The organism is Proteus terrae subsp. cibarius (assembly GCF_011045835.1).
Taxonomy (GTDB): domain Bacteria; phylum Pseudomonadota; class Gammaproteobacteria; order Enterobacterales; family Enterobacteriaceae; genus Proteus; species Proteus cibarius.
Genome location: NZ_CP047349.1, coordinates 634,388 through 692,058, shown reverse-complemented (window position 1 = coordinate 692,058; position 57,671 = coordinate 634,388). Strand labels below are relative to the sequence as shown.

Sequence of the window (57,671 nt, the reverse complement as noted above, 5' to 3'; positions counted from 1 at the left end):
CCAATTATTACATCGTATGGAAAATATCGATGCTGATGACAATGTTTTGGTGCTTACACCCAAACTTATAGAGCGTGGTTCGGTGAGTCATTTTATAAAACCATAATAAGAAGATTAACACTATTATTGATGATGCTCTCTTTTAAGATGAGGGCATTTGTTTTTAGTTATATTTATAAAATTATAACTTTAATATCATTGAGTTATTAAACATTTAAAACTACTTTTATATATCTTTATTTTCTATTTAACACCCTATATTTAGCCTACTTTTCCTCAACCTTCACATCATAACCTGTGAAAGATGCAAATTTACATCAAATCCATTATACTATTGCCCTTTCGCATTATCAGAGGCAGGACCATTTAGGGGATTGCTTAGAACTTTCACTCTTAAATGATAATGTGTCCTTTAATTTATGGGGCAAGTGTTATCCTCATTGTGACGATTAATCACTTCCCATTTTGATAAAATTTGAGAGTATTATTATGTCATTACCTTCTTGTCCTAAGTGCAATTCTGAATACACCTATGAAGATGGTGCAATGTATGTTTGCCCTGAATGCGCACACGAGTGGAACGATACAGAACCAACTGTTGATAACGATGAGTTAGTGGTTAAAGATGCTAACGGCAATTTATTAGCTGATGGTGACTCCGTCACCGTAATTAAAGATCTCAAAGTTAAAGGTAGCTCAACTCCACTAAAAATCGGTACAAAAGTTAAAGGGATCCGTTTAGTCGAAGGTGACCATAACATTGATTGTAAAATTGATGGCTTTGGACAAATGAAGTTGAAATCTGAATTTGTAAAAAAGAACTAAGATAAGAGATTATTGATAATCTCTTTAAATATAAATTTAGATATTATCAATATCATTAAAGGCGCTAATAAAGCGCCTTTAAAATTAAAGCAAGGTTACTCGTTAGACTCACTAAAATGATCAAACCCCTTGAGATTAGGGTAAACGTCTTTGCCATCACGTAAATAACGAATGCCTTCAGCAATCGGCATAATTTGTCCTATACAATGAAAATCTGCCCCAGTATGCGCTAATGCAATCTCTAAAGCGCCACGATTGATTTCAGGCACCGTAAAGCATAACTCATAATCTTCACCACCACTTAATGCCCAAATCTCCGCTTGTTCTTCACTCACTTCCGCTTTCATCGCTGGCGAGTAAGGCAATGCATCTAAATTTAAGCGAGCCCCACAACCACTTGCTGTAAGAATATGGTTCAAGTCTGAAATAAGTCCATCAGAAATATCAATCGCAGAGGTCGCTAAATGGCGTAATGCTTGACCTTGTAGTAAACGAGGCTGAGGGCGCAAATGTCTTGCGATAAAATAATCACTATGTTCTTTTTCTGTCGGCTGTAATCTATTTTGTAATACAGCAAGTCCCGCTGCGCTATCGCCTAAAAACCCCGTAACATAGATCCAATCACCAATTTTAGCGCCAGAACGAAGTAATGCGGTTCCTTGTGGAACAAGCCCTTGTATTGTGATTGTTAAGCTTAAAGGGCCGCGAGTAGTATCACCACCGATTAACTGGATTGCATAATAATCAGCTAACGCAAAGAAAGAACGGCTAAATGCCTCAAGCCATTCACTGTTTGTATCCGGTAGCGTTAAAGCTAATGAAGCCCAAGAAGGATCTGCACCAACGGCAGCTAAGTCGCTAATATTTACAGCAAGTGCTTTATAGGCTAAATCTTCAGGTGAGATAGAAGGAAGGAAGTGAATACCACTCACTAAAGTGTCGGTACTAATCGCCACTTGTTGCTTTTCAGGTACCGTCAATATTGCGCAGTCATCCCCAATTCCTGTACTCACATCTTTTCGTTTTACAGGTTGTGAAGTGAAATATTGCTTAATAAGGGAAAATTCACCACAAGGCATTATCTATTTCCTATTGAGCTATGCATACTAGCTTTATTAAACAAAAGGCCGGAAAATACCGGCCTTGAATTATTTACCATAGAGGAAACGTGAAAAACGTTATTTTTTACGTACAGTTGGTGCAGCTTTATCAAGCACGCCATTAACAAATTTATGGCTATCGTCAGCACCAAATACCTTAGCCAGTTCAATCGCTTCGTTAATCGCAACTTTGTAAGGAACATCTTCACGGAAGCTAAGTTCAAACATTGCTAAACGTAAAATTGCTTTTTCAACTTGACCTAATTCTTCAAGCTGGCGGGATAAATAAGGTTCCATTGCCTTATCTAAACGTGTTGCATTAATGGCAACACCCACTAAAAGCTCACGAAAATAAGCAATATCTACACCTTGGGTATCCTGCTCGGATAAAAACTCCAATTCCACATCCGCGATGTCATTTCCGGATAATTGCCATGAGTAGATAGCTTGAACAGCACACTCACGAGCACGACGACGAGCAGCAGGTTTCACAAAATTCCCCTTAAGTTAAAACAGATGATTAGCCTTTTATGGCTTTAAGTACATTGATCATTTCAAGTGCTGTCATTGCCGCTTCAGCACCTTTGTTGCCCGCTTTAGTTCCAGCTCGTTCAATGGCCTGTTCAATGCTTTCAGTTGTTAATACACCAAAAGTCACAGGGATCTCGCTTTGCATTGCAACTTGAGATAGGCCAGAACTACATTCGCCAGCAACGTATTCAAAATGTGCGGTTCCACCACGGATAACAGTACCTAATGCGATAACTGCATCGTATTTGTCGCTTTCAGCTAAAGCTTTAACTGTTAACGGTAGCTCGTAAGCACCTGGAACCCAAACGACGGTAATATTTTCAGAGGAAACTTGTCCAATACGTTCTAATGCATCAACCGCACCTTCTAATAAGCTGTCGTTGATGAAATTATTAAAACGGGCAATTGCAATTGCTACGCGTGCGTTTGGCGCCGCGACAACACCTTTGATTACGTTCATAGGTTACCTTTTTCTCCTATCCGCGGGGCGCGGATTTTATCATATTCTTTCCTTTACTGCGCTCTGTTTTATTATTACACAGCAAAGGAGCCAAAAACCCTTGATAAATCAAGGCATTTAGTTGGCTGATAACGATGTCGTAACGACAGGAAATAACACACACGGCGCTATTTTACTACAAATAGCGCCGTAGACACACTTATTTGCGTCTATTAATAACGAGGTTTTAAACAAACTCTGATATCAGAGCCAATTTGTTGGAGAGAATCTACTGTAAATTCAGGTGCTTCGGATAATGATGAAAGTGGAGAAAGTGCAAATAATCCTCGAGCATCATTCCCTAAAACTTTAGGCGCTATATAAATAATAAGTTCATCAACAAGCCCTGCCTCTAATAATGCGCCAGCAAAATGAGCGCCACTCTCAACCCATACGGTATTGATATTGCGTTTACCCAATTGCATCATTAATAAAACTAAATCCACACCACTGCTTTTGCCATTTGTTGGTAATAGGATTTCTGATACATTGCCTTGCCAGCTACTTGGCTGTGATTTTGTACGCGCCAACCAGCATTCGCCTTCAATTTGAGTGATTTTATGATTTTCACTCACTCTATTTTGGCTATCAGTAATAATACGAATAGGTTGACGTAGCGTTTCTTCAGGATAGATAGCTTTGATTTCATCTGAAAGCTCATTCCAACGAACATTCATAGAAGGGTTGTCAGCAATTACTGTTGCACTGGTCGTTAAAATAGCACTAGCTTGAGCCCGGAAATTTTGCACATCTCGACGAGATGCTTTAGAGGTTATCCATTGGCTTTCACCTGATGCTAATGCCGTTTTACCATCTAAAGATGCACCTAATTTTAGCTGGATATAAGGGAAGCCTGTTCTCATTCGTTTAAAAAAACCAACGTTAAGTTTTTCAGCTTCTTGCATTAAAACGCCATGTGAAACATCAATCCCCGCTGATAATAATTTGTGCAAACCACGGCCTGCAACTTGAGGATTAGGATCTTGCATCGCAGCAACAACTCGTTTTATCCCTGCATTAATCAAGGCATCCGCACAAGGTGGTGTTTTACCAAAATGACTACAAGGTTCAAGTGTGACATAAGCTGTCGCCCCTTTTGCTCTATCCCCTGCCATTTTTAATGCATTAACTTCAGCATGAGGGCCACCTGCGTGATGATGATAACCTTCACCGATAATCTCACCCTCTTTTACGATCACACACCCCACATTAGGGTTAGGTGATGTTGTAAAGCGACCTAATGCTGCAAGCTCAATAGCTCGACGCATATAGTGTTCATCATGCAGGCTTTCATTTTTACTTGGATTGTTGCTGTTGTTATTTGTCATAATAATTACATATAATTTTATTATTTATCGTTATTTATCAAATCATTAAATAAATTACAGTATTAGCATATTAATCCTGTAATTTTGCGATTTCTTCACCAAAATCACGGATATCTTCAAAACTACGATAAACCGAAGCAAAGCGAATATAAGCCACTTTATCGAGTTTCTTTAGTTGTTCCATAACAAAATTGCCAATTTCTTTTGAAGGTATTTCTCTTTCACCCGTCGCTCTTAGTTGTGACTTGATATGGCTTATCGCAGCTTCAACATCATCTGAACTCACTGGACGTTTTTCTAATGCTTTAAGCATACCTCGACGAAGTTTCTCTTCATCAAAAGGCTCACGTATTTCATCACTTTTCACAACACGAGGCATCACTAGTTCTGCTACTTCAAAGGTAGTAAAACGTTCATGACAAACAAGACATTGGCGACGACGGCGCACTTGTGAACCATCACCAACAAGTCTGGAATCAATTACCTTGGTATCTACGGCTCCACAAAATGGGCAATGCATAGTTATTCCTACTTTTGACAATACTCATAAACAGTGTACCTGTTCAGTGAACAAAAAACACCCTGTCAGTATACACTGGCAGGGTGTTTGCAATGTTTTATCAGAAAAACGCTCTATTATGGTAAGAGTGTTGTCTGATCTGCACCCTCTTTTTCCACTTTTTGTACAATCAAGTGTTCACGTTTCATTCCCATTTTCAGTGCTAATGCAGAAGCCACATAAATAGAAGAAATAGTACCAATTGAAACACCGATTAACATAACTAAAGAGAAGCCTTGAAGCATTGAACCACCAAAGATATATAGCATTAATACAACCAATAATGTTGTTGCTGATGTCATGATGGTACGGCTTAATGTCTGTGTCAGAGAAACGTTCATAATTTCATATGAAGTACCTCGACGAATTTTACGGAAGTTCTCACGAATACGGTCTGATACGACAATACTATCGTTTAGTGAGTAACCGATAACAGACATCAATGATGCCACAATGGTTAAGTCAACCTCTATGTGGAATAGTGAAAGCACACCCAGTGTAATAATCACGTCATGCGCAAGTGCGATAACAGCACCTAACGCCAAACGCCATTCAAAACGGAATCCAACATAGATAAGAATACAGATAAGTGCAGATAATAACGCCATTGCACCTGTTTGAGCCAATTCACTACCCACACTTGGCCCAACAAATTCAATACGTTTTACCACAGCATCGTTATCAACTTCAGCATTAATAACATCGATAACTTTCTTACCTAACTCTTGACCTGCCTGCCCTTCAACAGGAGGCATACGCACCATAATATCGCGGCTGCTACCAAAGTTTTGTAACAGAGGATCTTTAAAGCCCGCTGCATCTAGGCTATCACGCATTTTATCAAGGTCGGCTGGTTGACTGAGATTGATCTCAATTACTGTACCACCTGTAAAATCCAGTCCCCAGTTAAATCCTTTCACGGAAATGATAGCAATTGACGCTATCAAAAGCAGAAACGAAATACTAAAGGCGACGTTGTCCCAACGCATAAAGTCAATGACTCTACGACCATGGTTTAATTGTTCAACAGTATAATCCTGTGCCACAACGTGCTCCTTAAATAGACAGTTTCTTAACGCGTTTACCACCATACAACAGGTTTACAATCGCACGAGTACCGACGATAGCGGTAAACATGGATGTTGCAACCCCGATTGCAGTTGTGATAGCAAAGCCTTTGATTGAGCCGGTACCGACTGCATAAAGGATCACAGCTGTAATTAATGTGGTTAAGTTCGCATCAATAATACTGGAGAAGGCACCTTTATAACCTTCATGGATTGCTTGTTGTACTGATCGACCATTACGTAACTCTTCTTTGATACGTTCGTTTATCAGTACGTTGGCATCGACGGCGACGGCAAGTGTTAATACGATACCCGCAATACCCGGCATGGTTAGTGTTGCGCCCGGTAATAGTGACATTACCCCAACGATTAACACTAAGTTTGCCATTAATGCAGTACTCGCAATCACACCAAATTTACGATAATAAATTATCATAAAGGCAACTGACGCAATCAGACCCCATAAACACGCTTCTAAACCTTGGGTAATATTTTGCAGACCCAAAGTTGGACCAATCGTTCTTTCTTCAACGATTTGAATAGGTGCAATCAACGCACCAGCACGTAATAATAGAGATAATTGACGTGCTTCATTCGCATTTGAAATACCCGTAATACGGAAACTATTTCCTAAACGACTCTGAATATTCGCAACGTTGATGACTTCTTCGCTTTTAACCAATACAGCTCGGTCATTCTCATCGCGTTTACCGCTGTCTTTATACTCTACGAACAGTGTTGCCATCGGTTTACCGACGTTGTCTTTCGTAAAGTTAGACATGATAGAACCACCAGCGCTATCAAGTGAAATATTCACTTGTGGTTGACCATATTCATCAGCCTGAGAGGTTGAGTCAGTAATGTGGTCACCCGTTAAAATAACGCGTTTATAAAGAATAGTTGGTCTACCTTCACGGGTATATTTCACTTCTGAGTCGCCCGGAATACGACCTGTTTCTAAAGCAGAAGGATCAACGGTAGTATTGACTAAACGAAATTCTAATGTTGCTGTCGCACCTAAGATTTCTTTAGCACGAGCGGTATCTTGGATACCTGGTAATTCAACAACAATTCGGTCAGCACCTTGGCGTTGTACTAATGGCTCTGCAACACCTAACTGGTTAACACGATTACGTAAGATAGTGATATTTTGCTGTACCGCATAAGTACGTGCATCACGTAAACGTTCGTCAGTAAAAATAGCTCTTAATGAGTTATTTGCGCCATCTCTAAAAATAAGATCTTGATTACGACGAGTTAGGTAATCTGAAGCTTTAGAGCGATCATCCGAATTACGGAAACGGATTTCAACACCATAGTTATCCGTTTTACGGATAGAGGAATACGGAATGCCTTCGTCACGTAATAATGTACGCAGACTTTCAACATTTTGTTCCTGAAGTTTACCTAACGCAGTTTCCATATCAACTTCCATCAGGAAGTGAACACCACCACGTAAGTCTAACCCCAGTTTCATCGGCTCACCACCAATGGCTTCTAACCATTTTGGTGTTGCTGGTGCAAGGTTAAGTGCAACAATGAACTGGTCGCCTAATGCAGGCAACAACACTTCACGGGCACGTAACTGAATATCAGGGTTACCGAAACGAGCCAAAATCGCACCATTTTCAAGTGCAATAGATTTCGCTTCAATTTTTTCTTTATCTAATAAAGATCGAACTTGATCCAGTGTTTGCTCATTGGCGGCGGTTCCCCGCGCGCCAGTGATTTGAACAGCCGGATCCTCACCATATAGGTTAGGAAGTGCGTAAAGCAGACCGATGAGGATAGCGGCTATCAACATCAGGTACTTCCACAAAGGATAACGGTTTAGCACGGCAGTTCCCTTTTCCCTTTGGGGAAATGTTATTAAATAGCTTTCATTGTGCCTTTAGGTAATACAGCGGCAACAAAGTCACGTTTGATAGTTACTTCAGTTGTTTCATTCAGAGCAACAACGATATAGCCGTTATCTGAAACCTTAACAACACGACCAATTAAACCACCAGTCGTTAAAACTTCATCACCTTTACCGATAGAATCCATCAGTTTACGATGTTCTTTAGTACGTTTTTGCTGTGGACGTAGGATCATGAAATAGAAAATCAGAATAAAGATCACTAACATCGGTAAAATAGACATAAAGCTAGCTTCAGGTGCTGCTTGTCCAGCAGAAGCTACAGCATCAGAAATGAAAAAACTCATTCACTTTTCCTCATTGTTGTCGATATCGACGATATTCAAGTTATAAGCCCAATATCATACACAGAATTGGGCTTTCTCGTATACATTATTCACACTTAGTCGCACTGCCATTTAGCGGTGGAACAGGTTTTCCGATACGTTCGTAGAATTCGTGTACAAATTCTTCAAAGCGTGAATCTTCAATAGACTGACGAATCTCAGCCATCAAACGTTGATAATAACGTAAGTTGTGAATAGTGTTCAGCCTTGCACCTAAAATTTCGTTACAACGATCAAGATGATGTAAATAAGCACGGCTATAATTTTTACAGGTATAGCAGTCACAATGTTCATCAAGTGTTGATGTATCAGAGCGATGTTTCGCATTACGAATTTTAATGACACCATCGGTTACAAACAGATGGCCATTTCGTGCATTTCGTGTTGGCATGACACAGTCAAACATATCAATACCACGACGAACACCTTCAACTAAATCTTCTGGTTTACCGACCCCCATTAAATAACGCGGTTTATTCGCAGGAATTTGAGGGCAGACATGCTCTAAAATACGGTGCATATCTTCTTTAGGCTCACCGACCGCAAGGCCGCCGACAGCGTAACCGTCAAAACCAATTTCGACTAGCCCTTTTACAGAGATATCACGTAAATCTTCGTAAACACCGCCTTGAATAATACCGAATAATGAATTTTTGTTATTAAGTTCATCAAAGCGCGCACGACTACGTTTAGCCCAACGTAATGACATCTCCATTGAGTTTTTCGCATAATCCCAATCTGAAGGATATGGCGTACACTCATCAAAAATCATCACAATGTCAGAACCCAAATCGTATTGGATTTCCATTGATTTTTCTGGGCTTAAGAAAATCTTTTCGCCATTAATAGGGTTACGGAAGTGAACACCCTCTTCTTTAATTTTACGCATTGCGCCTAAACTAAAGACTTGGAAACCACCTGAATCCGTTAAAATAGGACCTTGCCATTGCATAAAATCATGTAAATCACCATGTAATTTCATGATTTCTTGACCAGGACGTAACCATAAGTGGAAGGTGTTGCCTAAAAGAATTTGTGCACCTGTTGCTTTTACTTCTTCAGGTGTCATTCCTTTTACTGTGCCGTAAGTACCCACTGGCATAAATGCAGGTGTTTCAACAACACCACGTTCAAAAATAAGGCGACCGCGACGAGCATTACCGTCGGTTTTGTCTAATTCGTATTTCACTCATCCTCCAAGCATCAGAAAAACAGTCCAATGCGCAATAAAAAACAGCACATTCTAATCATTTGTTAGACAGCTGTATATGTTACTTCAACAAAAATCCGTGCTTAGTCAAAGGGATTAAGCAATAAAGTTGAAATAACAATTCATAAAACGAAGAAAAACGTTAAAAAGAATAATAAATCTTTATTCTTGTCCTACTTTTTCATTAATAGCTAAAGGATTACGAGTAATAAACATCGCATCACCATAACTGAAAAAACGATACTCTTGCTCAACAGCTTCTTTATATGCATTCATGGTATTTTTATACCCTGCAAAAGCAGAAACCAGCATGATTAAAGTTGATTCAGGCAAATGGAAATTCGTAATCAATGCATCAATAATTTGATATTGGTAACCCGGATAAATAAAGATTTGGGTATCATCGAAGAAAGGCGCGATTAACGCATCTTTTGTTGCTTTCGCAGCACTTTCTAAAGAACGAACAGAAGTTGTACCCACTGCAATCACTCGATTACCACGCGCTTTACATGCTAATACAGCATCAACCACATCTTGTGGTACTTCTGCATATTCAGAATGCATTGTGTGTTCTTCGATGTTATCAACACGCACTGGTTGGAAAGTCCCCGCACCAACATGCAGTGTGACAAATGCCATCTCCACACCTTTTTCTTTTAAGGCTTGAAGTAATGGTTCATCAAAGTGTAATCCCGCAGTCGGTGCAGCGACAGCACCTGGACGTTCATTATAGACCGTTTGATAAAGCTCTTTATCAGATTCTTCATCTGGGCGATCAATATAAGGGGGTAAAGGCATATGCCCAATGCTATTTAGGATGGTGAGAACATCTCTTTCATCATCAAAACGAATTTCAAAAAGTGTATCATGACGCGCAACCATAGTTGCTTGTACACTTTCATCTTCACCTAGCACAAGCGCCGCGCCTTCTTTGGGTGATTTAGAGGCTCTAACATGGGCAAGCACACGATGTTCATCAAGCATACGCTCAACTAACACTTCGATTTTACCGCCTGACGCTTTACGGCCATAAATACGCGCAGGGATCACGCGAGTATTATTAAAAACCAGTAGATCACCAGCATTTATTTTATCTAACACATCGGTAAAAATACCGTGTGATAAAGCACCAGTCTCACCTTCTAAAGAGAGCAAACGACAACCACTGCGTTGAGGTTGAGGATAGTGAGCAATCAAGGCTTCTGGCAATTCAAATGTAAAGTCTGATACACGCATAATTAAACGACTACTTTCATAAAAAACAGGCGGACTAGTCTAGTGCTGCCAGCTTATCAGTGCAACAAAGAAGCCCTTTTTTATTCAAAAAGCGCTATGATGATGAGATGAATTATCTTGCTCACTTACATCTGGCCTTTAGGGCAAAAAGCTCTCTATTAGGCAATATGATGGCAGATTACGTCAAAGGCGCACCTAGCTCTGATTACAGCCAAACTGTTATTGAGGGTATTCGTATGCATAGACGTATTGATGTACTCACTGATACTCACCCATTAGTCAAACAAGCTCGCCTTTTATTTCCTGATGAATATCGCCGAGTTTCACCGATTACCTTAGATGTTTTTTGGGATCATTTTCTTTCTTTAAATTGGTCAAAATTTGAACCGAATATACCATTGACTGAATTTGTCACCAAGACTCGAAATATTATTGAACCAGATTTATGGCAAACACCTGAAAAATTCCAAGAGCTCAACGAATATTTATGGTCACAATCTTGGTTAATTCGTTATGCGGACAAGGCCTATATTGCTCAAACATTAAAAGGAATGGCGAGAAGAAGACCGCGATTAAGCGCACTTGCGGGCTCTTATATCGTACTAGAAACACATTACGATGAATTAAGTGAGATTTTTTGGCAGTTTTATCCACAATTGCTAGAAAGAGCACAGCAACACCAACTTGATGACTGATACATTTAACTACCATTTTGAGTTTCATCTTTTTGTCATATTGTCGAATTACATTTGATATATCAAAGAGATGCTGAGTCAATTTATCATATTATTCGTAACGAATTGTTAACAAGCATAGTATTCATTTCCAAAGTTGATTAGAATGAATCGTTATACAAGGAGTCATAAATAATCCTACTTTATTGTATTAAACTAATAGTTATAATCTATCAAATAGATTGTTCTGTTTAACTTTATCAATAGCGATTGATTATTTATGCTGTATGCATCATTTAAAACAGGGTATGCACCCTGAATTTACTGAGGTGTAGCTAGGCGACAAGTAAATGAGCTACTAGGAGCATACAAAAGTATGTGACTAGTGCGAATGAACGCAGTCAACAACGCTACAACTTGAAATATGACGAATAAATACTCTAAATAGTTCAAGGTGTAGCTAGGCGACAGGTAAATGAGCTACTAGGAGCATACAAAAGTATGTGACTAGTGCGAATGAACGCAGTCAACAACGCTACAACTTGAAATATGACGAATAAATACTCTAAATAGTTCAAGGTGTAGCTAGGCGACAAGTGAATGAGCTACTAGGAGCATACAAAAGTATGTGACTAGTGCGAATGAACGCAGTCAACAACGCTACAACTTGAAATATGACGAGTATAAACTCTTTCAATTTACAGGAGTACATTATGGTTCTGGTTACTCGCAAAGCCCCTGATTTCACAGCTGCTGCCGTTTTAGGTAATGGTGAGATTGTTAATGATTTCAACTTGCATTCATTTATCAAAGGCAAACCTGCCGTTATTTTCTTCTGGCCAATGGATTTCACTTTCGTTTGCCCTTCAGAGCTGATTGCATTTGATCACCGTTTCGAAGAGTTCCAAAAACGTGGTGTTGAAATCATCGGCGTTTCTATGGACTCAGAATTCGTTCATAACGCATGGCGTAAAACTCCTATTGATGACGGTGGTATTGGTGAAGTTAAATACCCAATGGTTGCTGATATCAAACACGACATCATCAAAGCTTACGGTATCGAACATCCAGAAGCAGGCGTTGCACTGCGTGGTTCATTCCTGATCGACAAAGAAGGTGTTGTTCGTCATCAGGTCGTTAACGATCTGCCATTAGGCCGTAATATCGACGAAATGATCCGTATGGTCGATGCACTGCAATTCCACGAAGAGCACGGTGATGTTTGCCCTGCACAGTGGGAAAAAGGTCAAGAAGGTATGGGCGCATCTCCAGACGGCGTTGCTAAATACCTGAAAGCGAACTCTGGCAAACTGTAATAGTTCAGTAAGCTAACGTATTTTTAAAAGCCTGTAAAAACAGGCTTTTTTTATTTATTCCGTACTTATCTTTTTATTTCTTATCAACTCTATTTATTACTGTTATTAGTTATAAATAAGCTTATTGTTTATCTGCTTAAAGATAATTTTGTGATCATCACATCAAAAAAAATTCTCATCACCAATAACCTCTCTCTATACTTATTGTTACGCAATTGTTAATTCATATTAATAACAGCGTAAAACTCTATATTTGTATCTATTCAAAATAACTCCCTGTTATTAATGGAGATAATAATGATTACTATAAAAAAAACGCACCTGCTATTACTTACTACCCTTTTTTCACATTCACTTTATGCAGCCTATGAACCCGCTGTTGAAGCACAACATGGCATGGTTGTCTCCTCTCAACACCTCGCATCACAAGTCGGGAATGATATTTTACAAAAAGGGGGTAACGCGATTGATGCTGCCGTTGCCGTCGGTTATGCACAAGCTGTCGTAAATGCTTGCTGTGGTAATATTGGTGGCGGTGGTTTTATGACAATACACCTTGCTGATGGTACAAATACTTTTATCAATTTTAGGGAAACAGCACCCTCTTCTGCTTCTAAAAATATGTATTTAGATAAAGATGGAAATTTGATTAAAGATGCCAGTCTATATGGTTATCTCGCTTCAGGAGTACCCGGCACAGTAAAAGGATTGAATTCAGCATTAGAGAAATATGGTACGCTTTCACGTCAAGAGGTTATGGCGCCTGCCATTAAGCTTGCAAGAGAAGGATATATTTTAACCCGCGCAGATACTGATGTGTTAGAAACAACAACAGAACGTTTTAAACAAGATCCTGAGTCTGCAAAAATTTTCTTAAAACCAGATGGAACACCGTGGCAACCCGGTGATCGCCTAATTCAAACTGATTTAGCTAATACATTAGAACTCATCGCAAACCAAGGTTCTGATGCATTTTACCAAGGAGAGATCCCTAAAAAAGTTGAAGAAGCGTCGAAACAACATAATGGCCTGTTAACTCAAGAAGATTTTGCTAATTTTACTATCACAGAAACCAAACCTATCACCTGTACTTACCGAGGCTATGAATTTATTTCTGCACCGCCACCAAGTTCAGGCGGAGTTACTATCTGCCAAACGCTAAATATTTTGGAAGGTTATGATCTCAAATCGATGGGCTTTAATTCAGCTGAATATGTTCATACTTTAACAGAAGCAATGCGTCATGCTTATATGGACAGAAATACTTTTCTTGGTGACCCTCAATTTATTAAAAACCCTACAGAAAAGTTATTAAATAAAGCTTATGCCACAGAAATACGCCAACAAATCAAACCGAATAAAGCCACGCCATCAGAAAATGTACAACCCGGTATCGCTCCTCATGAAAGCCCTGAAACAACACACTACTCAGTTATAGATAAAAATGGTAACGCTGTTTCAACCACTTATACTATAAATGGTCGTTTCGGTGCCGTAGTCATCGCACCGGGAACTGGATTTTTCCTCAACAACGAGATGGATGATTTTACAACCAAAGTCGGCGAAAAAAATCTCTATGGTTTAGTACAAGGTGAGCGTAATAGCATTGCACCATTAAAACGCCCATTATCATCAATGAGCCCAACAATTGTGACTAAGGAAGGTAAACCTTTCCTTATTTTAGGATCACCGGGAGGTTCTCGCATTATCTCGATTACCTTACAAACGGCACTGAATATCATTGAATTTGGTATGCCGCCACAAGAAGCCGTTAATAGCCCTCGTATTCACCATCAATGGTTGCCGGATGAAGTTTATTATGAGCAACGAGGATTATCAAAAGACACTTTAGAAAAACTCTCTGCCATGGGATATAAAATGGTAGAACAGACGCCATGGGGAGCGGCTGAACTTATTATGGTCGGACTCCCAGGAGAAGAAGGAGTGATCCCAGCATCATCAGGTAATGATTCCGCTGTTTCTGGTGCAGTACGTGAAGGTTATCTTTATGGATCAAATGATGTTCGTCGCCCAGCAGGTAAAGCAGTCGGTTACTAGCAATAAAGTCATCGAATAAAACAAACAAAAGAAACCTTCTCTTGATTAGATAAGGTTTCTTTTTTTATAAAAATGATCTAGTCATGGTTTTACAATTTATTCATATATTATTCTATTAATAATAATCAATATCTATTTTTGATTAGATATATATTTAATATTGAATATCAAATTATTATTAAAACAATAATATTAGATATAATATAAGAGCAAATCACTTTTAATTTAATTTCGACAATAGAATATATATAAATAGTAGTTATTCTCTTTCGTAATTACAGATAAAAACAATAATCATTTAATTAAATTAAATTTATAACACTCCATTTTTTTATTTCTATGATAACAATCACAGTATTAATTTTTTAATAACCACACTATCAAAGAGGATAATAAAAATACGCAAAAAGTGGAGATAACACATTGTAAATACAAATATTTAACATTTCATCACAATGTATTTTTATCATAAAAAAGAGTTGAATTTTATAATATATCCCTTAAAGATAGCGTTATTATATTTTTTATATAACGTTAAAGCAAGCGGATAAATAAATAATTTATCATCACAACTTATTTCTTATTAAATTAGTTAAGCGGAGATAAATATTAATGTCTGATACACATCATCGTCCAATATTAGATATTGGACTATCAAGACTAGAGTTTCTGCGAATATCCGGTAAAGGGCTTGCAGGGATCACTATAGCACCCGCATTGCTTTCTCTTTTAGGTTGTAAGCAAGAAGAAATAGATAGCGGAATAATTCAATTAACTACAACGCCTAAAGGTGTTTTAGTCACAAATAGAGCGCGTTGCACTGGATGCCATCGTTGCGAAACGGCATGTACAACATGGAATGATGGAAGCGTAGGTTCATTCTTCTCACGCACAAAAATCCATCGTCATTTTTATTTTGGTGATAAAGGTATTGGTTCCGGTGGTGGACTTTATGGTGATTTAAACTTTACAACAGATACATGTCGCCAATGTAAAGATCCTGAATGTATGAAGGTTTGCCCAGTAAAAGCAATCCGTTACCAAGAAGAGTTCGGCTGTATTGTCGTTGATACACGTCGTTGTATTGGTTGTGCCGCCTGTACAACAGCCTGTCCGTGGATGATGGCAACCGTCAACCCACAAACTAAAAAATCCGGCAAATGTAATTTATGTGGTGAGTGTGCATCAGCGTGCCCAACAGGCGCTCTGCAAATCATTGAATGGAAAGAAATTACTGTTTAATAATCCAGACAATCACATCACTGAACCACATTTAGATTAGGAAGCAATATTATGATTAACGGCTGGACTGGAAACATTCTAAGAATCAATTTAACTACCGGTGCCATCACTCGTGAAAGCTCAAGCAAATATAAATCCTTAATTGGAGGCATGGGCTTTGGTTACAAGATTATGTACGAAGAGGTTGCTCCCGGCGTTAAACCTTTTGATGAAGAAAATAAAGTTGTTTTCGCTGTAGGACCTCTAACTGGATCTGGTGCGCCTTGTAGCTCCCGCGTCAATATCACCTCTCTTTCCACTTTTACTCGTGGCAATCTTGTCGTTGATGCTCATATGGGGGGATTTTTTGCCGCATGGATGAAATTTGCAGGATATGACTCTCTGATTATTGAAGGTAAATCAGATAAACCTGTTTGGATCCATATTGATGATGACCAAGTTTCTATTGAAGATGCCTCTTTCTTATGGGGTAAAGGTGTTCGTCAAACCACAGAAGAACTATGCGCCCAAACAAGCCCAGAAGCTTGTGTCGCGACCATTGGTCCTGCGGGTGAAAACCTTGTACCTTTATCTGGCATTATTAATAGCCGTAACCACAGTGGTGGTGCTGGTGTTGGTGCAGTCTTAGGTTCTAAAAAATTAAAAGCTATTGTCGTCGAAGGTAGCCGTGGAGTTAACGTTGCTGACCGTAAAGCGTTAAAAGAACTTAACGACTATATGATGACACAACTGATTGGCTCTAATAACAACCACGTTGTACCAAGTACGCCACAATCATGGGCTGAATATTCACACCCAGGTTCTCGTTGGACTGCACGTAAAGGTCTGTATTGGGGAGCAGCAGAAGGCGGCCCAATTGAAACAGGCGAAATTCCTCCTGGCGATATCAATACTGTTGGTTTCAGAACCATGAAATCAACCTTTGACTTAGGTCCAGAAGCTGAAGAATACACAGTGAAAATGGGGGGTTGTCACTCCTGCCCTATCCGTTGTATGGCCCAACTCAATGTTCCACAAGCGAAAAAATTTGGAGTACCACAAACAGGTGGTAACACTTGCGTCGCTAACTTCGTTCACACAACCATTTTCCCTAATGGTCCTAAAGATGTTGAGAAAAAAGGGGATGGCAACGTTGTAGGTAACTTAGTCGGTCTTAATATTTTTGATGATATGGGACTTTGGTGTAACTACGGTCAGCTTCATCGTGACTTCACTTATTGTTATACCCACGGTGTATTTAAGCGTGTACTTTCTGAAGAAGAATATAACGATATTCCTTGGGATAAACTGGAAGAAGGCAATCCTGAATTTATTAAAGATTTTTACTACCGTTTAGCGCATCGTAAAGGTGAATTTAGCCACCTTGCTGATGGCTCTTATCTCATTGCACAACGTTGGAATTTAGGTGAAGAGTATTGGGCTGATAAGAAAAATAAACTCTGGTCACCAATGGGCTTCCCAATTCACCACGCAAATGAAGCATCAGCTCAAGTGGGTTCTATCGTTAACTGTATGTTTAACCGCGATGCGATGACACATACACATATCAACTATATCGGTAGTGGTTTACCTCTAAAACTACAAAAAGAGATTGCAGGTGAGCTATTTGGCTCTGGTGATGCGTTTGATGAAACCAAAAACTATACACCAATCAATAAAGCCAAAATTGCTTATACCAAGTGGACAATTTTACGTAGTTGCTTACACGATGCGGTCACTTTATGTAACTGGGTATGGCCGATGACGGTTTCTCCTCATAAGAGCCGTAATTATCGTGGTGACTTAGAAATGGAAGCCAAGTTCTTTACCGCTATCACCGGTGAACCAACTACGTCTAAAGATCTGGATTTAGCCTCAGAGCGTATCTTCACTTTACACCGCGCTTATACCGTTAAATTAATGAACACCATGGATATGCGTAATGAGCATGACCAAATCTGTTCATGGGTATTCGATAAAGATCCTGATATTCCAGTCTTTACTGAAGGTACAGACAAAATGGACAGAGTCGATATGCAGCTTTCTCTCACCATGTTCTATCAAGAGATGGGCTGGGATCCGCAGTTAGGTTGCCCAACAAAAGAAACTTTAGTTCGCCTTGGATTACAAGATGTTGCAGACGATTTAGCGTCTCGTGGTTTATTGCCAAGTTAATAGGTAAAAGAAGGAGATCATGATGATAGAACAAAATGCATCGGCTTCTATACCACAAGATATCGCTGATGATGCAGATATTGCTTTAGAGCAACCAGATATCTCTCGTCGCCGTTGGTTACTGCCATTATCAGAAACAGGTGTTGGACGTAGTGCTAACGCCTCAACAGATATCGCAGAAGAACCCGTTGCGGAAGTAGCAGAATTATCTGCCGAACAACATCTAGCGAATGCGATACGTCAATGTTCAAAAGAAGGTGAACTATTAGCAATTTCAACGCTGTATGATGCGCCCTATTCTCTGACTGAAGAGGACATTGCGCAGTTAGAAACCGCGTTAAAGAGCGACGAGTTTATTGATATCGCCCATTTAAGTCTCAATGGCGAGGATTATTATTACTCTGATGAATTTATGTCAGATAACTTCGCACAACTGCAATTATTAAACCGCCATGCGGATATTTGTACAGCAATTGCAGGTGTAGTTCGTTTTGAATGCGAAACCTATCCTCGACCATTGAAACAAAGCATGTTGATGTCTGAACCCTTTAAATACACGGCTTCAGAGATTGAAGATGCACTGACACTGATGAAAACTCACCCTGATTTTCAGGATATTCAGCAAGTTTTAGCATCCAACGATGCCCCTTATCTCTTTAGCAATACGTTAATGAGTTATGGCAAAGCACGAGGCTTAACTGAATGGATCGAGGTAGAACAACATGAAAATCCGTAATGTTCTGCCTTATCAACGAAATTCGATGTGGGTATTACAACATCATCAGACTGAGGAGCAAAAATAATGCGTGTTTCTCGCCGTAAATTTGTAGCAGGTATGGGATCGGTCATTTTTTTCAGTGCGCCACTAGGAAGTGCGCTTGCGGCAACTGCAGAAAAAAAACCTATCCGCTATGCCATGATCCACGATGAGACGCTCTGTAATGGCTGTAATATCTGCACCACTGCATGTCGTCGATTAAATAAAGTACCTAATGGTATGGCACGAATGGATATTGCCCATATTCCATTAAGTCTCAAAGAAGACAACGATAAATATCATTTCTTTAGACACTCTTGCCAACAATGTGAAGATGCCCCTTGTATTCCGGTTTGCCCTACAGGTGCTTCTTGGCGTGATGAAACCAATGGCATCGTTCGTGTTAATAAAGAGAAATGTATTGGTTGTAGCTATTGTATATCGGCATGTCCATACCAAGTCCGTTATCTTAACCCTGTGACACATGTTGCTGATAAATGTGACTTTTGTCTTGAATCTCGATTACAAAAAGGTTTCCCACCGATTTGTGTGAGTGCTTGTCCACAAAGTGCCTTGTTATTTGGTAGAGAAGACAGCCCTCAAATTCAAGAATGGCTCAAAACACACGATTACTATATTTATCAACTTGATGGTGTAGGAAAACCGCATCTCTACCGTCGTGTAGGGCCTCATGTTCAAGAGGAGGGTAAAGTATGAGTATCGTCAATACAATGCCAGACAGTGCTCAGTTCCAAGCCGCACTAAAAGAGTATGTTTTAATCTATACTCCCGACTATTTACCTCTTTGGCTAATTGTTGCAGGCGTATTATTTATTGGCATGCTACTCGTGCTCGCACTACATGGCTTTTTACGTTATCGCTTTGCCACACCACATGATGAATCGCATAAAGAAGAAAAACTCTATCTTTACTCTAAAGCTGTTCGTTTGTGGCACTGGAGTAATGCCTCTTTATTTATTCTGTTACTTCTAAGTGGTGGCATCAACCATTTCGCCCTACTTTCAGCCCACGATACCGCGTTATTAGTTAGTGTGCATGAAATCTGTGGTTATCTGCTCTTGGTTTGCTGGTTGTCCTTTGTTCTTATTAATCTTGTTGGTGGTAATGGCAAGTTTTACCGCATTGATGGCAAAAACTGGTTTCAACGCGCCTTTATGCAAACTCGTTTTTATCTCTACGGTATTATCAAAGGAGAAGGTCATCCATTCCCAGCAACACCCAATGTTAAGTTTAATCCACTACAACAAATGGCTTATTTAGGTGTGATGTATGCGTTAGTCCCACTGCTTTTGATAACTGGTGTTTTACTTCAAAATCCAGCATTCATTCCTGCTGATGCCGTAATATTTAAAGCTTGGTTATTAATCGCACACCAAATATTAGCTGTATGTAGTGTCTTTTTTATCATTGGTCACCTTTATCTGTGTACAACAGGAAAAACGCCATTCCAAACATTTCGCAGTATGGTTGACGGTTACCATAGACACTAATTAATACATGGATTAAGGAGCTTATATGTCAGTCCCTTCAAAGGAAAATATTAGATTAACAAAAGAAGACTTACGACAACTGCATGTTTCAACTTCGCTTTATCGTTGGTTTTTACGTTATTTTCCTGATGGAGGCACTTACAGTGCTATTCATAGTGAGTTAATAAAACAGCGCCGTACACAGTGGATAGAAAGCTTTATTCAATATATTTATTTACGTCATTTTAGTGAAGCATCCTTTGCCAAACAGGAACAAGAAGTCATGGAAAACATCTTGTTCCTGCTCGGCAATGAACAACAAGGCGTGACATTACAACGTCTGCCCTATCACAACACTTTGCCAACCTCTGAAAATATTCAATTTTCTACTGAATGGCATCAATTGATCTTAAAAAGTCAGCAATTAAGCACTGACCTCGCTTTATGTGGCAGTAATAACATCGTGGTTTTTTCTGGTGATGAAAATAGTATTTCCAACACTGGTTATAGCAACCAATTAATGAATACGGGTTTCGCAGGAAAAGTGTGTAATACGGGTAATCAGTGTCGTATTGGTAGCTTAGGTGGACGCTCTCGCATTTGTAATAGTGGCAATGATGTTAAAATTTATGCGTCAGGTAATGGTGTTCATATCGCAAACAGTGGTATGCGTAATTTCATTACAGCTTCTCAAGATCGCGCAAAAGTCACCAACACAGGTGATTTAGCACAAATCAATGTTACTGGAAATAATTCTGTGGCAATTAATACAGGTGATAACTGTAAAGTCACGGTATCTGGCAACGACAGCATTTGTATCTCAACAGGTGATCTCCATCAGTTCTGCTTAGGAAAAGGCGGTAGTGCAGTTATTGCTTACCATGACGGCAATCGTACCCGCTTTAAAATTTTCTATGAAGGTGAGGATGGTATCGTCGCTGGAGTTCATTATTATTTAGATGAAAATCAGCATCCTGTTGCACATATAAAACAGAACTCGACTTCTGTTAATTAATACCTCAAATATATATTATTAAAAAAGGGAAACTTTCGTTTCCCTTTTTACTTTTACAATCAATGTATTTTATGGCTTATTGATGGCTTCAGTATGGATCACTTTTTTACTCGTTGAGCCTGCGACTCTATCGTAAATACCACACACAACAATAGTCACTAATACTGGGATCAACCACGCTAAACCTTGCTCACTTAGCGGCAGTTTTGTTGCCCATTCTGGTAATAAATGTTTTAGATAATCAGATGCTTTTATTGCATCAAAAATACCGAAAAATAAGCTAACAGCCATTGCTGGCGCGATAATACGGCTTGGGTTATTCCACAGACGTAATGTGAAACTCATTAAAATAATCACAATACAAGGTGGATAAATCATTATCAGTACAGGAATAGAAAACTCGATCAGTTTGCTCAAACCTAAGTTTGAAACAACGGCTGAAAATATCGCTAAAATCAACACTAATACACGATAAGAGATAGGCAGATAACGGCTAAAAAACTCTGCACAGGCACAGGTTAAACCAACAGCAGTCACCATACAGGCTAAGAAAATCAGTACAGCTAAGAAGAAGCTACCAAAATTACCAAAAGTGTACTGAACATAGGCATGTAAAATATCAGCACCATCTTGAGCACCCGGAATGATACTGCCACTGCTAGAGCCTAATTTAAATAAACTCAAATAAATCGCAGTTAATAATACACCCGCAATAATTCCTGCCCACATGGTATAACGTGTTAACAGTGATGAATTATCAATCCCTCGAGAGCGGGCTGCATTAACAATAACAATACCAAAAACCATAGCGCCCAATGTATCCATGGTGAGGTAACCGTTAATAAACCCCTGAGTCAACGCCATATCACGATAGGCTTCAGTTGCAGGAATAGCGCCACCAGCAGGCCAAAATACCGCAGCTACTCCTAATATCGCTAATGCCAGAATTTTAATCGGTGCAAGAATATGACCAACACTGTCTAGCAATTTCCCCGGATAAAGCGAAATACCAATAACAATTAAGAAATAGACAATGCTGTAAATCAGCAATGACATTTCTGTATCACCCACTAAAGGAGCAATACCCACTTTAAAAGAAACTGTTGCAGTACGAGGGGTTGCAAAAAGTGGTCCCACAGCAAGATAAGCAACAATGGCTAATAGCAATCCCATTGATTTACCAATAGGCGTGCTTAATGCCTCAATACCACCACCGACCTTTGCCAGTGCAACAACCGTTAAAACAGGTAAACCCACACCAGTGATCAAAAAGCCAATCGCAGCAGTCCAAACAAATTCGCCTGATTGTAACCCCACCATTGGAGGAAAAATAATGTTGCCAGCGCCAACAAATAGGGCGAATGTCATAAACCCTAATGCCAGAACATCTCTGGAAGTTAATCTATGTGCCATAAGTTTTGTTAATATGTAGTTACAATAATGGTTAAATTACGCCAAGGTAGCGCAACATAAAATCAACAATATCTATTTAAGCTCAGACCGTCATTATTCAGGATAATATCCAAATATAATCATTTCATGCAGAGCAATTAGGTACTAAATAGAAAAAATTGCCGATAACTGCTCACAAGTAAAACTTTTATAATGAAAAAAGGCAATAGCCAATCCTAAAACCAGAATAATCATCTAAACTATTTTTCGGCACTAGTTATAACTGTCATATATCATCGAATATACATGATATGATTTGTGCATTTTATCACCAATAATATTGAGTGTTGGCATCATTTAAAGTTAGCATTAATTAATAATATTAAAATTTAACGCTACGATATTAGTTTTTATTGATATTAAAAAGTTCAAGAAAGGAACAAAAAAGCCTTTATCACAGATTAAAGACAAGTAATAAAGGCTTTAAAAAAAGACAGACTACTCGTGTGTTTTTTTAGCGGTAAGTAATGTTTGAGGAAGGATAAAAGAGAACGTACTCCCGACACCTACTTTACTTTCAATATTTAATTGAGAGTGATGATGAAGCAGTGATTTTTTTACAATAGCCAAACCTAACCCAGTACCGCCAGAATGACGAGAGCGAGCTTTATCAACACGATAAAAGCGCTCTGTTAAACGAGTTAAGTGTTCTGCACTAATCCCCGATCCATTATCTGAAACACTAAATAACATACCTTGGGGAACTTTCTTCCAACTGACTTTGATTGTTGTACCTTCTTCAGTGTGATTAATAGCGTTATACACTAAGTTAGAAACCGCACTACGTAATTGCTCTTCATTACCTCGAACAGCCCACTGCTCATCAACATCAAAAATAATATGGCGTTGACCTTGACTCAATGATTCTGCTTCTTGTTGTAATAAAGCCAAAACAGCAGGAATATCAACAATTTTATTTAAATCAATATGAGGAGCAGATTCGATACGAGAAAGTTGTAAGAGTTGTTGAACAAGCGTATCCATGCGCTTAGCTTGCTCTTGCATCGTCACTATCGCCTTATGCTCTGCGGGTTTCGTGACACTATTTTCTTCCATCATTTCAAGATAGCCTTGAATAACGGTGAGTGGTGTTCTTAATTCATGGCTAACGTTAGCAAAAAAGTCACGTCGTGCATTTTCTAGTTTATTTTTTTCTGTCACATCTCGCGCCACCATTAGGCGCTGATCTTCGCTGTATGGCATCACTCGAAACTCAACAATAGAACCATTATTAAGTGAAATAATTAAAGAGCGACTAAAATCGCCTGCAGTAAAATAGTGTAAGAAATCAGGATAACGTAATAAGTTAAAAATATTTTGTCCGTTATCTTCCGGCCAGCGAAAGCCGAGTAAGTGTTGAGCTAGGCTATTACACCAAAAAATATTCCCTTCATTTGTCATCATCACAACGGCATCGGGCAAACTTTCAGCGCCACTTCTAAAACGTTTAATTAAGTCGCCTAATTCTCTGCGTCGTTTACGATTACGCTGTTGGGTTTGTCGAATACCATAAAAAATAGGCTCCCATCCCCCTCTTCCTTCCGGAGGCAGTACTGAGCGATCTAACCATAACCATTTAGATAATTTCAGCAAGTTATAGGCATGCCACACAAGTGCACTGAGTAGCGATGCCACCAGCAACCAAGGAAGATGCCCGATAAAAAGCGATAATATAAAAGCAGGTAAGCAAAATAGACATAGCCCCCAAACGAGGGCTTTCCACGATAGTCGTTCTAACACCTGACGATTACTCCCATATTGACTTAGAAACGGGCAGAGAAACGATATCCCGTTCCACGTACTGTCTGTATCATTCTGTCATGACCATCTTCTTCGATGGCTTTACGTAAACGACGAATATGCACATCAACAGTACGGTCTTCGACATAAACATTTGTTCCCCAAACATAGTTTAACAGTTGTTCTCTGCTATACACGCGTTCAGGATGTGTCATAAAAAAGTGCAGGAGTTTAAATTCGGTAGGTCCCATATCAATCGGTTTATCTTGACTCGTTACTCGATGAGAAACGGGATCAAGCCCTAAGCCATTGAATTCAATAACATCTTCCGTAGACATTGGTGATAACCGTCGTAAAATTGCTTTCACTCGAGCCACAAGCTCTTTAGGTGAGAAAGGCTTAATAACGTAATCATCAGCCCCCGTTTCTAGCCCTTGAACTTTATCTTCTTCTTCCCCTTTTGCCGTTAGCATAATAATTGGAATATCACGGGTGTTACTTTCCCGCTTCATCTGTTTTATTACCTGCAAGCCTGATCCACCGGGGATCATCCAATCTAATAAAACCAGATCAGGGTAAGGATCAATAAGAAAGCTCAATGCAGAATCATAATCTTCTGCTTCAATAGGTTGAAAACCATTTTGTTCCAAAACAAAACAGATCATCTCTCGAATTGCGGTTTCATCTTCAACAACAAGAATACGCCTTGCCATACTCTATCCTGTGTAATGTATATAGAGGGTCAAAATGATTATGATGCAGTTTTATGACAGATTTATGACTAACCTTAACATTACTGAAATAGATCCCTGTTGTTAAGGTAAATAAATCATTTTTTGGTGAAATATCACTCAAAAGAAGGCTTGTTGTTGAGTTTTCACTAAAAAAGTAAGGTGCGCTATACTCTTCATCAGATAAAAAAGAGGAATAGCAATGCGGATTATTCACACATCAGACTGGCATTTAGGGCAATATTTTTTTACAAAAACTCGAGCACAAGAGCATCAACAGTTTCTTGATTGGTTGTTAGCTCAAATTAAGCATTATCAAGTTGATGCATTGATTGTTGCAGGAGATATTTTTGATACAGGCTCTCCTCCAAGTTATGCCCGAGAGCTTTATAACCGCTTTGTTGTTGCTATCCGAGATACACAATGCCAGCTTGTTATTCTTGGTGGTAATCACGATTCTGTAGCGACACTAAATGAATCTAAATCATTATTAGCATGTTTAAATACAACGGTTATTGCCAATATTCATACTGAAACACCGCAAGCCCCGCTTATTCTTCCTCAAAAAGATAATACTCCGGGAGCATTACTTTGTGCGATCCCTTATCTACGTCCTAGAGATATGGTAAGTAGTAAAAGTGGGCAATCAGGTGCTGAAAAACAAAATGCCCTAAAAGAAGCGATTGCTGATTATTACCAAGCTCAATATCAAGAGGCTCTTGATTTACGTAAGCAACTGAACGTCAATATTCCTATTATTGCAACAGGTCACCTTACAACCATTGGGGCAAGTGTAACCGACTCTGTACGTGAAATTTATATCGGTACTTTAGAGGCTTTTTCTGCAACACTATTTCCTGAATTTGACTATATTGCTCTTGGTCATATTCATCGCCCTCAAGTAGTGAATAAATCAGGCCATATTCGTTATAGTGGCTCCCCTATTCCTTTAAGTTTTGATGAAAGCGGACAACAAAAAAGCGTCTGCCTTATCGATTTTGAGCAAGACAAATTAACTCACCTCACACTATTACCTATTCCTGAATTTCAGTTGCTACGCACTATCAGTGGCTCATTAAAAGAGATAGCCATACAACTTGATGATTTAAAAAAACAATACAGTGAAACAGACACCACTATTTGGTTGGATATCGAAGTTTCAACACAAGATTATCTCAGTGATATACAAACTCGTGTTCAAGAGCTAACTAACGATCCACTTTTTGATGTGATCTTATTAAGAAGAGCCAGAAAACAGCGCCAAGTATTCACGCAAAATGAGAACGAAACACTGACCGAATTAACGGTTTATGATGTTTTTGAAAGGCGCTTAGAACAGCATGAATTTGATTCAAAAGAAACTAAAACACGGTTAACAACATTGTTTAAACAAGCTGTTGAAATGGCAGAACAAGAGGATAACGAAGCATAATGAAAATCTTAAGTCTGCGATTTAAAAATATTAACTCTTTAAAAGGTGAGTGGAAAATCAACTTTGATCAAGAGCCTTTTGTTAGCAACGGATTATTTGCGATTACGGGTCCTACCGGGGCAGGAAAAACCACACTATTAGATGCGATTAGCTTAGCGCTTTATCATCGAACTCCACGATTAGACAAAGTCACACAATCACAAAATGAATTAATGACACGTCATACCGCAGAGTGCTTAACCGAAGTTGAATTTGAAGTCAAAGGTGTGGCTTATCGTGCATTTTGGGAACAACGCCGTGCCAATTATAAAGAAGATGGCAATCTTCAAGCACCACAGGCTGAACTCGTTAAAATAAATACAACGGGCGGTGAAGATAAAATCTTAGCCAGCAAAATAAGCCAAGTAAAAGAGATGATCATTAATATTACAGGGCTCGATTTTGATCGTTTCACTAAGTCTATGTTGCTTTCTCAGGGACAATTTGCGGCCTTTTTAAATGCAGATGATAAATCTCGCGCTGAATTACTCGAAGAACTGACTGGCACAGATATTTATCGCCATATTTCCCAATCGATCTTTAAACATTGGCGTGAACAAGAACAAGCCTTAAAAGCACTAAAACAACAAGCCGAAATGATGGCGTTATTAGATGAAAATGCTCGCCAAGCTTTATTAACTGAGCAAACTGATCTTTTTGCCAAAGAGAGATTATTACAAAAAGAACAACAGGAATATCAAGCAGCAAAGCAGTGGCAAGAACAAGACATTGAAATCAATAAAAACAAGCTATTAGCACAAAAAGAAGTTAACTTAGCGCAAGAAGCATTAGTTGCTGCCAAGCCCGATATTCAACGTCTTGAAAATAGCGAACCCGCGGAAAAGATCCGCCCGATTTATGATGAAAAAAATCGTCTATTAAAAGAACAAATCTATATTGAGTCACAACTCTCAACCTTGAAAGCAGAAAAACAGCTTATTGAACAACAAAGCCAACCTATTAACCAGCACCTAGTGGAGGCTCGTGACACATTTAAACGACACGATGAGAAAAAACAGCAAATATTACAGCTTATTCGTGAAGAAGTGACGCCATTAGATAACCAGTTAGTCTTGCTACAACAAGATATTTCAGCAAAAAAACAGCAAAAAAACACACTGGAAAAAACACAGTCGGAATATCTGGAAAAAATACAATTAACAGAAATCCAATTAGCTGGATCGCAAAAACAATTCAATGAACTAAGTGAATATTTAAATCAGCATACAGCTTATGCTCAACTTGCTGAGAATTTCCCTTTGTGGCAACGCTATTTTGAACAATATGATGAAATTGCAGAGAAATATCTAATTAGTCAGAAAAGTGAAAAAGCAGAACAAGAAAAAGAGCAGTTACTAAAACTTGCTCTCAAAAAAACAACACGCACACTAGAAGCACAACAACACGCTCTTAATTTACAGCAACAACAATTAAGTGAATTACAAACGCAACTTGAGCAACAAAAAAAAGTAGATGCAATTGCAGATATTCCTCATCGTTTGCAACAAATTTCTCAGCAAAGAAATGCGCTTGCAAAAATAATGGGATTACAAGTTCAATTACAGCGCACTCTAAAAACTGAACATCTGTACCAAAAAAGCCATTCAGAAAACCAGCAAAAAATAGCTGTACTGACTGAAAATATCAGCAAAAATAGCATTGTTTTAAAAGAGAAAGAGCAACACCTTAAAGATTTAAATGACAATTATCTTTTGATTCGGAAATTAGCGGAATACGAAGAAGAGAGACAACGTTTAGTTAAAGACAACCCATGTCCTGTTTGCGGTTCAACTGAACATCCTTATGTTGAAAAATATAAAGAAATAAAACCAGACGAAACAAAAACACGATTAGATATTTTAACGCAACAAGTTCATACATTAACCATAGAGTTAGTAGAACAAAAAACACAGTGTGCTAACTATCAAACTCAAAACAAAAAATTAAGTAGCGACCTTGAGCAACTAACACAAGATATTGCGTCATTAAAACAGCAATGGCGAGTCTTAGCTCAAGCTCACGCATTACCAGATGTTGACTGCGAAGAAACTGCTTTAACTCAATTAGATACAGCACTTGAAAAAGAAGATAATTTACTGACGCAAAAACGAGTAAATTACCAAGCATTAGAAGCCAAAATTCAGCAAGAATACAAGCTGTTATCTGATAACAAAGAACAATTTCATCAACAACAGCAAGCTATTCTTCATCAACAAAATCAATTAGCTCAGCAACAAAAAGAAGCTTCTAATAAACAACAACAAACAGCGCAATATCTTCAACAACAAACCCAATTAGCGCAAGATATTCAATCTCTTGTCAAACAACAAGGTTATGATTTGCAGGCATCTGAAGATAAAATTCAATGGCTTATTGCGCGTAAAAAAGAAAGCCAACAATATCAATCGATATTAAAAACACATCACGAATTACAGCAAACAATCCGCGAATTGTTATTAACGCAGGAAGAAAGAAAACGTTATTTATCTGCAAATAAAAAAGAACTTGATGCAGTTTTAGTTCATTTACAACAACTACATCAACAACAAGAACAACTAAAAACACAACGCCAAGCTTTATTCGGCACACAAACCACCGAAGATGCTCGCAATGAGTTGGATAAACAAAGTCAGCTGTTACAAAAACAAATTGAGCAATATAGCGAAGAAAAAAACCGACTCGAAATCCGTTTAAATCAGCTTATTGGCCAATATCAGGAAAACGAAAAATCACTACAACGGCTTTATGTTCACTCACAAGCCACCCTTGAACAGTATCAAGATAGGCTAAAAAACAGTCCATTTGATGATGAAAACGCGTTTTTAGCCTCATTACTATCAGTTGAAGAAAGAAGTCGTTTACAAGAACAACAAAAACAACGACTTGATAAGCTTCTGCAAGAAAAAACGCGTTTGGATACACAAGAAAGCATATATCAACAGCACTTATCACAACAGCCAATATTGGCAACACAACAGGGTCTCGAACAAATTACCGCTCAATTATTGGTATTAGAAACACAGTTTACTCAATTACAAGAAACGAAATTTCGCATTCAAGAACAACTGCGTACTGACGAAGAAAAGCGTAAAGAGCAACAGGATCTACTGACTCATATTGCCAAACAACAATCTCAGTTTGATGATTGGAGTTATTTAAATGAATTAGTGGGCTCTGCATCAGGAGATAAGTTCAGCCGCTTCGCCCAAGGATTAACGCTTGATCATCTGATTTATTTAGCTAACCGTCGTTTAGAAAAACTTCATGGGCGTTATTTCTTACAGCGTAAAACACCAGCAAGCCTTGAACTACAGATTGCAGATACATGGCAAGCAGATGCACTGCGAGATACTCGTACGCTTTCTGGTGGCGAAAGTTTCTTAGTCAGTTTATCACTCGCTTTAGCGCTTTCTGATTTGGTCAGTAATAAGACTCAAATCGAATCACTATTTTTAGATGAAGGCTTTGGCACATTAGATCCTGATACCTTAGATATTGCATTAGATGCACTCGACAGCCTTAATGCATCCGGCAAAATTATTGGCGTAATTAGTCACGTAGAAGCCATGAAAGAGCGTATTCCTGTACAAATTAAAGTGAAGAAAGCTGGGGGCTTAGGTATTAGCCAACTCGCTCCCGAGTTTAGATATGTAGATAAACAGATTCTAAATCAATCAGTTAAAAACTAGGTCGAATATTTTGACGTAACTGATTAAATTTTTTATATATCAATAAATCACATCTAAGCCCTATAGTATGTCCATAGATTAGCTCAAGCTAAGACACGCTTTAAGCGCTTAAATTTATCAAGGAGACAATCATGTCTAACGCATTTACTGATTTAATGAAAAAACGTAGAACAATTTATCATTTAGGTAATCAACTTCCAATTAGCGAAGACAGAGTCACTGCGATTATCAAAGAAGCGGTTAAAGAGAGCCCAACAGCATTTAACTCACAGACATCTCGTGTTGTTATTCTGTTTGGTGAACAACATCAAAAACTGTGGAATATCGTTAAAAATACCTTGAAAAAATTAGTACCCGCAGAAGCATTTAGTGCAACTGAAGCAAAAATTAATAGCTTCGCCGCAGGCGCTGGTTCAATTCTGTATTTTGAAGATACTGACATCGTAAAAGGTCTGCAAGAGCAGTTCCCACTGTACGCTGAAAACTTCCCTGTATGGTCAGAGCAAGCAAGTGGTATGGCACAACTTTCTGTTTGGACTGCATTAGCAGCAGAGAATGTAGGTGCTTCATTACAACACTACAACCCAATTATTGATGATGAAGTTCATGCAACTTGGGATCTGCCAAAAACATGGAAATTAAGAGCTCAAATGGTCTTTGGTTCTATCGAACAAGAGGCTGGCGAGAAGAATTATATGGAAGATGATTCACGCTTTAAAATCTTCAAATAAGTGTTAGAACAGACATCTGACAAAAGACCCTAAATAATACCCTCTTTTTTACTTTCATTCCTTGCCCACAGCCACTGTGGGCTTTTTTTTATCTCTCATTTAAGTCATTCACAGTTATTTTTAATAAAAAAAGAGCAAAGTGCGCAATGAATACAAAGGTAGGGATGGACCCTTTGTGTTCAACACTTTGCTCTCTTTATTTATTTACGCACCTCTTACAAAGTAAAAGGTGCGATTTTCACAAGGCGTATGAAAATACGTTATTTACGTGTGATGTTATTCGCTTTTGGTTGAGCAATTGGAGACTGCTCAGCAAAATATTTCACCACGGCATCAACATCTGGCACGCTGTAAACTGGATCTTTACCTTCTTTCAGTACAGAGAAGTTACTACCACCTGTTGCTAAGTATTCGTTAGCAACAACACGGTAAGATGCTTTCATATCCACTGGTTTGCCATCAATTTTCATTGATTCAACGATAACACGGTTACCATTAGAGGCTTTGCTATCCCATGTGTACTGGAAGTTACCTGAAACCGCTAACACTTGTGGACGTGAACGATCCCATTGTTGTTCTAACAGGCGTTTGATTTGTTCACCAGTTAACGTTTGAGTTAACAGTACGTTAGAGAATGGCTGTACAGTGTAGATTGCGTTATAAGAAACGTCACCACCAGTCATATCAGCACGAATACCACCGCTGTTCATAAATGCGATTTGTGCGCCACCCATATCTTTTGGTTTTGCAGTATATAAATGCGCATCAGCAATCACTTGGCCTAGTGCAGATTCACCCGCGTCATTCGTTTGCTTATTCAGGTTGCCTTCTAACTTACCGATAATACGGTTAGCTAATGGGGTAGCAATTTTTTCGTAAGCTTCTAACAGTTTAGTCACTGCAGGATCTTTTTCATATTTACGGTTATCAACCCAAATATTACGAGCTTCGATATCAACAACATCTTTCGTTGTTTTATCTAATTTCAGGTCGATACGCGTTAACATTGCACCATTAGACTGTGCCGATGTCACTGATTTACCGTTGATAGTACAGTTGTAAGCTTGGTGAGTATGACCAGTCACAACGAAGTCGATAGCTGGATCTAATTGTTCAACAACACCCAGTACTTTACCTGTAATACCATTACATGCGTTGATATTAACTGGACCACCATCACGACGCTGTGCAGCACCTTCGTGGATCAGAACACCAATTGCTTGAACGCCTTTTGCTTTTAACTGAGGCACTAATGCGTTAATTGTTTTTGCTTCATTGTGGAAGCTTAAGCCTTCGGTTCCTTTAGGAGTTACGATAGCCGCAGTACCTTCTAAAGTTAAACCGATGAATGCAACAGGAATACCGTTGAATTCTTTAATAACGTATTCTGGGAATAATGTTTTGCCAGTTTCGTTAACAATAACGTTAGCCGCTAAGTATTGGAAATCTGCGCCTTTAAACTCAGTTGGGCCTTGGCAACCCGTTACTGGGTGGCAACCACCGTTTTGTTTACGCAGTAACTCGCCCATGCCTTTATCAAATTCGTGGTTACCCACTGAAGTTGCTTCTAAGCCTGCTAATGATAATGCTTCGATTGAAGGCTCATCATGGAACATTGAAGATAACAGTGGGCTTGCACCAACCATATCACCCGCAGCAACAACGATGTTGTTTGGGTTATCTTTCTTCATTTCTTTAATTAACGTAGCCATATGCTCAATACCACCAGGTTTGTTTGGACCTGGCGCTTTTAGCGCACCATGGAAGTCGTTCATTGCGATAACACGCACATCAACAACATTAGCTTCGTCGTAGTTCTTTGCACAACCTGCTAATAAGACTGAGCTTACAGCAAGTGCAACGAGTTTATATTTATGGTTCATTTAAAATTTATCCCTAAGATCAAAATTCACGTTTCGGACAATCAATTACTTCGAAATCTTTGCTATAACAGATATAGAATTCATCTCGATTAATTTGAATTTCTTTGTCCTTCAGTGATGGATTGTGTTCTTTTAAGAACTTAATCAATGCACTGTTTGAAGGACGGCCTTCTGGTAATACTAACGCTTCATACAACTCTTTTTGTTTACCAAAGAATGCCTCTGGTGTATCAAACGCACACACACCGTGTTTTTCCCATTCACCTTGTAACAGATCGATACCTGGAGAATCACACAGATAAGGTTTAATAGCAGAGTATTCTAAAGGTGGTAAATCGCCTTTACATAAACGAGGATGCTTGCGTATGTCTTTCCAATCGCGGCACTCTTCCCATGATTTACCATCACAGGTTTCAGCCCACAGCCCATGAACAATCCAACCAAATTTATTATCTGAGAAGCATTGGATTTCAAATTTATCGTATTCACGTTTTGCACGATCTTTTTCATTATCGTTATTTAAACGTTTAATATTATTACTTTTATAATCACAAAAAGCCGGCGAATAGTTAATCGCTAACTTAAAGTAATCTGTTGATGCAGTGCTGTTTTGACCATAGCGATCATTAGAAGCAATGTAGTCGTAAGGTGCCGTTGGAGCATCAGGTAAAATACAAGATACGCCTTCAACTAATTTAGCTTGAGGTTTTAATGGTTCTGTAATTTCAGGTGCTTGCGTTGCACATCCTGCTAGCACTAAAGCAAAAGCAGCAGGTAATAGCTTCATAAAGCGCATAAAATCCCCTTAAAGAGCAATAAAAATCTACTCTCTTGGTTCAAAAAAGGTAAGAAAAACCTGCCCTGAACGGACAGGTTTAATTGCTTATTTCTTCTCAGTTAAATCGATTTTGTAAATTGCAAAACCGATTTCGTCATTTTCCACGAAGGTCATTGGATACTGAGCAAAATCTTTAATAAATGCAGCCGCTTTTTCACTTGGAGAAGTTTCAAAACGCACATCTAACACTTTATCAGTCTTAATAGGTAAGAATGACCAGTTGTTAGCAGCTTTTGTTACTACTTCACCTTTTTCTTTAGTTTGTTTAGCAATGTAAGAAGCTAAAATTGCACGGTTTTCATCTGGAGATGCAAACGCAATATTCGCTTCACCTGTACCCGCAAATTTACCGCCGTATCCACGGTAGTTATTTGTTGCGATCAGGAATGTTGCTTTAGGATCGATTGGTTTGCCTTCGTAAGTCACTTCTTTGATACGATTCGCATCTTTGTTAACTACTTGGCAATCAACGTCATATTTAGCTGGTTGAGTTAAGTCAACTTTATAGTTCACACCACTAATGGTGTCGAAGTTATAAGTACGGAAACCATCCCAGTTGATCAGTTCTTGTGGTTTAGTTGAATTAGGATCAACTTGGTTCCACATACCTGCTGAACATTCTAACCACTCAACAACATCAGCACCGGTCGCTTTAACAACTACTAATGTGTTTGGATACAGATATAAGTCTGCTGCATTACGGAATGTTAGGTCACCTTTTTCAACTTCTACGAAGTCTGCTGGTGCGTTTTTACGACCGCCCGCTTTAAATGGCGCAGCTGCACCTAATACTGGTAAACCGTCTAAGTTCGGATCACCTTGAATAAAGTGTTTGGTGTAATCAACTTGTGCATCATTAACGATTTGTACAGTTGGATCACTTTGTACTAATGCTAAGAAGCTGTACATGTTGGCAGAAGCTTTACCAATATGTTTACCCACGAAATCACGGGTACCTTGGTGTGCTTTTTCGATGATTTGAGCTAATTCAGCATCACGTTCAACTAATGCTTTTTTGTTTGCTTTATCAAAGATAGGACGCGCTTCACCTGTTGCTTCGGTCATCACCCATTTACCGCTGTCGTTATTGATAACCATATCAACGACACCTAAGTGATCACCCCATTGGCCTGGCATAACAGCAGGAACACCATTTACGGTACCTTTCGCTGTATCTACGCCTTTAATGCCTTCAAATTCTTTGCTTGGGAATACGCCATGAGCGTGACCAAACATGATTGCATTGATACCTTCAACTTCGCTTAAATAATAAACAGAGTTTTCCGCCATTGCCTTGTACGGCTCTGACGCGAAACCAGAGTGAGGAATGGCCACAATCAGGTCAGCACCCTCTTTTTTCATTTGAGGGACGAATTTTTTCGCTGTTTCTGTAATATCGTTTACAACGACCTTACCATCCAGATTGGCTTTATCCCAGATTAAGATCTGTGGTGGTACGAAGCCGATATAACCAATCTTGATAGTGTGTTCTTTACCATCACGATCTTTTACTGGTGTATCAACAATGATATAAGGTGTGAAATAGTTTTTGCCTGTTTTCGCATCCATCACGTTGGCGTTGATGTAAGGGAATTTAGCACCGGCGATGGCTTTTTTCAGGTAATCTAAACCATAGTTAAATTCATGGTTACCAAAGTTACCTACTGTGTAGCCCATGGTGTTCATCAGCTGGTGAGCTGGATGAGATTCGCCTTTTTCTAAGCCTTTAGCTGCTTGATAGTCAGCCAGTGGGCTACCTTGGATCAAGTCGCCGTTATCAACTAAAATCGCATTGGTTGCTTCAGCTTTTGCTGCTTTAATTAAATTAGCAGTACGGACATAACCAAACTGTTCTGTTGGTTTGTCTTTGAAGTAGTCAAAGTCGATTAAGTTACTGTGAACATCAGACGTCTCCATAATACGAAGATCGACTGTCGCAGCATTTACGTTGAATGCGACAAACATTGCTAATGTTGAAATTTTCAACACATTCTTAACCATTACACACCCCTTATATATTGGTTAACAGGAGAGCAAAATGGCTCTCCTTTCGTTACTTCTGTCAAACAGTCACTTTGAAAGGACTAGAAGTACAGACGCATACCTGTTTCGAAGATATATTGTTTTTTATCTTCATACTTCACGTTATCACTGCGAGCATCATCGTATGCCATTTCAGCGAATAAACGTAAGTTGTTATATTTAGATACTGCAAAACGTTTATCTACACCCACAGTATAGGTTTCTTTTTTGTAGTTGAACGTGTTTGCATCACCATCACGCAGGTAGTAACCCGCATACATACCACTTTCGATACGATCCCAGTGCCATTTCACACCAACACCATATAAATCTGCTTTCCAATCGCCTTTAACTGAGTTCCAACCACGTGGGTTTTTAAATTGATTTTCATAGAGGGCTAAACCTGGGTTTTTACCACGAGATTGACCATAGTCTAAACCAATAGAAAATTCACGGCCTGGGAAGAAGTATTCTGCACCAAAAGCTAAAATACTGTTTTCAGGTGTTTTATCTTTATTTGGACCTGAATTGTTTGCTTCACCTTTAGCAGCAGAATAACCTGCATCAAATTCTAAGCCGAATGTTGATTTATAGAAACCAACTAATGAATAAGCTCGTGTAATATCACCTGCAACACGACGACCATCATCACCTGTTTTACCCGTCACTGTACCCGCTAATTTGAAACCTTCGTAACGATTAGTTTCAATAAAGATAGTTTGTGGTAAACGGGTCATAAAGTTGTTTTTACCAACACCGTTAGTATTTACATATTTACCATTAACGCTCGTTTCACCACCGGAATAACCGACTGAACGACCCAATACATCGCTAAAGTAGAATACACCAGTGTTACCGTAGCCATAGCTTGATTTTTTAACCCAGTCGATCGGAATATAGGTACGACCAAATTGGATTTGACCATAATCACGGTGAGAGAAACCCACATAACCCACACGGTTGTACATTTCAAAGTTTGATTTAGGGTTGTCACTGTTAGTTTTTTGAGTGTCTGAACCCCACTCTAATTTACCAAATACTTTGATATCGTTAGTCAGTTCGTGTGAACCGAAGAAACCAATACGGCTACCGTCATCCGTCATTTTCATTTCATGATTTTGGCTAGTCACTTGTGTTTTTAGACGGAACTGACCGTTTACATCAAAACGTGTACCTTTATCGTTATACACGTTTACTGCGTTTGCAGATCCAGAAAGAACCAACAAACCAACCAGTGCTGCTAGAGGCTTCAAGCTTTTCATGATTAAAATACCCATCTATTTTCTATAGTTTTATGATTTTCTTTAAGGTCAAAAATAATACCGCCGTATATAGTTGACCTGAGATTCAGGCAAAAGATCTCTGCCACGAATTTCGAAAAAGAAAATCGCTCTCACAATTGATAATTTTTATAGCTACTAATTATGACTCTACAAAATCTTCTTAAAGGTTTTAATTTCCTTGACACAGACGTAATCACCAATAAGACACAAAAATAATATCCTCATTATATTTAAATAAGGGCATTGCTTTTATTTCTGTTAGGAAAAGAAATAGGTTGTTGAGTTTTCGATGGCATGTTACTCAAAAAAAAGCCCTACTTTCGTGATGTAGCCCACAATTACACCAATGTGCATTTTCATGGTTACATACCCAAGTGATAGGCATCACAATTAAAGGTAAAGATACGTGTTTTTTGAACTTAATCAACTTTTTAAAAATAGCGCTTTTGGATTTTTCTTTTATATTTCATTTCTTTATAAGACTCTTTTTTTTGCTAATAAAAAATTTATCCCCCTATTTAATATATTTAAAAGGAAGTATTAATTTTAACCACTAAATAAATAACACTAAAGATTTGAATATTGTTATTCCTAATTAATAATTTTTATTCTTTATATTTATTTCTTATTTAAATAAAGGCAAAGTCGAATTTAAATACAATTTAACTGGTGATAACGAGTAGCACACTATCATAAAAAGAATAATTATCTGCAAATATCAAAAAGAGGAGCATAAGAATACCATTCAATCACAATATCTAATCAATACGTACAAGTAACAACAAAACCCAATGAAACATTACGAAATCTAAATTATTACCATGGTTAATATAAAAAGCCCAATAGTGCTATTTTATCGATATTTGAAAAAGAAATATCAAAATTTGTGATCGAAATCACTTTGTTAATTATGAAAAGCACCCTTCTATATTTTCCTGATTTTGTGATAATTATCACATGATAGTGTCAGGAATATTTTTGTTTTGTAAATTAATGCAGGGATAAATCTGAAAGTGATTTCAGTTTGTAAGCGAAAAGAGTCTAAAAATAAAATTATGTGATTATTATCACATAATGATTTATGCTGAAAATCATGTTATTTCATTATCAAAATTCTTAATTAATTCGACCCAAATAAGAATAAAACTCATTATCATAGAGTAGAGTTACTAATTATTCGTTTCAGCTTTTTTATCTTTTTATTAAATAACACTGTATAGATTTTCTTTTAAGGGATATTACCTTTTAGATACCTTAAACATTCAGTATCATATTGCGGTAAATAATGATTAAGGGGAATGTCAGATGCTGTGGTTTAAAAATATTTTGGTCTATCGCTTAAATAAAGAGATAGCACTGTCGATGGATGAGTTAGAACAACAGCTTGCTTCATTGGCATTCACACCTTGTAGTAGCCAAGATATGACTCGAACAGGTTGGGTTTCTCCAATGGGCGATCGAGGTGAAGCGCTTATCCATGTAGCCGGTAAACAAGTCATGATGTGCGCACGAAAAGAAGACAAAATCTTACCTGCAACTGTCATTAAGCAAGCACTACAAGACAAAGTTGAAAAACTTGAAGGCGAACAAGGCCGTAAACTGAAAAAAACAGAGAAAGCCACCTTAAAAGATGAAGTAGTTCACACCTTACTTCCTCGCGCATTTAGTAAATTCTCACAAACTTTTATTTGGCTAGATTTAGAAAAACAGCTAGTCATTGTTGATTCAGGCAGTGCAAAACGCGCCGAAGATAACTTAGCCTTGTTACGCAAAACCTTAGGTTCACTACCAGTTGTTCCTCTGAACTTTAATGAGTCTGTTGAATTAAAAATGACAGAGTGGGTACGCTCTGGAGAACTCCCTGCTGGCTTTACCTTAATGGATGAAGCAGAGTTAAAAGCTGTACTAGATGAAGGCGGTGTTATTCGTTGTAAAAAACAAGAATTAGTTTCTGACGAAATTGCGACACATATTGAAGCGGGTAAATTTGTCACCAAACTTTCTGTAGATTGGGAAGATCGTCTGCAATTTATGCTTTGCGATGATGGTTCTATCAAACGGATCAAATTCAGTGAAACTTTACGTGAACAAAATGACGATATTGATAAAGCCGATTTTGCCCAACGTTTTGATGCCGATTTTGTTTTAATGACCGGTGAATTAAGCGCCTTGATTGAACGCGTCACCGAAGTCCTCGGCGGCGAAGCAGAGTAACGCCATCTTACTAACGAAAACAGCCTATCATTTCATCTGAATAGGCTGTTTTTTTATCTAATAAAAATTTATTTTTGAATTAAATAACGGATAGTCGGGCCATCTTGTTGAATATCTAATACAGTATAACCGTAATTTTTCGCATCAAGTGGAATATTGTTGATTGATTGAGGACAATCACTCACCACTTCTAATATTTCACCTTTTTTCAGTGATGGCATAGCTTCAAGCGTTGCCACCGCAGGATAAGGACAAGGTTCACCGACCATATCTAAACGATAATCAGGAATAATGGTGTCTTTCTGACTCATGCGATTTCCTTATTAATCTGCGTTGAAATAGATTGTGCTTGTTGGGCTTTTTTACGGAAAAAGTGTTTTTCCCACCAAAGTAATAATACAAATGACACACCAAGCATCAGATACGTCACACCTAATCCCCCCACAGGGCCAAAGGTATCAAGTAAATTAATCTTGTCATAATCCGTTGCGATCACTGAGGCAAAATCATCCCAATAATAAGCCAGTAATGTTGAACCGATTACGTTACCAAGCCCAACCCACCAAAAGTGGATTTGACCTTCAACGGCACGATACATCCACCCCGTTTCACACCCACCAGCCAGAACAATACCGAAACCAAAAAGCAAACCACCAATGACGGCATTCGGGCCTGCCCACATAATTTTAGGTGCAGCACCTAGCTGAACATAACTGAAGATCCCAATCGCACTCACCGCCATACCGATGATAATCGCTTTTGCCATATGGGTTCTACCTGTTATCCATAAGTCACGGAAAGCAGAAGTAAAACAGATTTGCGCACGTTCAATTAAAATACCAAAACCAATACCGCCTAACATAGCGAAACCCAGTTTTGGTGAATCAAAGAGAATAATTAAAGACCACGCAATCATGGCAAAAAAGATCACCATTCCCAATCTAAAGCGGCGCTTCGCTCGTTGTTTATCTTGAGTGATAGGTGAAGCTTGACTGACTTTTTGCAGTTTTACCGGAATACGAAACAGAGGCATCAATGATAATTTGGCGCCAAAGTAAGAGCCGATTGCCGTTGCAACAGCAAAAAACCAAGCATGTAAAGAGAACTGAGGAATGCCAGTAAAGAAAGCGGCAAGGTTACACCCCATTGCTAAGCGAGCACCAAAACCAGCGATGATCCCACCTAGAACAGCTTGAAGAATACGAATTTTATGCTGAGGATGACGAAGTTTGACGTTGTTAGCCCAAAGAGCGGCCATAATACAACCTCCAAACATCCCGATAATCATAACGCCATCAATACGCGTTAATGGCGTACCTTCAAGACCAATGATTTTAAAATAACCCCATTCTTCAGGGTGAGCACCAAACCATTGCATAACGTGACCGCCCCAACGAGTAAATTCACCCGTGACAGCCCAGAATGTACCGGTTAAACCAAAGTAGTAAGTTGATAAGATACCTGCCGCAATAACAGCTGGAAGAGGCTTCCAAAAACGGATCAGGTATTGAGATTTAAATTCTGACCAAGACATGTTTTTTCCTAGAGCTTACCTCTACGAGAGACCCTCTCCACGCAGTAGGATTGGCCGAACATGTTACTCCAATAATTTTTTTATCAAAGAGTCAGTATTCAGATAAATGAGATAAATTTGCGTTATAACAAACTTTTTGTAACAGATAGGTAACTTATCCCACTTATAAACCTTGTGAACATTCAATCTATAAGTGGGTAATAAGCTATTAGCAAATACGAGGTAATGGTTCGTTATAAGGTAAGTCAAGAATACGGCTAGTCCCGAAAATTCCTGTTAACCGAATATAATTATCCTCAGTAACTTCACCAATAGTACAAGCGTCTTTACCTAAAGTATGTTGATGTAACGCTTCAAGTACTTCAGCTTCAGCTTCTGGTGATACCACTAAAACAATTTTTCCTTCGTTAGCAAAATTTAGCGCTTCAAGCCCTAATAATTCACAAACGCCACGAACAGATTGTTTCATCGGTAATTTGCTTTCATGCACATTCATTCCACAACCACTGGCTTGAGCAAATTCATGTAAAATTGCGGTCACACCACCTCGTGTGGCATCACGTAATGCACGAATACCTTCGATTTGACGTAAAGGTGCGATCATTGGCTCAAGAACAGCGCAGTCACTTTGTAGATCCGCTTCTAATCCTAAATTTTCACGTAGATTAAGGATTGTTGCGCCGTGATCGCCAATAGTACCACTCACTAAGATCTTATCGCCCGCTTTGATATTGTTTGCAGCCCAATGAATTTTGGTTGGGATAACGCCAATACCTGCTGTATTAATAAAGATCTTATCCGCAGCACCACGAGGAACCACTTTCGTATCCCCTGTGACAATCTGTATTCCTGCTTGTGCAGCCGCTTTCGCCATCGCCATAACAAGGATTTCTAGGGTTTCAAATGGAAGCCCTTCTTCAAGAATAAAACCACAGGAAAGGTAACGAGGAACCGCACCACCAACAGAAAGATCGTTAGCCGTACCGCAAACAGATAATTTACCAATATTTCCACCGGGAAAAATAATCGGATCGATGACATAGCTGTCGGTACTAAATGCAAGACGATCGCCAAGAGTGGTTAACTCATTTAATGCGATCCGCGCTTGGTCTTCTTTTTCATTTAATAATGGATTATCGAACGCTTTTAAAAACAGTCCTTCGATAAGTTGTTGCATACCTTGCCCACCATTTCCTTGAGCTAAGGTGATTTCATCAGGTTGTTTCATATATTACCTTCACGGCGATACTGATAATAAGCCGCACATGCACCTTCGGATGATACCATTAAAGCACCCAATGCCGTTTCTGGTGTACAACTTTTACCAAAGAGTGGGCAATCGGAAGGTTTGCATCGTCCTGTTAATACATCGCCACAGCGAGATTGTGGGTTATCTGCCACTTTCTGCGGTGCAGGTGTAAAACGTAACTCAGCATCAAACTCAGAATAAGCTGGTGTTAATTGAATACCTGACATTGGGATCTCACCCAATCCACGCCATTCACTGGTTTCTTTTAACATAAACACTTCGCTAAGTGCTTTTTGAGCCAACTTATTACCTTCATTCGGTACAATGCGACTATATTGGTTTTCAATACTTAAAACATAATCTGTATTTTCTGCTTTTGCTTTAAGTTGTTTAATGACCATCAGTATAGCTTGTAATAAGTCTAATGGTTCAAATCCTGTCACTACAAAAGGCTTTTCAAATTCGTCACATAGCGGTTGATATGGCGTACAACCAATCACCATGCTGACGTGCCCCGGTGCAATAAAACCGTCAATGCGAACATCATCTTGCTCTAGTAGGCAACGTAAAGTAGGCACGATAGTTATATGCTGACAAAACAGAGAAAAGTTTTTAAGCCCGCGCAATTTCGCTTGTTGTAGCGTCATTGCTGTGCTTGGCATCGTCGTTTCAAAACCTAAACCAAAGAAGACAACTTGTTTGTCTGGATTATCTTGTGCAATTTTGAGTGAATCGAGTGGTGAATAGACAATACGAATATCACTACCACGACGACGTGCATCAAGCATTGAGCCATTACGACCAGGTACTCGCATTGCATCACCAAAAGTACAGAAAATGACGTCAGGACGGGCTGCGATTTCTAAACATGCATCAATTCGTCCCATCGGTAATACACAAACAGGACAACCCGGCCCGTGAACAAATTCAATTTCTTCTGGTAATAAGCGGCCTAAACCAAATTTAAAAATGGCATGTGTATGCCCACCGCACACTTCCATGATTTGTAATGGACGTTTAATAGGGTGAGGCCATTGTGAAATAGTTTCACGAATTTGGGCTAGTAAGGCTTTCGCAAGTTCGGGATCACGAAATTCATCAACGTACTGCATCATCAGCCTCTTCGAGGGTTACACCATAAACATGCTGTAATGCATCAAGAGTATCTTGCGCTTCTTGCTCATCAAGAATACTCATGGCAAATCCCACATGAATAAGTACCCATTTGCCTAATAATTCACTAGGTTCGCCTTCACATACCATTGAAATATTAACAGCACGTTTGACACCACTGACCTCGGCATAAGCGAGTTGGTGGACGTCTTCACCCACCTCAACAATCTTAGCTGGAACACCTAAGCACATAAACGACTCTCCAACCAAGCTAACCACTCTTCCATGCCTTCACCCGTTGTTGCTGATAACGCAATGATTTCGATATTTGGATTAACACGACGAGCTGATTCAATGCAGGCTTGAACGTCAATATTCAGATGTGGCACTAAATCAATTTTGTTGATAATCATTAAATCAGCCGCAGCGAACATATGCGGGTATTTCAGAGGCTTATCTTCACCTTCAGTGACAGAAAGAATAGCGACTTTATGCTTTTCACCCAGATCAAAACTGGCAGGACAAACTAAGTTACCCACGTTTTCAATAAAGAGAACGCTGTTATCCTGTAAGCCTAATTGGTGTGTCGCATCATGCACCATTTGTGCATCAAGATGACAACCTTTGCCTGTATTTACTTGGATCGCTGGCACACCTGTTTCACGGATACGATCCGCATCATTAGTAGTTTGTTGATCGCCTTCGATCACAGCACAAGACACTCGTTGCGCTAACTGTTTTAATGTTTGTGTTAATAGTGTCGTTTTACCAGAGCCTGGACTTGAAACTAAATTCAATGCCAACACATTTTGTTGTTCAAAATGTTCACGGTTATGAACGGCAATACGGTTATTTTTATCCAGTACATCCATTTCAATTTTCAGCATACGCTTTTGGCTAATACCGGGAGCATGTGTTCCTGCTTCACCTTGGCCATAATGCATATTCTGATTTTCAATCACTGGGCTAAATTGCTCTTCGTGTTCGTGATCGTGGCTGTGAGAATGATGATGAGAGTGCTCATGGCTATGATCATGAGCATGGTCGTGATCGTGACTGTGAGAATGGTCATGACTGTGTGAATGATCGTGTTCATGATGATCGTCATGTCCATGATGATGTTCATGGAAAACAGGAGTTTCGTTTAGCTGTGCATCGTTATGAAAATGGAGGTGAACATCACCGCTGTTATGGTAATAGTGGTGATGAACGATGATAGGCTGACCATGAGTTTCGTAGTTATGCTTATGCTTTTGTTCAGACTTATCAATATATTTATGAACAGTATTCGCTGGAGTAGCATTGTGTTCATGATGATGATCATGCCCATGATGGCTGTGATCATGATGATGACCGTGGTCGTGATGATCATGGTCATGAGAGTGATGATGGTGGTGCTCATGTGAATGAGGCTCTACGCCTTCAATTCTGACATTGCCTTCGCCACAACCGCAAGTGCTACACATATTCTGACTCCTGTACTATTCAATAAGAAGAATGTGACTCAGTGTCGCGTAAAATTTCTACACTATGATCTTAACTGACCACGGAAGAGAGAACGACGACTTAAATCAACTTCTGCTACGGATTGTGTCTGAACAGGAAGAGAAAGAGCCATTTTTACACTATTTTCAACCAACTCAACAGCATGTTCCGCTGCTAAATGTCTATCAAGTGGCGACATTAATGAACAAGCAAGATACTGCATACCACCCGCAAGCTCACCCACAACGAATTTAATCTGACCACAAGGTAATTCTAACCCTATGCGATCACCGACTTTTCGATGTGGCCATTCTTGTGAAGGCCCAGGGAAGACAACCAGTTCTAGCATCCAAGGCGTAAGAACAGCACCAATCCACTGATTTTCAAATAAAGTAAATCCACCTGCTTTTACAGGAACACCTTCGCGATAAAAAGGAAGCCCTTTCATCTCTTTTTCAGCGATTTCACTAAAACGTGTTTCAAGTTGCTCAACAGGCGGTTCATCATATCCTATGATATCCCAGCTTAATTCACTCATGCTGTTACCTCTTTAGGTGTGACAGAAATGCCATATTCACGCAAAATATTCACCACATGTTCTAGTGCAATTTCCATTGATTTCTCACCAATGTCAGACAGCGACATGCTTGGCTCTAACGATGCAGGTTCAATTCCCACTAAAATTAATTTACGTGGAAATTCATCTGTCATACGCAGTGCCATTAATACATCAGATAAACCTAGCTGATGAGGCGAGATCTTCTGTGTAAAAAGTGCCGGAACATCATCATCATGTAACACAAAAATACTGCCCGGTTCATGATTACTTCTTACCGCATCGGCAACAATCAGGAGGTCTCTTGCAGCGATATCTTGCAAAATTTCCATACCTGATGTGCCACCATCAATAACATCGACGTTCTCTGGTAAAGAGAAGCGCTCTTCGAGCGCTTCTACTATACGAACACCAATGCCTTCATCGCTTAGTAATAAATTACCAATACCTAAGACGAGAGTTCGCATTATAATACCTTCACCTTACTTAATTCTTTACCTGTTAAATCAACCATATGCACAGCACACGCCATACATGGGTCAAAGGAATGGATTGTTCTTACCACTTCTAATGGTTTTTTCGGATCAGCAACAGGTGTACCAACAAGTGATAACTCATAAGGACCCGGTTCATCATTAAAGTTACGAGGACCCGCATTCCATGTTGATGGAACAACTGCCTGATAGTTAGTGATTTTACCGTCTTTAAACACGATCCAGTGAGATAACATACCGCGAGAGGCTTCTTCAAAACCGACACCACGATACTCTTTACCTGGTTCAAACTCTGGTTTAATAAAGGCAGCTGTATCGCCACGACCAATATTATCAACCAGTGATTGCCACAAGAAGTTTAGAGAATCTTGTAACACACACGCATGAACAGTACGTCCAATTATGCGTCCCCAAGTTGACTCTAACTGCTCATTAACCAGCTTTTCACCCGTTAATTTAGTGTATATCCCATTGATTTCGTTATAGTGTTTAACAGTCCCTTCATGCTTACCTGCTAAACCACATACTAACCATGCTAACGTACCCACTTCGACAGGTTTGCCATAGAATGTAGGTGATTTAACCCATGAGTATTTTTCGTTCTCATCCCAACCTGTATATTTAGGACGAGTCAAACCTTCCCACGGTTTTAATGGTTCATCATCTTCATACCATGCGTGTTTACCACTTTCTTCGATACCGTCTTTCAGGTTTTCATCTTTCCAGTCTTTAATTGGACGATACGTTGAGAAATCAACGCCTTCCATATAACCACCAGACAATAAAAACTCAGTGTTATTACCGTTAATAGGTAATTCAGGTACAGATAAATAGTAGTTCGCACCTTTACCAATTTTTAGCCATTCAGGGTAATAAGCAGCAAAAATAGCAGTATCGACTTTATAAACTTGTTCAATAAAATCGCCAAGATTATCGATAAAGTGCTTCACATACATTAGACGTTCTAAGTTAAGAACACTTGGTGCATCAAGGTTAATCGGGTTAGCCACACCACCTACTGCCAAGTTTTGAATATGTGGTGTTTTACCACCAAGAACCGCAACGATACGGTTGGCATCACGCTGACATTCAAGTGCTTGCAGATAGTGAGCAACAGCAATCAAGTTAACTTCTGGTGGTAATTTCATGGCTGAATGCCCCCAGTAGCCATTAGCGAAAATACCTAACTGACCGCTGTCAACCAGACCTTGAATTTTTTTCTGAACCTTTCTGAACTCTTCAGCAGAGTTTAATTGCCACTGAGAAACGCCTTTTAGCATCGCTGACGCTTTTTCAGGATCGGCTTGTAACGCTGAAGTAATATCAACCCAGTCCATCGCAGAAAGCTGATAGAAGTGGACGATATGGTCATGAAGAATATGCGAAGCCAAAATAATGTTACGGATATACTGCGCATTGACAGGAATATCCATACCTAAGGCATCTTCAACAGCACGTACTGAGGCAATTGCGTGAACTGTCGTACAAACACCACAGATACGTTGCACGATAATCCATGCATCACGAGGATCGCTTCCTTTTAGGATCTCCTCCATTCCGCGCCACATGGTACCGGAAGACCAAGCCTTAACAACTTTTCCGTTATCAATTTCACAATCGACGCGTAAATGCCCTTCAATACGGGTAATAGGATCAATAGTAATGCGTTGGCTCATGATTTAACCTCAGCCTTTTTTAATTGTATATTTGAATCTGTTTGTGCAGGTAAAACCGGCAATAAACGGATAATAAGAATGTAAGCAGTTACTTCAAATGCAACGAAACCAATAGAAATCAGCAATTCGCTTGCTGTTGGGAAATAGTGGTAACCATTGCCAGGATTGTAAGCAACTAAAGAGTAGTTCATACGCCACATTGCTGCGCCAATTAAGATAAATACAGCACAAACAAACAGCATTTTTGGACTACGGCGGTTATTATTTAAATGCATCAAAATAAGAGGAAGCAATAACAATGCAGTTTCAGCAATGAATAACCACGAGAACATATCTCCATTTCCGATATAACTCAGTTTACCGTTCCAAATAACCTCGCCCCAACGGCATACCAAGAACGCAATCAATAACACTTCAATCACGCGTGTTAACTTGGTAAACAGTGGTGTTTCATCATCATTCATGGTGCGACTTGCTTTTAGCAAAGAGCCTTCAAAAATAACGATAGTAAAACCGAGGAGGAAAGCAGTTAACAGAGAAAACAGCGGTAACATCTCATAAGATTGCCACAGTGGATGTACTTTCCAACCCGCTGAAATCATTAATGATCCCATTGAGGATTGGTGCATGGTTGGCAGTAAAGCACCAAGACCAATAATAAAGAACATCGCTTTATTAAGACGTTTCAACGACACTTTCCAACCTAAACGTTCTAATAGCGCAGGTAAGAATTCTAATGCCATCACCATAATATAGATGGTCATACAGGTCGCTGTTTCAAACAACACTGAGTTAACGTTAAAGTATTGCGGCATAAAGAAGTGAGGCATGTTCCAATAACGACCAATATCAATAGCGATGGATAAACCACCTAATGAATAGCCGAACAAGCTCGCTAACAATGCAGGACGCACTAATGGGTGAAATTCCCCTTTATTAAAGACATAAACAGCCCATGCAAGTGCCCAACCACCACATGCAAAGCCTGTCCCTATCAATAAGTCAAAGGCAATCCAAATACCCCAAGGATATCCCCCATTCAGGTCAGAGACATCGCCCAGACCTAATACCAAACGCTTACCAATAAGAATAAAACCGAGCACAGCAAGCGGTAAAAATACTCTTACTGCTAGAGTAAATAACTTACCGCCAAGTGGACGAGGATCATGACTCGACATCGTTATCCTCCTTGTGGTGTTCCTGCTCTTGTTTTTTACTATTACGGTTAACCAAATAGGTGATCCCTGCAAGGGCTGCTATTGGTAATACCATGCCTTTATAAAGCGTATGTTGAATATGTTCAGAACGCGCACCCGTTGATAATGGTGCCACTTCTGGCATTCCTAAATTGTCGAAAGGAACCGCAGAAAGTACCATGACTTGCGTACCGCCACCTTCAAACTCACCATAGATATGATCTTGATATTCAGGAATTTTATGTAGATAAGTATCGCCACCACTAATGGTTTGTCGTGGGTAATGATATTCTTCACCCGCTTTTTTCGCTAAACGACGTTTTGCTTCTTCCAGCAACTCTTCGCGTGTACCGAAAATAACTGCACCAGTAGGGCAAACTTCAACACAGCCTGGTAATAAGCCTTTATCTAAACGCTCAACACCTTTTTGGTTACAAAGCTCACATTTATAGAGCTTACCAAATGGATCATCATAATCGTATTTTGGAATGTTATAAGGGCATCCCACCATACAGTAACGACAACCTGTACAGATATCCGCGTGATAATGAACAATACCGGTTTTTGGATCTTTGGTTAACGCAGAAACAGGACAAACAGAAACGCAGTTTGCATCAACACAATGCATACATTGTTTCTTAATAAAGGCATAACCGTTTTCCAGTTGGTCTTTATTTTCACCAGTACCATCACGCCAAATTTGAATAATGTTATTTGTGTAAGGACTTAATTTGTCATTGTTTGACCAAATCGGATCACCATTAGCGTAAGTATCACCACGCTCCATTGGCTCCGGGTGATTAATTTCCTGACATTTTGTGACACATGCTTGACAGCCTACACACAGTGTAGAGTCGTAGAGCATACCGAGAGACCCAGGAATTGGGGGACGGTTCTGCGCCGCAGCATGACTCGCAGTGGGTGCCATTCCCGCAAGGAGAACCCCACCTGATGCCAGCTTAAAGAAATGACGCCTATTCACCGTTTATCCTCCTGTGAGGCTCCTGTGGCATTCTTGTCACGGCCTAGTTGACGCACAGCCATCACACTGACACCCGCAACTGCACCCACGACAGCACCCAGTAAGCCAGCAGCACCATAAGAAACACCACCACCTTCTTTTGCATTAACATCAGGTACTTGTGCTTTTGGTGTTGGCTGGTAAACGTTCGCTAATTGGAAAATACCTTTAGTAAAGCCAATACCTTCTTCGTTACAACCATAGCAAGGGTGACCGATACCGACAGGCCAGATCCCACCACCGACATCGCAGAATTCTAATGTTGGGCAGTTACCATAAGTTTCAGGGCCTTTACAGCCTAAATGGTATAAACACCAGCCTTGACGATGACCTTCATCACCAAATTCTTTAGCAAAACGACCCGCATCGAAATGAGGACGACGTTCACAGTTTTCGTGAATTAAACGCTCATAAGCAAAAAGCGGTCTGTTTTTGCTATCTAACTTAGGCAATTTGTTGAAAGTAATAATATGTGCAACAGTTGCTAAGAAGTTATGTGGGTTTGGTGGACATCCTGGAATATTGATAACGGTTTTACCCGGTAAAATAGCTTCCAGTGATTTAGCGCCAGTTGGGTTACCCCCAGTAGCAGGTACACCGCCCCATGCAGAACATGAACCAATCGCAATAATCGCAGCAGCCCCTTCAGCGGCTTCTTTGATATGCTCAAGAATTGGTTTACCTGCAACCATACAGTAAACACCGCCATCTTTGTCTGGGATTGAACCGTCAACAACGAGGACGTACTTACCTTTATATTTCTCCATCGCATTGTGTTTATTTTCTTCAGCTTGATCACCAAAAGCTGCAGAAAGCACTTCGTGATATTCGAGTGCGATAACATCAAGAACGAGGTTTTCCAGAGTCGGGTGAGTTGCTCGTAATAAAGACTCCGTACACCCTGTACACTCCTGAGCACCAATCCAGATAACGGGTGGACGTTCAGGTGATGCCATTGCTTCAGACATTTCTGCGGCAGCTTTGCCGCTTAATCCCATGGTAGCTGACAGCGCAGCACACAATTTCATAAAATCGCGTCGGTTAATACCATGATGGGAAAAAACATTATTCCCCAAGGCCATATATCTCTCCTGATATGATGATTTTTAATTGGAATAATTTTAAAACACCGCCTTTTTAACACTCCGACACAATAATGACTTGATCATTATCAAGCGATAATTCATTAAAAAATAAATTATTCTTTTATGTGAGTAAAAACGTTTCAGCAATATAAGGTTTAATGCCTATTTTTTATATATTTCGTCATTTTAAATTTATTAAAACCCTATTTAACAATGATAAGGCAAATAGAAATAATTATCATTATCCTGATGGTGTGACAAAAGATATATTTTAAACTAATATAAATCAATACCTTACAAAAGGAATAAAAAACAAACAAATTATAAGACAATATATTTAAAATAATACAAAATTAATAATTCATTATTTCTAATTTCTAATTAAAATTATTAAAAATAAGTTCTAATATATTTTTTAATTATAATGATGACTCTTTTTTTCATATTATCAACCTTTATATTACATCACAAATAATGTTAAAAATTGCATTTCATAAACAAGAAATGATTACATTAATATATTTAATTTCAGCTTATTTTCATTACTCATTTAGCAACTCTTCTTTTGTTATTAATTTTTAATCGTCATGATAGTGTTTATTTTATAACCAAAAAACAACCTATTTTTCTTATCATTTTTCATATAGTTATAAGTATATTCGTTTTTGGAATAAGAAGTTCCCTTAGTATAAAACCGCTATAAAATTAAATACATATTGATATGTGACAACAATCAAAAACTAAGATCATTAATAATTACTAATCAGTACATAATGGCAATAATTTCATTAGGTTATTTTATAACATATCGAATTTATAACGAAATTAACGTAAATAAAATTTAATGTTAAATCCCTGTTGTTTTTGTGGATAAAAAAAATACAATTTATCGATAAATAGTCCCCAAATAGAGCCTATTTCTTTTTTTTGTGAGAATAGATAAAAGAAGTGGTCAGAAATCTAAAAATTTGAAAAATGCTTTGTTAACTATTTGTGTTTTTTAATCAGACAAAGCCCCCACTGATAGTAAGCAATAAAGTGGGAGTAAGCACAAAAATGGTACACAACAAAGCACAGACTCTGAAGATCTTGATTTAGGAACGATAGGAACGATAGGAACGATAAAATAATAAGAATACCGGATATAACAATCAAAATAAAAAAGCCATAACACCGAAATGTTATGGCTTCTAAATTTATTAAAATAATAAAATGCTATGTGTAGTTCTCTGCCTTTCACGCTTTATTTTACTCACTGCTTATCAAGGATAAGAAGTGATTTGAATAAGTAAATAAAATCTACTTACCTGAAATTGGAATGACTGAAAACAACGGTCTACCTGGTGCAATAAAAAAATAAGTACCCAAATACGGATAACTTAGATAATAAATAAATTAGGCGTTTTAACACGTTACAGAATATTTCAATTTGTAACGTGAATGCATTATATCCAATAAGATTTTTTGCGCAAGTTTTTTTACACTTAAATGAAACTTACATAAAGACATTATAAATCACAAGGTTATAGAAAAACTTAACTTTAAAAAGTTGATTTCAACAAATCTAAAAATGAAAAAAAATGGAGAGTTAATGAATATTAATGTTAAGAGAGTTCAAATAATAGTATCTACTTAGCATTAATTGATTCAGCCAACTATTACTCAATAAACTTAGTTAATTATTTATTCCGTAACTTAATCTATCTATAATTAATATTATTTAATACTAAAGTTAAATTTTATTCTAACTCAATTTTATTAATAATATTGATAACCACTAAAAATGGTAAAAATATAAACTCTGTTTCTTCCATACAATAAAAAAGCACTTTATTCATCATTTTACAACGACAAATAAAGTGCTTTTAAAATAGCGTAATAATACTTAGATAAATAGCTTATTTGCTAAATTTTAACCGCCTGTAGAGACCGTTTCCATTCCCACGAGTCCAACTTTGAGATAACCCGCTTTTCTTAGCGAATCCATGGCCGACATTAATGTTTCGTAATCAACCGTTTTATCCGCTTGGAAAAAGATTGTTGTCTCTTTGTTTGCTTGTGTCATGGTATCTAACACATTCGCCATCGTTTCATGAGTGACCATCTCTTCACCAATGAAAATTTGTTTATCTGACTTAATTGTTAAATAAACAGGCTTTTCAGGGCGAGGTTGTGGTTTTGCACTTGAAGCGGGTAAATTTACTTTTATATCAACAGTAGCTAAAGGTGCCGCCACCATAAAGATAATGAGCAGAACCAACATGACATCAATAAAAGGCGTCACATTGATATCATGCAATTCATTATCATCACCTGAATCATCACCAAGACGCATTGCCATAATTCATTACCTTGCTTTGCTGTTTTCGATATCTAAATCACGGCTGACTAATGTCACCACACCTGTTGCGATATCACCAATTTCACCACGATAACCCGCTATCATACGAGCAAAAATGTTATAGATAATAACCGCTGGAATTGCCGCAATCAGACCAATTGCAGTTGCTAATAGCGCTTCGGCAATACCTGGAGCAACAACGGCAAGGTTTGTCGTTTGAGAATGAGCAATACCGATAAAGCTATTCATGATCCCCCAAACTGTACCGAAAAGACCGATAAAAGGAGAAATTGCACCAATTGTGGCTAAGTAACCATTACCGCGACCTAATTCACGGATAATGGCTGCAACGCGACGTTCCATCCGCATTTCAACACGCTCTTTAATACCTGAAGCCACTTTACTTTCTTGAGAGTAAGTACGCTCTAATTCTGCATCATTAAAAAAATCAGCGGTTGCACTTTTATGACCAAATTTCTTGCTAATCGCTAACGCATCATTAAGTGATTTAGCTTCAACTAACTGAGCAGTCTCATTTCTTAAGCGACGACGCAGTGAAATCAAGTAGCTTCCTTTCGCGAAAAATAGTGCCCAAGTGACAATAGAGGCTAACAGTAAGCCAATCATGACACTCTTAACGACTAAGTCTGCATTACGGTACATACCCATTACAGATAAATCTTCAGCAAATCCACCACCAGCAACCATTTCAGGTTGTACCTCTGATGATGCATTTTCTGTCGCTAAAGGGACATTTTCTGAATTATCAGCCGTTGTTACAGGTGTATTTTCACCTTCTGGCTTAGCAGTTTCAGTGCCTACAGCTTTCACTTCATTACCCGCTGTTGAGACTGTAGTAGAAGTAGCAGTTGCTGGTGTGGCTGTTCCCTGTGTAGAAGCTGTTGAAGAAACGGCAGCAGTAGTTGGCTGTTCAGTTGGTGTGGCAGGAGTCGTATCCGCAAAAGCAGAGCCTGTCAGACCGATTGCCAATAGAATAGAAGCTGTCAAATTACGCATCAGTTGGCCTTTTACTCTCTTTTTTATCTATTTATTTATTCAGTAATGGCATCGTTGCGCCACTACTTACCCAAAATCGTTCGCTTACAATCATCCTGTTTGCCATCAGGAAAGAGAAAACGCTCAAATGATATCAAACATGAAGCATTTTGATAGTAATTATCATTACTATTTGGCTATTTTTTTTTCATTTGTCGATTTTTAAGACAAATTATCGTTATTTCACGTAACGTGAAATTTTATCAACTACCCTGTAAGCCTTTTGTACTTATCCAAAAAATGAATTAACTTGGGGGTAAACACACCATCAATTAAAAGAAGGTATTAAGGATGACGCTAAAAAAACAAGAAACCTCACTCCTCCTTTCTGGTCGAGCTAAAAAATATTCTCAAGGCGCAGTAAACCCAATTATACAACGAACATCATCTGTTATTTTTGATTCCGTTGCACAAAAACGTGAAGCAACAAAAAAACGGGCTAAAGGTACGCTTTTTTATGGTCGCCGAGGCACAACTACCCATTTTGCCTTACAAGAAGCATTAACTGAATTAGAGCAAGGTGCTGGCTGCGCACTATTTCCTTCAGGTGCAGCGGCGATTACGCAATCTATACTCGCATTTGTTGAGCAAGGCTCTCATATTCTTGTTACAGGTTCTGCCTACGATCCAACACAAAATTTTTGTGATCAGATCTTACGTAAATTCTCAGTCACAACGACCTACTTTGATCCTTTAATCGGCAAAGAGATCAGCCAATTGCTACGTCCTGAAACAAAAATTGTTTTTCTTGAATCTCCAGGATCAATCACGATGGAAATTCACGACCTACAAGGAATAGTCAATTCAGTTCGCCAATATAACCCTGAAATCATTATTATGATTGATAACACTTGGGCGGCAGGACTACTGCTTAAACCACTGACATTAGGTGTCGACATTTCAATTCAATCTGCCACAAAATATATTAATGGTCACTCTGATGGCATGCTGGGTTTTGCTGTGGCTAATGAACGCTGTTGGGAGCAGTTACGAGAGAATACCTATTTATTAGGTCAATGTGTTGATCCTGATACGGCTTATATGACAGCAAGAGGATTAAGAACACTGCCTGTAAGAATGAAGCAACACGAACAAAGTGCATTAGAAGTCGCTCGCTGGTTAAAACAACATCCTTTAGTTGATAATGTTTATCACCCTGCATTAGCTTCTTGTCTAGGACATGAATATTTTCAACGTGATTTCTCAGGTAGTAACGGCTTATTTTCTTTTAGTTTAAAGAAAATCTTAACACCTGAAGAATTTGCGCATTTCTTAGATAACTTTTCATTATTTAAGATGGCATTTTCATGGGGAGGATTTGAATCTTTAATTTTAGGTTATCAACCTAATGATATTAAAGCGATGCGCCAATATGAAACTCAGCCAACATTTACCGGAACACTATTTCGCATTCATATTGGATTAGAAAATGTAGATGACCTTATTGAAGATCTAGAGCAGGCGTTTTTACGTATTTCTTAATAAAGAATGAATTTTTTATTAAAAAAAATCTATCCCTGTGGCTCCACAGGGATTAAATCAAACTGTTCTCTTTATTTTGCGTTAGAATAGCGAACATAAAGTCCTTTTTTAATGCGAGTTCGCTGATGGGTACATTAAAAGAGATAATTCACGCACTCATGCAACACGATTATATGGTGTTGGCTAATCCTAATGTGCTGTGGGTTATCTATATTGTTCTTTTTGTTATTATTATGCTGGAAAACGGGGTATTACCCGCCGCATTTTTACCAGGAGATACACTGCTTATTCTTTGCGGTGCCTTAATTGCAAAAGGTGTTTTACACTTTTTCCCGACTATCATTATATTAGGCACTGCCGCTAGTATTGGGAGTTGGCTCGGCTTTTTACAAGGTCGCTGGCTAAGTGATACGAAGGTAGTTAAACGTTGGATGGCTCAATTACCAGAGCAATATCACCATAAGGCAAATGATCTCTTCCATCGCCAAGGTTTATATGCGCTATTATTGGGTCGTTTTATTGGATTCGTACGTACATTATTACCTACCTTGGCAGGTTTATCTGAATTAAAGCAACGTCGCTTTCAACTATTTAACTGGTTAAGTGGCTTCTTATGGGTAGGGATTATTGTTTCTTTAGGTTATGTGCTAAACCTTATTCCATTTGTACAAAAGCATGAAACACTTGTCATGAATATCTTGATGACATTACCGGTATTGCTTTTAAGTGCAGGTTTAATTGGCTCGATTGTGATGTATATTCGCCATCGTAAAAATAGCACCAGCAGTAAGTAATTAAAAAAACACGCCATTATTTAGATCAAAAAATAATGGCGTGTTTTATGTATTATCTGATACTGCAATAAAAGTTCAGTTGTTCATTGTCTTATCTCCACATCAATTAATATCTGACTAAAATCCCATTTATATTAATCACAATCATATTCTTCCTAGCTCTAGCTTTTAAAGCTTAATGGCTTTTGACGCAAGAAACGTTGGGATATAACTATCAACTAAGAAACGAGCATGGGGAGCAAAATCTTCTACAAAATCCTGCAATAAAAAACCCGCTTTTAATTGCCCGCCAATAAGATCAGTCAAAGAGTGTCCAAAGACCAGTCCATCACCTCTTGCGACTTTTTCTTGCAGAATATCCGAAGGTAATGAGCCTTGATCGCTATAAGGTAAGCGGTAAATTGGCCTCATTAATCCCTGTGAACGTAATTGCGGATCTCTATCATCAACAAATACAACAGGATTATAAAAGCTCGCCATTAGCACACCGCCTTTTTTCAAAACACGGTAACACTCTTGCCAAACAGGATTTACATCCGGTACATATAGATTTGAAATAGGGTGAAAAATAATATCAAAACTTTCATCAACAAATGCGGTTAAATCAGCCATATCACCCTGTGCTGTTACCAAATCTAGCTGATGCTTTTGTGCCAATTGGCAATCTTTGTCTAATTGACCTTCTGATAAATCAAACACGGTCACAATGCCACCCGCAGCCGCCAAGATAGGCGCTTGTTGCCCACCAGCAGAAGCTAAACAGAGTATTTTTTTACCTTTAATATCCGCTAACCATTCGTTCTTTACAGGACTTGGTGTTAAATGTACTTTCCAGTCACCTTGCTTTGCAGCGATAATTTCTTCATCACTCACAGGCTTAGACCACTGATTTTCCATTGCGGCTTGTTTATCCCAATGCTCTTGGTTTAATGTTAAATAATGACTTTCCATATTACTCCTTATAAATTAACTACAATTTGAATTGCTGTAGTCACTAAGAGAAATAATTCATCTCTTATTTCTACAACCTTGTAGTTATAGGTATGTCAGACTATCTAGTCTAGGCACAATGGAAAACTTTCTCCTGATTAATTGTCAGACTTCAGAACATCGAATTAAGGTGGAAACAAAATGCAAAACTTTACTTATTACTCGCCCACTCGCCTTCATTTTGGTCAAGGACAAATAGATAAACTTCGTTCTGAAATTGGAAAAAATGAAAGAATTCTA

50 protein-coding genes (2 of these 50 running past the window's edge) are annotated in these 57,671 nt (G+C 38.7%); 18 read left to right on the top strand and 32 right to left on the bottom strand.

Annotation, left to right across the window (positions count from 1 at the left end):
* Nucleotides 1–106, top strand: the final stretch of a protein-coding gene (gene rbsR, locus GTH25_RS03200) for a ribose operon transcriptional repressor RbsR (protein ID WP_171455263.1). It extends 905 nt beyond the left edge of the window; 106 of the gene's 1,011 nt are visible here — the last part of the coding sequence; its start codon lies beyond the left edge, outside the window; its stop codon occupies nt 104–106.
* A gap of 383 nt (nt 107–489) precedes the next feature.
* Nucleotides 490–825 carry a zinc ribbon domain-containing protein YjdM gene (locus tag GTH25_RS03195; RefSeq protein WP_075672025.1) on the top strand — a complete coding sequence of 112 codons (336 nt, stop codon included), beginning with the start codon at nt 490–492 and terminating at the stop codon, nt 823–825.
* Nucleotides 826–920: 95 nt separating this feature from the next.
* On the opposite strand, the gene thiL is transcribed toward GTH25_RS03195, so the two are convergent.
* The 10 genes from thiL to queA all read right to left on the bottom strand — a co-directional run bounded on the left by thiL (nt 921) and on the right by queA (nt 10,599).
* On the bottom strand, nt 921–1,904 hold the full coding sequence (gene thiL / locus GTH25_RS03190; RefSeq protein ID WP_099659975.1) for a thiamine-phosphate kinase: 984 nt from the start codon (nt 1,902–1,904) through the stop codon (nt 921–923).
* 99 nt (nt 1,905–2,003) lie between these two features.
* Nucleotides 2,004–2,417: a transcription antitermination factor NusB gene (nusB, locus tag GTH25_RS03185; protein WP_006535124.1), complete on the bottom strand. Its 414-nt coding sequence runs from the start codon at nt 2,415–2,417 to the stop codon at nt 2,004–2,006.
* Between the two features lie 28 nt (nt 2,418–2,445).
* On the bottom strand, nt 2,446–2,916 hold the full coding sequence (gene ribH / locus GTH25_RS03180; RefSeq protein WP_023580887.1) for a 6,7-dimethyl-8-ribityllumazine synthase: 471 nt from the start codon (nt 2,914–2,916) through the stop codon (nt 2,446–2,448).
* A 212-nt stretch (nt 2,917–3,128) separates the two neighbouring features.
* Entirely contained in the window at nt 3,129–4,283 is a 1,155-nt protein-coding gene (gene ribD, locus GTH25_RS03175; RefSeq protein ID WP_164530325.1) for a bifunctional diaminohydroxyphosphoribosylaminopyrimidine deaminase/5-amino-6-(5-phosphoribosylamino)uracil reductase RibD, read from the bottom strand.
* 70 nt (nt 4,284–4,353) lie between these two features.
* Entirely contained in the window at nt 4,354–4,803 is a 450-nt protein-coding gene (nrdR, locus tag GTH25_RS03170; protein WP_006535128.1) for a transcriptional regulator NrdR, read from the bottom strand.
* Nucleotides 4,804–4,919: 116 nt separating this feature from the next.
* Complete coding sequence (secF, locus tag GTH25_RS03165) at nt 4,920–5,888, bottom strand: protein translocase subunit SecF (RefSeq protein ID WP_075672031.1); 969 nt, start codon at nt 5,886–5,888, stop codon at nt 4,920–4,922.
* Nucleotides 5,889–5,898: 10 nt separating this feature from the next.
* Entirely contained in the window at nt 5,899–7,746 is a 1,848-nt protein-coding gene (gene secD, locus GTH25_RS03160) for a protein translocase subunit SecD (protein ID WP_075672033.1), read from the bottom strand.
* Nucleotides 7,747–7,778: 32 nt separating this feature from the next.
* Nucleotides 7,779–8,114, bottom strand: a complete 336-nt coding sequence (yajC, locus tag GTH25_RS03155; RefSeq protein WP_006535133.1) for a preprotein translocase subunit YajC — start codon at nt 8,112–8,114, stop codon at nt 7,779–7,781.
* 85 nt (nt 8,115–8,199) lie between these two features.
* Nucleotides 8,200–9,342, bottom strand: a complete 1,143-nt coding sequence (tgt, locus tag GTH25_RS03150; RefSeq protein WP_036911729.1) for a tRNA guanosine(34) transglycosylase Tgt — start codon at nt 9,340–9,342, stop codon at nt 8,200–8,202.
* Between the two features lie 183 nt (nt 9,343–9,525).
* A complete protein-coding gene (gene queA / locus GTH25_RS03145; protein ID WP_075672035.1) occupies nt 9,526–10,599 on the bottom strand; it encodes a tRNA preQ1(34) S-adenosylmethionine ribosyltransferase-isomerase QueA in 1,074 nt (357 codons plus the stop codon).
* A gap of 107 nt (nt 10,600–10,706) precedes the next feature.
* Here queA and GTH25_RS03140 point away from each other — a divergent pair, with 107 nt between their 5' ends.
* From GTH25_RS03140 to ydhT, 9 genes are all read left to right on the top strand, one after another.
* Complete coding sequence (locus GTH25_RS03140; protein WP_075672041.1) at nt 10,707–11,294, top strand: acyl carrier protein phosphodiesterase; 588 nt, start codon at nt 10,707–10,709, stop codon at nt 11,292–11,294.
* Nucleotides 11,295–11,986: 692 nt separating this feature from the next.
* Nucleotides 11,987–12,589 carry a peroxiredoxin C gene (locus GTH25_RS03135; protein WP_075674385.1) on the top strand — a complete coding sequence of 201 codons (603 nt, stop codon included), beginning with the start codon at nt 11,987–11,989 and terminating at the stop codon, nt 12,587–12,589.
* A gap of 297 nt (nt 12,590–12,886) precedes the next feature.
* A complete protein-coding gene (gene ggt, locus GTH25_RS03130; RefSeq protein WP_075674384.1) occupies nt 12,887–14,647 on the top strand; it encodes a gamma-glutamyltransferase in 1,761 nt (586 codons plus the stop codon).
* 612 nt (nt 14,648–15,259) lie between these two features.
* Nucleotides 15,260–15,889 (top strand): ferredoxin-like protein, encoded by a 630-nt coding sequence (locus tag GTH25_RS03125; RefSeq protein ID WP_006535141.1) that lies wholly within the window; start codon nt 15,260–15,262, stop codon nt 15,887–15,889.
* Between the two features lie 51 nt (nt 15,890–15,940).
* On the top strand, nt 15,941–18,043 hold the full coding sequence (locus tag GTH25_RS03120) for an aldehyde ferredoxin oxidoreductase (RefSeq protein WP_075673977.1): 2,103 nt from the start codon (nt 15,941–15,943) through the stop codon (nt 18,041–18,043).
* Between the two features lie 22 nt (nt 18,044–18,065).
* Complete coding sequence (locus tag GTH25_RS03115; RefSeq protein ID WP_223672535.1) at nt 18,066–18,779, top strand: YdhW family putative oxidoreductase system protein; 714 nt, start codon at nt 18,066–18,068, stop codon at nt 18,777–18,779.
* Nucleotides 18,780–18,845: 66 nt separating this feature from the next.
* Nucleotides 18,846–19,517: a 4Fe-4S dicluster domain-containing protein gene (locus tag GTH25_RS03110; RefSeq protein WP_075673979.1), complete on the top strand. Its 672-nt coding sequence runs from the start codon at nt 18,846–18,848 to the stop codon at nt 19,515–19,517.
* Nucleotides 19,514–20,311 carry a thiosulfate reductase cytochrome B subunit gene (gene phsC / locus GTH25_RS03105; protein WP_075673980.1) on the top strand — a complete coding sequence of 266 codons (798 nt, stop codon included), beginning with the start codon at nt 19,514–19,516 and terminating at the stop codon, nt 20,309–20,311. The genes GTH25_RS03110 and phsC overlap by 4 nt, the downstream gene beginning before the upstream one ends.
* A gap of 25 nt (nt 20,312–20,336) precedes the next feature.
* Nucleotides 20,337–21,305: a protein YdhT gene (ydhT, locus tag GTH25_RS03100; protein WP_164530324.1), complete on the top strand. Its 969-nt coding sequence runs from the start codon at nt 20,337–20,339 to the stop codon at nt 21,303–21,305.
* 69 nt (nt 21,306–21,374) lie between these two features.
* Here ydhT and brnQ read toward each other — a convergent pair whose 3' ends face one another.
* The 3 genes from brnQ to phoB all read right to left on the bottom strand — a co-directional run bounded on the left by brnQ (nt 21,375) and on the right by phoB (nt 25,210).
* On the bottom strand, nt 21,375–22,718 hold the full coding sequence (brnQ, locus tag GTH25_RS03095) for a branched-chain amino acid transport system II carrier protein (protein WP_075673982.1): 1,344 nt from the start codon (nt 22,716–22,718) through the stop codon (nt 21,375–21,377).
* Between the two features lie 477 nt (nt 22,719–23,195).
* On the bottom strand, nt 23,196–24,497 hold the full coding sequence (gene phoR, locus GTH25_RS03090; protein ID WP_075673983.1) for a phosphate regulon sensor histidine kinase PhoR: 1,302 nt from the start codon (nt 24,495–24,497) through the stop codon (nt 23,196–23,198).
* A gap of 23 nt (nt 24,498–24,520) precedes the next feature.
* Complete coding sequence (phoB, locus tag GTH25_RS03085) at nt 24,521–25,210, bottom strand: phosphate regulon transcriptional regulator PhoB (RefSeq protein ID WP_164530323.1); 690 nt, start codon at nt 25,208–25,210, stop codon at nt 24,521–24,523.
* A gap of 220 nt (nt 25,211–25,430) precedes the next feature.
* Here phoB and sbcD point away from each other — a divergent pair, with 220 nt between their 5' ends.
* The 3 genes from sbcD (at nt 25,431) to GTH25_RS03070 (ending at nt 31,119) form a co-directional block, all read left to right on the top strand.
* Complete coding sequence (sbcD, locus tag GTH25_RS03080; RefSeq protein ID WP_099659979.1) at nt 25,431–26,660, top strand: exonuclease subunit SbcD; 1,230 nt, start codon at nt 25,431–25,433, stop codon at nt 26,658–26,660.
* Nucleotides 26,660–30,388 (top strand): AAA family ATPase, encoded by a 3,729-nt coding sequence (locus tag GTH25_RS03075; protein ID WP_164530322.1) that lies wholly within the window; start codon nt 26,660–26,662, stop codon nt 30,386–30,388. The genes sbcD and GTH25_RS03075 overlap by 1 nt, the downstream gene beginning before the upstream one ends.
* Nucleotides 30,389–30,519: 131 nt before the next feature.
* Nucleotides 30,520–31,119, top strand: a complete 600-nt coding sequence (locus GTH25_RS03070) for a nitroreductase family protein (protein WP_164530321.1) — start codon at nt 30,520–30,522, stop codon at nt 31,117–31,119.
* 260 nt (nt 31,120–31,379) lie between these two features.
* On the opposite strand, the gene GTH25_RS03065 is transcribed toward GTH25_RS03070, so the two are convergent.
* The 4 genes from GTH25_RS03065 to GTH25_RS03050 all read right to left on the bottom strand — a co-directional run bounded on the left by GTH25_RS03065 (nt 31,380) and on the right by GTH25_RS03050 (nt 37,124).
* Nucleotides 31,380–33,002 (bottom strand): bifunctional metallophosphatase/5'-nucleotidase, encoded by a 1,623-nt coding sequence (locus GTH25_RS03065; RefSeq protein ID WP_075673988.1) that lies wholly within the window; start codon nt 33,000–33,002, stop codon nt 31,380–31,382.
* Nucleotides 33,003–33,021: 19 nt separating this feature from the next.
* The gene (locus GTH25_RS03060; protein WP_075673989.1) at nt 33,022–33,798 is read right to left on the bottom strand and encodes a ribonuclease T2 family protein; all 777 of its coding nucleotides are present in this window, start codon (nt 33,796–33,798) and stop codon (nt 33,022–33,024) included.
* Nucleotides 33,799–33,885: 87 nt separating this feature from the next.
* Nucleotides 33,886–35,841 carry a bifunctional 2',3'-cyclic-nucleotide 2'-phosphodiesterase/3'-nucleotidase gene (locus GTH25_RS03055; protein ID WP_075673990.1) on the bottom strand — a complete coding sequence of 652 codons (1,956 nt, stop codon included), beginning with the start codon at nt 35,839–35,841 and terminating at the stop codon, nt 33,886–33,888.
* An 83-nt stretch (nt 35,842–35,924) separates the two neighbouring features.
* Nucleotides 35,925–37,124 (bottom strand): porin, encoded by a 1,200-nt coding sequence (locus GTH25_RS03050; RefSeq protein WP_223672539.1) that lies wholly within the window; start codon nt 37,122–37,124, stop codon nt 35,925–35,927.
* 1,326 nt (nt 37,125–38,450) lie between these two features.
* On the opposite strand from GTH25_RS03050, the gene rdgC reads away from it, so the two are divergent.
* Nucleotides 38,451–39,359, top strand: a complete 909-nt coding sequence (rdgC, locus tag GTH25_RS03045) for a recombination-associated protein RdgC (RefSeq protein ID WP_099659982.1) — start codon at nt 38,451–38,453, stop codon at nt 39,357–39,359.
* Between the two features lie 68 nt (nt 39,360–39,427).
* Here rdgC and yedF read toward each other — a convergent pair whose 3' ends face one another.
* The 14 genes from yedF to exbB form a co-directional block, all read right to left on the bottom strand.
* A complete protein-coding gene (gene yedF / locus GTH25_RS03040; RefSeq protein ID WP_006535172.1) occupies nt 39,428–39,670 on the bottom strand; it encodes a sulfurtransferase-like selenium metabolism protein YedF in 243 nt (80 codons plus the stop codon).
* The gene (yedE, locus tag GTH25_RS03035; RefSeq protein WP_075674241.1) at nt 39,667–40,893 is read right to left on the bottom strand and encodes a selenium metabolism membrane protein YedE/FdhT; all 1,227 of its coding nucleotides are present in this window, start codon (nt 40,891–40,893) and stop codon (nt 39,667–39,669) included. Before yedE ends, yedF begins: the two co-directional genes overlap by 4 nt.
* Before the next feature lie 208 nt (nt 40,894–41,101).
* Nucleotides 41,102–42,121, bottom strand: coding sequence for a hydrogenase expression/formation protein HypE (hypE, locus tag GTH25_RS03030; RefSeq protein WP_099659983.1), 1,020 nt, complete (start codon nt 42,119–42,121; stop codon nt 41,102–41,104).
* Nucleotides 42,118–43,254 (bottom strand): hydrogenase formation protein HypD, encoded by a 1,137-nt coding sequence (gene hypD, locus GTH25_RS03025; RefSeq protein WP_164530792.1) that lies wholly within the window; start codon nt 43,252–43,254, stop codon nt 42,118–42,120. Before hypD ends, hypE begins: the two co-directional genes overlap by 4 nt.
* Complete coding sequence (gene hybG, locus GTH25_RS03020) at nt 43,241–43,507, bottom strand: hydrogenase maturation factor HybG (protein ID WP_006535180.1); 267 nt, start codon at nt 43,505–43,507, stop codon at nt 43,241–43,243. Before hybG ends, hypD begins: the two co-directional genes overlap by 14 nt.
* Nucleotides 43,498–44,721, bottom strand: a complete 1,224-nt coding sequence (gene hypB, locus GTH25_RS03015) for a hydrogenase nickel incorporation protein HypB (RefSeq protein WP_075674244.1) — start codon at nt 44,719–44,721, stop codon at nt 43,498–43,500. The genes hybG and hypB overlap by 10 nt, the downstream gene beginning before the upstream one ends.
* Before the next feature lie 62 nt (nt 44,722–44,783).
* Nucleotides 44,784–45,278 (bottom strand): hydrogenase-2 assembly chaperone, encoded by a 495-nt coding sequence (gene hybE / locus GTH25_RS03010; protein ID WP_075674245.1) that lies wholly within the window; start codon nt 45,276–45,278, stop codon nt 44,784–44,786.
* The gene (locus GTH25_RS03005; RefSeq protein ID WP_006535184.1) at nt 45,275–45,763 is read right to left on the bottom strand and encodes a HyaD/HybD family hydrogenase maturation endopeptidase; all 489 of its coding nucleotides are present in this window, start codon (nt 45,761–45,763) and stop codon (nt 45,275–45,277) included. The genes hybE and GTH25_RS03005 overlap by 4 nt, the downstream gene beginning before the upstream one ends.
* Nucleotides 45,763–47,466: a hydrogenase 2 large subunit gene (hybC, locus tag GTH25_RS03000; RefSeq protein ID WP_075674246.1), complete on the bottom strand. Its 1,704-nt coding sequence runs from the start codon at nt 47,464–47,466 to the stop codon at nt 45,763–45,765. The genes GTH25_RS03005 and hybC overlap by 1 nt, the downstream gene beginning before the upstream one ends.
* Entirely contained in the window at nt 47,463–48,644 is a 1,182-nt protein-coding gene (gene hybB, locus GTH25_RS02995) for a Ni/Fe-hydrogenase cytochrome b subunit (protein WP_075674247.1), read from the bottom strand. The genes hybC and hybB overlap by 4 nt, the downstream gene beginning before the upstream one ends.
* Nucleotides 48,631–49,644: a hydrogenase 2 operon protein HybA gene (gene hybA / locus GTH25_RS02990; RefSeq protein WP_036911746.1), complete on the bottom strand. Its 1,014-nt coding sequence runs from the start codon at nt 49,642–49,644 to the stop codon at nt 48,631–48,633. Before hybA ends, hybB begins: the two co-directional genes overlap by 14 nt.
* Nucleotides 49,641–50,765, bottom strand: a complete 1,125-nt coding sequence (gene hybO / locus GTH25_RS02985) for a hydrogenase 2 small subunit (RefSeq protein ID WP_075674248.1) — start codon at nt 50,763–50,765, stop codon at nt 49,641–49,643. The genes hybA and hybO overlap by 4 nt, the downstream gene beginning before the upstream one ends.
* A 1,915-nt stretch (nt 50,766–52,680) precedes the next feature.
* On the bottom strand, nt 52,681–53,109 hold the full coding sequence (exbD, locus tag GTH25_RS02980) for a TonB system transport protein ExbD (protein WP_075674386.1): 429 nt from the start codon (nt 53,107–53,109) through the stop codon (nt 52,681–52,683).
* A gap of 6 nt (nt 53,110–53,115) precedes the next feature.
* A complete protein-coding gene (gene exbB, locus GTH25_RS02975) occupies nt 53,116–54,126 on the bottom strand; it encodes a tonB-system energizer ExbB (RefSeq protein ID WP_156733034.1) in 1,011 nt (336 codons plus the stop codon).
* Between the two features lie 330 nt (nt 54,127–54,456).
* On the opposite strand from exbB, the gene metC reads away from it, so the two are divergent.
* Together metC and GTH25_RS02965 are read left to right on the top strand one after the other, a co-directional pair.
* Nucleotides 54,457–55,647, top strand: a complete 1,191-nt coding sequence (metC, locus tag GTH25_RS02970; protein ID WP_099659986.1) for a cystathionine beta-lyase — start codon at nt 54,457–54,459, stop codon at nt 55,645–55,647.
* 125 nt (nt 55,648–55,772) lie between these two features.
* Entirely contained in the window at nt 55,773–56,441 is a 669-nt protein-coding gene (locus GTH25_RS02965) for a DedA family protein (protein ID WP_075673720.1), read from the top strand.
* Between the two features lie 168 nt (nt 56,442–56,609).
* On the opposite strand, the gene GTH25_RS02960 is transcribed toward GTH25_RS02965, so the two are convergent.
* Complete coding sequence (locus GTH25_RS02960; RefSeq protein WP_075673719.1) at nt 56,610–57,392, bottom strand: class I SAM-dependent methyltransferase; 783 nt, start codon at nt 57,390–57,392, stop codon at nt 56,610–56,612.
* Nucleotides 57,393–57,572: 180 nt separating this feature from the next.
* Between GTH25_RS02960 and GTH25_RS02955 the strand changes: the two genes are divergently transcribed.
* Nucleotides 57,573–57,671, top strand: the start of a protein-coding gene (locus tag GTH25_RS02955) for an iron-containing alcohol dehydrogenase (RefSeq protein WP_075673718.1). 1,059 nt of this gene lie beyond the right edge of the window; only the first 99 of its 1,158 coding nucleotides appear in the window; it begins with the start codon at nt 57,573–57,575; its stop codon lies beyond the right edge, outside the window.

Excerpts from the sequence above, each read along its gene's own strand:
- thiL (WP_099659975.1), bottom strand. The coding sequence starts at position 1,904 with ATGCCTTGTGGTGAATTTTCCCTTATTAAGCAATATTTCACTTCACAA.
- yajC (WP_006535133.1), bottom strand. The coding sequence starts at position 8,114 with ATGAGTTTTTTCATTTCTGATGCTGTAGCTTCTGCTGGACAAGCAGCA.
- GTH25_RS02960 (WP_075673719.1), bottom strand. The coding sequence starts at position 57,392 with ATGGAAAGTCATTATTTAACATTAAACCAAGAGCATTGGGATAAACAA.
- nrdR (WP_006535128.1), bottom strand. The coding sequence starts at position 4,803 with ATGCATTGCCCATTTTGTGGAGCCGTAGATACCAAGGTAATTGATTCC.
- hypD (WP_164530792.1), bottom strand. The coding sequence starts at position 43,254 with ATGCAGTACGTTGATGAATTTCGTGATCCCGAACTTGCGAAAGCCTTA.
- exbB (WP_156733034.1), bottom strand. The coding sequence starts at position 54,126 with ATGCGTAATTTGACAGCTTCTATTCTATTGGCAATCGGTCTGACAGGC.
- queA (WP_075672035.1), bottom strand. The coding sequence starts at position 10,599 with ATGCGTGTATCAGACTTTACATTTGAATTGCCAGAAGCCTTGATTGCT.
- exbD (WP_075674386.1), bottom strand. The coding sequence starts at position 53,109 with ATGGCAATGCGTCTTGGTGATGATTCAGGTGATGATAATGAATTGCAT.
- GTH25_RS03110 (WP_075673979.1), top strand. The coding sequence starts at position 18,846 with ATGCGTGTTTCTCGCCGTAAATTTGTAGCAGGTATGGGATCGGTCATT.
- phsC (WP_075673980.1), top strand. The coding sequence starts at position 19,514 with ATGAGTATCGTCAATACAATGCCAGACAGTGCTCAGTTCCAAGCCGCA.
- phoB (WP_164530323.1), bottom strand. The coding sequence starts at position 25,210 with ATGGCAAGGCGTATTCTTGTTGTTGAAGATGAAACCGCAATTCGAGAG.
- GTH25_RS03065 (WP_075673988.1), bottom strand. The coding sequence starts at position 33,002 with ATGAACCATAAATATAAACTCGTTGCACTTGCTGTAAGCTCAGTCTTA.
- yedE (WP_075674241.1), bottom strand. The coding sequence starts at position 40,893 with ATGTCTTGGTCAGAATTTAAATCTCAATACCTGATCCGTTTTTGGAAG.
- hybB (WP_075674247.1), bottom strand. The coding sequence starts at position 48,644 with ATGTCGAGTCATGATCCTCGTCCACTTGGCGGTAAGTTATTTACTCTA.
- GTH25_RS03120 (WP_075673977.1), top strand. The coding sequence starts at position 15,941 with ATGATTAACGGCTGGACTGGAAACATTCTAAGAATCAATTTAACTACC.
- GTH25_RS03140 (WP_075672041.1), top strand. The coding sequence starts at position 10,707 with ATGAATTATCTTGCTCACTTACATCTGGCCTTTAGGGCAAAAAGCTCT.
- yedF (WP_006535172.1), bottom strand. The coding sequence starts at position 39,670 with ATGAGTCAGAAAGACACCATTATTCCTGATTATCGTTTAGATATGGTC.
- rdgC (WP_099659982.1), top strand. The coding sequence starts at position 38,451 with ATGCTGTGGTTTAAAAATATTTTGGTCTATCGCTTAAATAAAGAGATA.
- GTH25_RS03125 (WP_006535141.1), top strand. The coding sequence starts at position 15,260 with ATGTCTGATACACATCATCGTCCAATATTAGATATTGGACTATCAAGA.
- hybE (WP_075674245.1), bottom strand. The coding sequence starts at position 45,278 with ATGAGTGAATTAAGCTGGGATATCATAGGATATGATGAACCGCCTGTT.
- brnQ (WP_075673982.1), bottom strand. The coding sequence starts at position 22,718 with ATGGCACATAGATTAACTTCCAGAGATGTTCTGGCATTAGGGTTTATG.
- GTH25_RS03050 (WP_223672539.1), bottom strand. The coding sequence starts at position 37,124 with ATGAAAAGCTTGAAGCCTCTAGCAGCACTGGTTGGTTTGTTGGTTCTT.
- ribD (WP_164530325.1), bottom strand. The coding sequence starts at position 4,283 with ATGACAAATAACAACAGCAACAATCCAAGTAAAAATGAAAGCCTGCAT.
- hybO (WP_075674248.1), bottom strand. The coding sequence starts at position 50,765 with ATGGCCTTGGGGAATAATGTTTTTTCCCATCATGGTATTAACCGACGC.
- GTH25_RS03005 (WP_006535184.1), bottom strand. The coding sequence starts at position 45,763 with ATGCGAACTCTCGTCTTAGGTATTGGTAATTTATTACTAAGCGATGAA.
- GTH25_RS03070 (WP_164530321.1), top strand. The coding sequence starts at position 30,520 with ATGTCTAACGCATTTACTGATTTAATGAAAAAACGTAGAACAATTTAT.
- GTH25_RS03195 (WP_075672025.1), top strand. The coding sequence starts at position 490 with ATGTCATTACCTTCTTGTCCTAAGTGCAATTCTGAATACACCTATGAA.
- hypE (WP_099659983.1), bottom strand. The coding sequence starts at position 42,121 with ATGAAACAACCTGATGAAATCACCTTAGCTCAAGGAAATGGTGGGCAA.
- hypB (WP_075674244.1), bottom strand. The coding sequence starts at position 44,721 with ATGTGTAGCACTTGCGGTTGTGGCGAAGGCAATGTCAGAATTGAAGGC.
- GTH25_RS03115 (WP_223672535.1), top strand. The coding sequence starts at position 18,066 with ATGATAGAACAAAATGCATCGGCTTCTATACCACAAGATATCGCTGAT.
- GTH25_RS02965 (WP_075673720.1), top strand. The coding sequence starts at position 55,773 with ATGGGTACATTAAAAGAGATAATTCACGCACTCATGCAACACGATTAT.
- metC (WP_099659986.1), top strand. The coding sequence starts at position 54,457 with ATGACGCTAAAAAAACAAGAAACCTCACTCCTCCTTTCTGGTCGAGCT.
- GTH25_RS03055 (WP_075673990.1), bottom strand. The coding sequence starts at position 35,841 with ATGGTTAAGAATGTGTTGAAAATTTCAACATTAGCAATGTTTGTCGCA.
- ydhT (WP_164530324.1), top strand. The coding sequence starts at position 20,337 with ATGTCAGTCCCTTCAAAGGAAAATATTAGATTAACAAAAGAAGACTTA.
- GTH25_RS03135 (WP_075674385.1), top strand. The coding sequence starts at position 11,987 with ATGGTTCTGGTTACTCGCAAAGCCCCTGATTTCACAGCTGCTGCCGTT.
- ggt (WP_075674384.1), top strand. The coding sequence starts at position 12,887 with ATGATTACTATAAAAAAAACGCACCTGCTATTACTTACTACCCTTTTT.
- hybC (WP_075674246.1), bottom strand. The coding sequence starts at position 47,466 with ATGAGCCAACGCATTACTATTGATCCTATTACCCGTATTGAAGGGCAT.
- GTH25_RS03075 (WP_164530322.1), top strand. The coding sequence starts at position 26,660 with ATGAAAATCTTAAGTCTGCGATTTAAAAATATTAACTCTTTAAAAGGT.
- GTH25_RS03060 (WP_075673989.1), bottom strand. The coding sequence starts at position 33,798 with ATGCGCTTTATGAAGCTATTACCTGCTGCTTTTGCTTTAGTGCTAGCA.
- sbcD (WP_099659979.1), top strand. The coding sequence starts at position 25,431 with ATGCGGATTATTCACACATCAGACTGGCATTTAGGGCAATATTTTTTT.
- hybG (WP_006535180.1), bottom strand. The coding sequence starts at position 43,507 with ATGTGCTTAGGTGTTCCAGCTAAGATTGTTGAGGTGGGTGAAGACGTC.
- ribH (WP_023580887.1), bottom strand. The coding sequence starts at position 2,916 with ATGAACGTAATCAAAGGTGTTGTCGCGGCGCCAAACGCACGCGTAGCA.